General features: G+C 69.9%; 53 protein-coding genes, 1 tRNA gene and 2 pseudogenes (1 of these 56 only partly in view). 26 read left to right on the forward strand and 30 right to left on the reverse strand.

Annotated elements, in window-relative coordinates; translation table 11 throughout:
• On the forward strand, positions 1-1647 hold a 1647-nt coding region (locus ACWIDW_RS05485), incomplete at its 5' end, for a hypothetical protein (protein ID WP_454123609.1).
• A complete protein-coding gene (locus ACWIDW_RS05490) occupies positions 1644-2330 on the forward strand; it encodes a DNA-3-methyladenine glycosylase (protein WP_454123611.1) in 687 nt (228 codons plus the stop codon). The genes ACWIDW_RS05485 and ACWIDW_RS05490, both read left to right, overlap by 4 nt.
• Before the next feature lie 76 nt (positions 2331-2406).
• On the opposite strand, the gene ACWIDW_RS05495 is transcribed toward ACWIDW_RS05490, so the two are convergent.
• Both ACWIDW_RS05495 and ACWIDW_RS05500 read right to left on the reverse strand, forming a co-directional pair.
• Positions 2407-3384 carry a LacI family DNA-binding transcriptional regulator gene (locus ACWIDW_RS05495; RefSeq protein WP_454123613.1) on the reverse strand — a complete coding sequence of 326 codons (978 nt, stop codon included), beginning with the start codon at positions 3382-3384 and terminating at the stop codon, positions 2407-2409.
• A 16-nt stretch (positions 3385-3400) separates the two neighbouring features.
• On the reverse strand, positions 3401-4609 hold the full coding sequence (locus ACWIDW_RS05500; protein ID WP_454123614.1) for a Gfo/Idh/MocA family protein: 1209 nt from the start codon (positions 4607-4609) through the stop codon (positions 3401-3403).
• 422 nt (positions 4610-5031) lie between these two features.
• Between ACWIDW_RS05500 and rpmB the strand changes: the two genes are divergently transcribed.
• The 6 genes from rpmB (at position 5032) to ACWIDW_RS05530 (ending at position 9528) form a co-directional block, all read left to right on the forward strand.
• Complete coding sequence (gene rpmB / locus ACWIDW_RS05505) at positions 5032-5268, forward strand: 50S ribosomal protein L28 (protein WP_179409668.1); 237 nt, start codon at positions 5032-5034, stop codon at positions 5266-5268.
• Entirely contained in the window at positions 5268-5438 is a 171-nt protein-coding gene (rpmG, locus tag ACWIDW_RS05510; protein WP_046014935.1) for a 50S ribosomal protein L33, read from the forward strand. The genes rpmB and rpmG overlap by 1 nt, the downstream gene beginning before the upstream one ends.
• Positions 5439-5441: 3 nt before the next feature.
• The gene (rpsN, locus tag ACWIDW_RS05515; protein ID WP_313355641.1) at positions 5442-5747 is read left to right on the forward strand and encodes a 30S ribosomal protein S14; all 306 of its coding nucleotides are present in this window, start codon (positions 5442-5444) and stop codon (positions 5745-5747) included.
• A 269-nt stretch (positions 5748-6016) separates the two neighbouring features.
• Positions 6017-6847, forward strand: a complete 831-nt coding sequence (locus ACWIDW_RS05520) for an endonuclease domain-containing protein (RefSeq protein ID WP_454123617.1) — start codon at positions 6017-6019, stop codon at positions 6845-6847.
• Positions 6848-7150: 303 nt separating this feature from the next.
• The gene (locus tag ACWIDW_RS05525) at positions 7151-7438 is read left to right on the forward strand and encodes an HU family DNA-binding protein (RefSeq protein WP_071645077.1); all 288 of its coding nucleotides are present in this window, start codon (positions 7151-7153) and stop codon (positions 7436-7438) included.
• Positions 7439-7635: 197 nt separating this feature from the next.
• Entirely contained in the window at positions 7636-9528 is a 1893-nt protein-coding gene (locus ACWIDW_RS05530) for a cytochrome c oxidase assembly protein (RefSeq protein WP_454124492.1), read from the forward strand.
• A gap of 4 nt (positions 9529-9532) precedes the next feature.
• Here the strand turns inward: ACWIDW_RS05530 and ACWIDW_RS05535 are convergent, their stop codons facing one another.
• On the reverse strand, positions 9533-10633 hold the full coding sequence (locus ACWIDW_RS05535; RefSeq protein WP_454123620.1) for a hypothetical protein: 1101 nt from the start codon (positions 10631-10633) through the stop codon (positions 9533-9535).
• A gap of 68 nt (positions 10634-10701) precedes the next feature.
• Between ACWIDW_RS05535 and ACWIDW_RS05540 the strand changes: the two genes are divergently transcribed.
• The 6 genes from ACWIDW_RS05540 to ACWIDW_RS05565 all read left to right on the forward strand — a co-directional run bounded on the left by ACWIDW_RS05540 (position 10702) and on the right by ACWIDW_RS05565 (position 17146).
• Positions 10702-12189, forward strand: coding sequence for an ATP-dependent DNA helicase (locus tag ACWIDW_RS05540; protein WP_454123622.1), 1488 nt, complete (start codon positions 10702-10704; stop codon positions 12187-12189).
• 31 nt (positions 12190-12220) lie between these two features.
• Positions 12221-13507 carry a serine hydrolase domain-containing protein gene (locus tag ACWIDW_RS05545; RefSeq protein WP_454123624.1) on the forward strand — a complete coding sequence of 429 codons (1287 nt, stop codon included), beginning with the start codon at positions 12221-12223 and terminating at the stop codon, positions 13505-13507.
• Positions 13508-13527: 20 nt separating this feature from the next.
• The gene (locus ACWIDW_RS05550) at positions 13528-14115 is read left to right on the forward strand and encodes a hypothetical protein (protein ID WP_454123626.1); all 588 of its coding nucleotides are present in this window, start codon (positions 13528-13530) and stop codon (positions 14113-14115) included.
• Positions 14116-14202: 87 nt separating this feature from the next.
• Positions 14203-14772, forward strand: coding sequence for a copper resistance protein CopC (locus ACWIDW_RS05555; protein ID WP_454123627.1), 570 nt, complete (start codon positions 14203-14205; stop codon positions 14770-14772).
• A gap of 100 nt (positions 14773-14872) precedes the next feature.
• Positions 14873-15889, forward strand: a complete 1017-nt coding sequence (gene corA / locus ACWIDW_RS05560) for a magnesium/cobalt transporter CorA (RefSeq protein ID WP_454123629.1) — start codon at positions 14873-14875, stop codon at positions 15887-15889.
• A 63-nt stretch (positions 15890-15952) separates the two neighbouring features.
• On the forward strand, positions 15953-17146 hold the full coding sequence (locus tag ACWIDW_RS05565) for a MalY/PatB family protein (protein WP_454123631.1): 1194 nt from the start codon (positions 15953-15955) through the stop codon (positions 17144-17146).
• 18 nt (positions 17147-17164) lie between these two features.
• On the opposite strand, the gene ACWIDW_RS05570 is transcribed toward ACWIDW_RS05565, so the two are convergent.
• A complete protein-coding gene (locus ACWIDW_RS05570; protein ID WP_454123633.1) occupies positions 17165-17632 on the reverse strand; it encodes a MarR family winged helix-turn-helix transcriptional regulator in 468 nt (155 codons plus the stop codon).
• A 120-nt stretch (positions 17633-17752) separates the two neighbouring features.
• Between ACWIDW_RS05570 and ACWIDW_RS05575 the strand changes: the two genes are divergently transcribed.
• Together ACWIDW_RS05575 and ACWIDW_RS05580 are read left to right on the forward strand one after the other, a co-directional pair.
• Complete coding sequence (locus ACWIDW_RS05575) at positions 17753-18112, forward strand: DUF7882 family protein (RefSeq protein WP_452322752.1); 360 nt, start codon at positions 17753-17755, stop codon at positions 18110-18112.
• Complete coding sequence (locus ACWIDW_RS05580; protein ID WP_452322753.1) at positions 18109-18507, forward strand: peptide ABC transporter permease; 399 nt, start codon at positions 18109-18111, stop codon at positions 18505-18507. Before ACWIDW_RS05575 ends, ACWIDW_RS05580 begins: the two co-directional genes overlap by 4 nt.
• Positions 18508-18534: 27 nt before the next feature.
• Here the strand turns inward: ACWIDW_RS05580 and ACWIDW_RS05585 are convergent, their stop codons facing one another.
• From ACWIDW_RS05585 to ACWIDW_RS05595, 3 genes are all read right to left on the reverse strand, one after another.
• Complete coding sequence (locus tag ACWIDW_RS05585; protein ID WP_454123635.1) at positions 18535-18876, reverse strand: protein-L-isoaspartate carboxylmethyltransferase; 342 nt, start codon at positions 18874-18876, stop codon at positions 18535-18537.
• Positions 18877-19021: 145 nt separating this feature from the next.
• The gene (gene ppsA / locus ACWIDW_RS05590) at positions 19022-21406 is read right to left on the reverse strand and encodes a phosphoenolpyruvate synthase (protein ID WP_454123637.1); all 2385 of its coding nucleotides are present in this window, start codon (positions 21404-21406) and stop codon (positions 19022-19024) included.
• Between the two features lie 26 nt (positions 21407-21432).
• Positions 21433-22275 (reverse strand): pyruvate, water dikinase regulatory protein, encoded by an 843-nt coding sequence (locus tag ACWIDW_RS05595; protein WP_454123638.1) that lies wholly within the window; start codon positions 22273-22275, stop codon positions 21433-21435.
• A 131-nt stretch (positions 22276-22406) separates the two neighbouring features.
• On the opposite strand from ACWIDW_RS05595, the gene ACWIDW_RS05600 reads away from it, so the two are divergent.
• Positions 22407-22601 (forward strand): hypothetical protein, encoded by a 195-nt coding sequence (locus tag ACWIDW_RS05600; RefSeq protein ID WP_454123640.1) that lies wholly within the window; start codon positions 22407-22409, stop codon positions 22599-22601.
• A 42-nt stretch (positions 22602-22643) separates the two neighbouring features.
• On the opposite strand, the gene murQ is transcribed toward ACWIDW_RS05600, so the two are convergent.
• The 9 genes from murQ to ACWIDW_RS05645 all read right to left on the reverse strand — a co-directional run bounded on the left by murQ (position 22644) and on the right by ACWIDW_RS05645 (position 30587).
• Entirely contained in the window at positions 22644-23579 is a 936-nt protein-coding gene (murQ, locus tag ACWIDW_RS05605; protein WP_454123641.1) for an N-acetylmuramic acid 6-phosphate etherase, read from the reverse strand.
• Positions 23569-24468, reverse strand: coding sequence for an N-acetylglucosamine kinase (locus ACWIDW_RS05610; RefSeq protein WP_454123643.1), 900 nt, complete (start codon positions 24466-24468; stop codon positions 23569-23571). The genes murQ and ACWIDW_RS05610 overlap by 11 nt, the downstream gene beginning before the upstream one ends.
• A 42-nt stretch (positions 24469-24510) precedes the next feature.
• Positions 24511-24584: transfer RNA gene (locus ACWIDW_RS05615), tRNA-Gly, on the reverse strand.
• Positions 24585-24681: 97 nt separating this feature from the next.
• Entirely contained in the window at positions 24682-25911 is a 1230-nt protein-coding gene (locus ACWIDW_RS05620) for a histidine kinase dimerization/phospho-acceptor domain-containing protein (protein WP_454123645.1), read from the reverse strand.
• Positions 25904-26617, reverse strand: a complete 714-nt coding sequence (locus ACWIDW_RS05625; protein ID WP_454123647.1) for a response regulator transcription factor — start codon at positions 26615-26617, stop codon at positions 25904-25906. The genes ACWIDW_RS05620 and ACWIDW_RS05625 overlap by 8 nt, the downstream gene beginning before the upstream one ends.
• 56 nt (positions 26618-26673) lie before the next feature.
• Positions 26674-28512: an Ig-like domain-containing protein gene (locus tag ACWIDW_RS05630; RefSeq protein WP_454123649.1), complete on the reverse strand. Its 1839-nt coding sequence runs from the start codon at positions 28510-28512 to the stop codon at positions 26674-26676.
• Between the two features lie 148 nt (positions 28513-28660).
• Complete coding sequence (locus ACWIDW_RS05635; RefSeq protein WP_191712470.1) at positions 28661-29191, reverse strand: signal peptidase I; 531 nt, start codon at positions 29189-29191, stop codon at positions 28661-28663.
• Positions 29192-29296: 105 nt separating this feature from the next.
• Positions 29297-29863, reverse strand: coding sequence for a TasA family protein (locus ACWIDW_RS05640; RefSeq protein WP_454123651.1), 567 nt, complete (start codon positions 29861-29863; stop codon positions 29297-29299).
• 202 nt (positions 29864-30065) lie between these two features.
• Entirely contained in the window at positions 30066-30587 is a 522-nt protein-coding gene (locus ACWIDW_RS05645) for a 2'-5' RNA ligase family protein (protein WP_454123652.1), read from the reverse strand.
• Positions 30588-30637: 50 nt separating this feature from the next.
• Between ACWIDW_RS05645 and dcd the strand changes: the two genes are divergently transcribed.
• From dcd to ACWIDW_RS05660, 3 genes are all read left to right on the forward strand, one after another.
• A complete protein-coding gene (gene dcd / locus ACWIDW_RS05650; protein ID WP_454123653.1) occupies positions 30638-31243 on the forward strand; it encodes a dCTP deaminase in 606 nt (201 codons plus the stop codon).
• A 1-nt stretch (position 31244) separates the two neighbouring features.
• Positions 31245-31790, forward strand: coding sequence for a hypothetical protein (locus ACWIDW_RS05655; RefSeq protein WP_454123655.1), 546 nt, complete (start codon positions 31245-31247; stop codon positions 31788-31790).
• A gap of 227 nt (positions 31791-32017) precedes the next feature.
• Positions 32018-33232: an NAD(P)/FAD-dependent oxidoreductase gene (locus ACWIDW_RS05660; protein ID WP_454123657.1), complete on the forward strand. Its 1215-nt coding sequence runs from the start codon at positions 32018-32020 to the stop codon at positions 33230-33232.
• 30 nt (positions 33233-33262) lie between these two features.
• On the opposite strand, the gene ACWIDW_RS05665 is transcribed toward ACWIDW_RS05660, so the two are convergent.
• Positions 33263-34699 (reverse strand): MFS transporter, encoded by a 1437-nt coding sequence (locus tag ACWIDW_RS05665; protein WP_454123658.1) that lies wholly within the window; start codon positions 34697-34699, stop codon positions 33263-33265.
• Positions 34700-34808: 109 nt separating this feature from the next.
• Positions 34809-35669 carry a serine protein kinase RIO gene (locus ACWIDW_RS05670; protein ID WP_454123660.1) on the reverse strand — a complete coding sequence of 287 codons (861 nt, stop codon included), beginning with the start codon at positions 35667-35669 and terminating at the stop codon, positions 34809-34811.
• Positions 35670-35942: 273 nt separating this feature from the next.
• Between ACWIDW_RS05670 and ACWIDW_RS05675 the strand changes: the two genes are divergently transcribed.
• The 4 genes from ACWIDW_RS05675 (at position 35943) to ACWIDW_RS05690 (ending at position 41129) form a co-directional block, all read left to right on the forward strand.
• Complete coding sequence (locus ACWIDW_RS05675; protein WP_454123661.1) at positions 35943-37208, forward strand: DUF222 domain-containing protein; 1266 nt, start codon at positions 35943-35945, stop codon at positions 37206-37208.
• A 137-nt stretch (positions 37209-37345) separates the two neighbouring features.
• On the forward strand, positions 37346-37807 hold the full coding sequence (locus ACWIDW_RS05680; protein WP_454123663.1) for a DUF3817 domain-containing protein: 462 nt from the start codon (positions 37346-37348) through the stop codon (positions 37805-37807).
• Positions 37808-37932: 125 nt separating this feature from the next.
• Complete coding sequence (gene treS, locus ACWIDW_RS05685) at positions 37933-39696, forward strand: maltose alpha-D-glucosyltransferase (RefSeq protein ID WP_454123664.1); 1764 nt, start codon at positions 37933-37935, stop codon at positions 39694-39696.
• Positions 39693-41129, forward strand: coding sequence for a maltokinase N-terminal cap-like domain-containing protein (locus ACWIDW_RS05690; protein ID WP_454123666.1), 1437 nt, complete (start codon positions 39693-39695; stop codon positions 41127-41129). The genes treS and ACWIDW_RS05690 overlap by 4 nt, the downstream gene beginning before the upstream one ends.
• Before the next feature lie 18 nt (positions 41130-41147).
• Here the strand turns inward: ACWIDW_RS05690 and ACWIDW_RS05695 are convergent, their stop codons facing one another.
• The 12 genes and pseudogenes from ACWIDW_RS05695 to ACWIDW_RS05750 form a co-directional block, all read right to left on the reverse strand.
• Complete coding sequence (locus ACWIDW_RS05695) at positions 41148-42068, reverse strand: NAD(P)/FAD-dependent oxidoreductase (protein WP_454123667.1); 921 nt, start codon at positions 42066-42068, stop codon at positions 41148-41150.
• A gap of 124 nt (positions 42069-42192) precedes the next feature.
• Positions 42193-42504 (reverse strand): annotated as a pseudogene (gene fdxA / locus ACWIDW_RS05700) (ferredoxin); the annotation flags it as partial.
• On the reverse strand, positions 42501-44048 hold the full coding sequence (locus ACWIDW_RS05705) for an FAD-dependent oxidoreductase (protein ID WP_454123669.1): 1548 nt from the start codon (positions 44046-44048) through the stop codon (positions 42501-42503). The pseudogene fdxA and the gene ACWIDW_RS05705, both read right to left, overlap by 4 nt.
• On the reverse strand, positions 44045-45034 hold the full coding sequence (gene cobA / locus ACWIDW_RS05710) for a uroporphyrinogen-III C-methyltransferase (RefSeq protein ID WP_454123671.1): 990 nt from the start codon (positions 45032-45034) through the stop codon (positions 44045-44047). The genes ACWIDW_RS05705 and cobA overlap by 4 nt, the downstream gene beginning before the upstream one ends.
• Positions 45031-45939, reverse strand: a complete 909-nt coding sequence (locus ACWIDW_RS05715) for an ABC transporter permease (protein ID WP_454123672.1) — start codon at positions 45937-45939, stop codon at positions 45031-45033. Before ACWIDW_RS05715 ends, cobA begins: the two co-directional genes overlap by 4 nt.
• Positions 45929-46765 carry an ABC transporter ATP-binding protein gene (locus ACWIDW_RS05720; RefSeq protein ID WP_454123674.1) on the reverse strand — a complete coding sequence of 279 codons (837 nt, stop codon included), beginning with the start codon at positions 46763-46765 and terminating at the stop codon, positions 45929-45931. The genes ACWIDW_RS05715 and ACWIDW_RS05720 overlap by 11 nt, the downstream gene beginning before the upstream one ends.
• Entirely contained in the window at positions 46765-47829 is a 1065-nt protein-coding gene (locus ACWIDW_RS05725) for an ABC transporter substrate-binding protein (RefSeq protein WP_454124494.1), read from the reverse strand. Before ACWIDW_RS05725 ends, ACWIDW_RS05720 begins: the two co-directional genes overlap by 1 nt.
• A gap of 57 nt (positions 47830-47886) precedes the next feature.
• Complete coding sequence (locus ACWIDW_RS05730; RefSeq protein WP_454123675.1) at positions 47887-49260, reverse strand: sulfate adenylyltransferase subunit 1; 1374 nt, start codon at positions 49258-49260, stop codon at positions 47887-47889.
• Positions 49260-50153, reverse strand: a pseudogene (gene cysD / locus ACWIDW_RS05735) (sulfate adenylyltransferase subunit CysD); the annotation flags it as partial. The gene ACWIDW_RS05730 and the pseudogene cysD, both read right to left, overlap by 1 nt.
• 314 nt (positions 50154-50467) lie before the next feature.
• A complete protein-coding gene (locus ACWIDW_RS05740; protein ID WP_454124496.1) occupies positions 50468-51196 on the reverse strand; it encodes a phosphoadenylyl-sulfate reductase in 729 nt (242 codons plus the stop codon).
• Between the two features lie 160 nt (positions 51197-51356).
• A complete protein-coding gene (locus tag ACWIDW_RS05745; RefSeq protein ID WP_454123676.1) occupies positions 51357-53078 on the reverse strand; it encodes a nitrite/sulfite reductase in 1722 nt (573 codons plus the stop codon).
• A 221-nt stretch (positions 53079-53299) separates the two neighbouring features.
• A complete protein-coding gene (locus ACWIDW_RS05750; RefSeq protein WP_454123677.1) occupies positions 53300-54010 on the reverse strand; it encodes a sirohydrochlorin chelatase in 711 nt (236 codons plus the stop codon).
• Positions 54011-54209: 199 nt separating this feature from the next.
• Between ACWIDW_RS05750 and dnaK the strand changes: the two genes are divergently transcribed.
• Both dnaK and ACWIDW_RS05760 read left to right on the forward strand, forming a co-directional pair.
• A complete protein-coding gene (gene dnaK / locus ACWIDW_RS05755; protein ID WP_454123678.1) occupies positions 54210-56072 on the forward strand; it encodes a molecular chaperone DnaK in 1863 nt (620 codons plus the stop codon).
• Between the two features lie 2 nt (positions 56073-56074).
• A protein-coding gene (locus ACWIDW_RS05760) for a nucleotide exchange factor GrpE (protein WP_454123679.1) crosses the window boundary here: on the forward strand, positions 56075-56486 show its 5' portion. 227 nt of this gene lie beyond the right edge of the window; the window shows 412 of its 639 coding nt (coding positions 1-412); its start codon is at positions 56075-56077; its stop codon lies beyond the right edge, outside the window.

Below are 56486 nucleotides of genomic sequence, written 5' to 3' on the forward strand. Positions count from 1 at the left end.
GGCCGGTCTCGACGTGGGCCGCTGGCGCGGCGCGACGCTGATGTCGGACCGATCGTGGAGAAGCGTCCGACATCTGGAGTGTCGGCCCCCGGATCGGCGCCGTCCGCGGAGCCGGCAGCACAGGAGCCGGATGCCCTGGAGCCGGCAGCCCCGGGGCCGGACGCCCTGGCACCCGCAGCCCCGGGGCCGGACGCCCCGGAGCCAGACGCCCCGGCATCCGCACCCGCGGAGCCGGCGGCACCCGCACCTGACGCCCCGGCATCCGCACCCGCACCGCCGCGCGACCGCCGGTTCACCCTCACGCTGCTGTCGGTGCTCGGCGTCCTGACCCTGGTCGCCGGGGCGCTCGCCGTCGTCAGCCTCGTGCAGGGGCCGCGCCTCAGCCAGGTGAAGGTCGACCCCGCTCGGGCGATCGAGGCGTCCGGCAGCCGAGTCATCCTCACCGCCAACCAGAGCCTCGACGCCATCGACCCCGCACAGGTCTCGGTCGAGCCCGCCGTGCCGTTCACGGTCGATGCGAGCGGGCGCAGCGTCGGCATCCGTTTCACCGTCCCGCTGCACGACGACACGACCTACCGGGTCGCTGTCGCCGGCGTCGCCGCCGCCGGCGGAGGCACCGAAGCCGACCTCGAGACGAGCTTCCGCACACCCGCCTCGAGCATCATGCTGCTGCAGCGCTCGGCCGATGGCGCCGACAAGATCTTCCTCTCCGACCTGAGCGGCGAGAAGGCCGCGCCGGTCTTCGAGCATCCGCGCATCAGCGACTACCGCGCCACCACCGACGTGCTCGTCGTCGCCGTCGAGGAGGACGACGGCTCGCGCCTGCTGGTGATGAACCGCGACGGCTCCGACCAGCGCGAACTGCCGCTGCCGGGCGAGGGGTATGTCTCGTCGGTGCAGGTCTCCGACCGCGCAGGTCTGGTCGGATACAGCTACTCCGACCGCGATCTCACCGAGACGACCGGACGCGCCAGTGTGCTCGTGACCCAGGCGCTCAGCGGCACGGGCGAACCGCGCATCGTGCAGATCGACGGCACGGACGCGAACGTCGCCGAGTGGCGCTTCGTGCCCGATTCGTCGTCGCTGGTGTTCATCGACTTCGACGGCGCCCTCACGGTCGAGGATCCCACCGGCGACGCAGGCGCGCAGCCGATGGGCACCGCGGCGAGCATCCTCGGCGTCAACCGGGGCACGTACACCGCGCTCATCGAGCGCGCCGACGGCAGCTTCGTCGTGCTCGACCTCACCGACGGCACCGCGCAGCCGCTGCCCGCGTCCGACCCCGACTACGGCGATGCGGTCGGCATCGAGGCCTTCCCCGGCGGCACCCTGAGGCACGTCGTGCAGCGCGACGAGCTGGGCATGCCGACCGGACAGGCCGTCGTGCGGGTCGACGAGCAGGGCGCCGCGACCATGATCGCCGAGGTGAGCGGCGTGGATTCGATCCTGCAGACCTGCGTCTCGCCGAGTGGCCAGTACGCCGCCGTGACGATCGCCCCCGACCTCGCGAGCAACGACTACGACGACCTGCTGCTGCCGCTTCCGGTCACCCTGCACACCCGCCTCATCGACCTCGTCGGCGATCGCGAGCTGCCCACCCTGAGCGGCTTCGACATCTCGTGGTGCCGCACGGCTCCGCTGCCATGACGATCGACCGCGACGACCTGCTCGGGTTGCCGATCGAGGTGGCCCCTCGCCTGCTCGGCGCCCGGCTGCGCACCGTCGTCGACGGTGTTGCGACGACCCTGCGCATCACCGAGGTCGAGGCGTACCACGGCCGCGGCACCGGCGACATGCCCGATCCCGGCTCGCACGCGCGCATGGGGCCAACCGCCCGCAACGCCACGATGTGGGGCGAGCCCGGCCACCTGTACGTGTACCTCAGCCACGGCATCCACTCCTGCATCAACGTCGTCTGCGGGCCCGAGGGAACGGCGGGCGGAGTGCTGCTGCGCGCCGGCGAGGTGGTCGACGGAGCGGATGCAGCGGCGCACCGCCGCGGGGTTTCGCCGCCGCTCTCGCGCATCGCGCTGCGCGACCTCGCCCGCGGACCGGGGCGACTCGGGCAGGCGCTCGGTCTGCGCCACGCCCTGCACGACGGCCTCGACGCCGTCTCGGGTGACGAGCAGAACGGCGCGATCGCCCGGCTGAGCTGGGGGGATCCGGTCGCCGACGTCTCGGCGGGGCCGCGCGTGGGCGTCGCGGGGACGGCCGGAACGGATGCCTTCCCGTGGCGCTTCTGGATCACCGGCGACCCGACCGTGTCGCCGTTCCGGTGGGGGCGCGGCGCGCGCGAGGCGGCACGGGAGCTCGACGGCCGATGCGGCTGAGCGACCGCTGATCGCGCGCACATTCCGCCACGTTCGACGTCACCCGCATCCCCGGTTCTGGGGGCTCTGGAAACTCTCAGCTCGCGGGGGTGCACCCGCAGGACTCGCGCACCCGCAGCTCGGTGGTGAACTCGTGGTGTCGGCGCTGGTCGCCGCCCTTGAGCAGGATGCTCACCGCGGCGTTCGCCATCTCCTCGAGCGGCTGCACGGCTGTGGTCAGGCGCGGCCACACGAAGTCGGCGGCGACCGTGCCGTCGAACGACACGACGGCGATGTCGTCGGGCACGCGCACGCCGTGCTGGCCGAACGCGGCCAGCATGCCGATCGCGATCTGGTCGGATGCCGCGAGTACGGCCCGCGGTCTGCGGGGATGCGCCATCAGCTGCATCGCCGCGTCGTAGCCGCCCTGGTGGGTGAACGGCACGTGCACGAGCGGCCCCAGCGGCAGCCCGGCCGCAGCCAGCGCATCGCGCCAGCCGCGTTCACGCTCGTCGTACCGGGCGGCGCTTCCGGCGAACCCGATGTCGCGGTAGCCGTGGCCGATGAGGTGCTCGGTCGCGGCGCGGGCGCCGACCGCGAAGTCGACGCCCACGCTGTGCAGGCCGTCGGTCTCGCCGAACTGGCCGATCACCACGGTGGGGATGCCGAGCGCCTCGACCAGCGACTGCTCGCGTGCGGTCAGCACGTCGGCGATGATCAGACCGCCGATCTGACGTGAGACCAGATCGCGAATCTGCTCGGACGTCGCCACCTGCTCGCGGTCGGAGTTCACGATCAGCAGCGAGCGGCCGTTGTCGGCGCTGGCCTGATCGAGCGCGTGGCAGAGCTCGGCGAAGAACGGGCTGCGGTTGTCGTGCACGAGCAGGCCGAACATGTCGGCGGAGCCCATCGACAGCGCCCGCGCGGCGGCGTTCGGACGGTAGCCGAGCACACGCACCGCGTCGAGCACCCGTTCCCGGGTGAGCGGCGCGACGGCTTTCGGCCCGTCGTTGAGCACATAGCTGACGACGGCCGTGCTGACGCCGGCATAACGGGCGACGTCGGCCCGGGTCACAGACCGCGGTCGGCGGTCAGCGTGCATTCGGTTGTCCCATATCGGGAATCATAAGCCGCTCGCCGCCCAGACGTGCGGACTCGTGCGCCATCACGCCGGGAAGCGTGAACCGCGCCGCCTGCCAGGCGTTCACCGGCGGCAGGGTCTGATCGGTCACTGCACGCACGAAATCGTCGACGAGGAAGTGGTGGCTGCCCTCGTGCCCGTTGGGCAGCTTCTGCAGCTCGACCGGGATCCGGGCGCGCTCCTGCTCGTGGATCGCCGCGTATCCCGACACGAACGCGTCGCGCAGCGCCGGTGCGATTCTCGACAGGGCGGGATCGTCGGCGGATGCCGACGGGTCGGTGTCGATGAGATGCGAGATGTCCTCGAGGCCCTGGCGTGTCTGCCACACCGTGGTGCGGGCGAGCTGCTCGAACGACCCCTCCGTGCCGAACCAGCGGAAGCGCGACTCCCGCAGGTGGGTGGGGTAGCCCACTCTGCGGAACTCGTTGATGCGCATGGACCCGCCGCCCGCGACCTCGAACAGCGCGGTGGCGTTCGAGAAGTCGTTGTCGAACTGGCTGACGCCGCGTTCGAACACCCCGTCGCCGCGCTGGTCGGTCACGCCGATCGCCGACACCGCCACGGCGTGGGTGGGCCACGCGCCGAGCACGCCGCCGATCGAGTGCGTGGGGTACAGCAGCGGCGGGTAGCTGGCGGTGCTCTTCCACTCCGCGCCGCCCGAGTACTGGTATGCCTCGTAGAAGCCGAGGTCCATGTCGTGGATGTAGTCGCCTTCGCCGTAGAACAGCTGGCCGAACTCGCCGGAGGCGAGCTTCTGCCGGGCGTACACGGTGGCCGGGTTGTAGTAGCTCGTCTCGCCCATCATGTAGGTGAGGCCGGTCTCGCGCACGACGTCGATGATCGCGCCGATCTCGTCGACGGACACGGCCATGGGGACGGCGGAGTAGACGTGCTTGCCGGCGCGCAGCGCCTCGACCACGAGCGGACCGTGCATCCAGCGCTGCGTGAAGATCGCGATCGCGTCGATCGCGGGTGACGCGATCATCTCGGCGAAGCTGTCGAAGGTGCCGGCGAGGCCGGCGGATGCCACCAGCTCGGACGCACGCGATGGCACGACGTCCGTGACGTGCACGGCCGAGACACCGGGATGGTGATGGAAGAGGGTGGCGAACTGACCTGCGAACTGGCCCGCGCCGACGAGCCCTATGCTGAACGCCATATGTCGCAGTCTTCCATCGGCTGTCAACGGGTGTCAACAACGGGAAGGGGCCTCGGAACCGTGCCCCTCAGAACGGTTCCGAGACCCCTCGGTTCCCCAGTGATCTACGCGGGTAGAGTATCACGATTCGAGATGACCCGCACGCTTCTTCTTCGGAGGCCCGACACGGGACGGGTGGGAGGGCATCGCCGTGCTAGACTGACTCCTTGTCTGTGCACACTCCTGTGCGCAGTTCGTATCCCTCTTCCTCTTCTCGATCTCGGAACCCCGTCATGGGCCCTGATCGATCTCGGAACTCCGTCATGGGCCCCTGATCGATCTCGGAACTCCGTCATGGGGCCCTGAGCCTGTCGAAGGGCGGGATGCAGACAAGGGATCTTGGGTGGGGCCGTCCGGCCTCACGGTAATGAAGGAGTCACAACATGGCAGCAGTGTGCCAGGTGACCGGTGCTGTTCCCGGCTTCGGTCACAACATCTCGCACTCGCACCGCCGGACGAAGCGCCGCTTCGACCCGAACGTGCAGAAGAAGACGTACTACGTGCCGTCGCTCGGTCGTAAGGTCACCCTGAACGTGTCCGCCAAGGGCATCAAGGTGATCGACGCGCGCGGCATCGAGAAGGTCGTCGCGGACCTCCAGGCGAAGGGTGTGAAGCTCTAATGGCCAAGAAGGCTCAGGACGTTCGTCCGATCATCAAGCTCCGCTCGACGGCGGGCACCGGTTACACCTACGTGACCAAGAAGAACCGTCGCAACACCCCCGACCGCCTCGTGCTCAAGAAGTACGACCCGGTGGTCCGCAAGCACGTCGAATTCCGAGAGGAGCGTTGATCCATGGCTAAGAAGAGCAAGATCGCTCGCAACGAGCAGCGCAAGGTCATCGTCGAGCGCTACGCCGAGCGTCGCGCCGAGCTGAAGAAGACGCTCGTCGACCCGAACGCCACCGATGAGGCCCGCGAGGCCGCCCGCATCGGCCTGCAGAAGCTTCCGCGCAACGCGTCGCCCGTGCGCGTGCGCTCGCGTGACGCCATCGACGGCCGCCCCCGTGGCATGCTCACGAAGTTCGGCATCTCGCGTGTCCGCTTCCGTGACATGGCCCACCGTGGCGAGCTGCCCGGCATCACCAAGTCGAGCTGGTAAGCACCACATCGCAGAAGGGGCGAGGATCTTCGGATCCTCGCCCCTTCTGCATCCCTACTGGGTGTGCTGCTGTTCCACCTCCCTCTCCGGCCACCTGCCGAAACACAGGACTTCACCCGATTCGCAGGACGCATTCCTGCATCCGCTCCTGAGTTTCGCGAGAGATCCTGCATTCCGGATGCCCTGCACATTCCTGAGTTTCGAGGCTTCATCCCCATCTGCCGGGTGCGGCCCCGGCTTCGAACCCCCCGCCGGTGGAAGCTCTTCGGATGGACCTGTTCGAAGAGCTGCGTCGGCGCGGCGGGATCACCCGCACGCGCACCCTTCGTGACGCAGGAGTGACGGAGCACGCCATCCGCCGGGCGAAAGCGGACGGCGCCGTCATCAGGCCGCGCAATGGCTGGGTCGCGCTGCCGGATGCCGACTGGTTCGCGCTCGCGGTGGTGCGTCGGGGTCTCGTGATCAGCTGCGTCAGTCTCGCGGAGCGTCGGGGGCTCTGGGTTCCCGAGCGGCATCAACGGCACGTCGTGGCGTCGCCGCACTCGTCCCGGTTCTCGGTGCCCGAGCATGCTGTCGTCCATTGGGCAGAGCCGGTGATACCTCGGGAACCGGATGCCGTGGAAGACGATCTGCGCAACGCGCTGGTGCTCGTCGCGCGCTGCCAGCCGCTGGAGACCGCGTTGGTCATCTGGGAGTCGGCGCTCAACAAGGACCTCATCGACCGGGCATCCATGGCCAGACTCGACCTTCCCGCTGCCGCACGCCAGGTGCTCGACCGGGCTCGCCCCTTTGCCGATTCCGGCCTCGAGACGATCATCATCCACCGGCTGCAGTGGCTGCGGCTGCCGATGCTCGCTCAGGCGTGGCTGTACGGGCACCGCGTCGATCTGCTGATCGGGAAGCGCCTGGTCGTTCAGCTGGACGGTGCCACGCATGCGGGCCCGCAGCGAACGAGCGACATCGCCCATGACGCGCTGCTCGCGCTCCACGGCTTCCACGTGCTGCGGTTCAGCTATGAGCAGGTGATGGATCAATGGGAGCAGGTGCAGGCAGTGATCACCGAGGCCGTCGCCCAGGGTCTGCATCTCGCCGATCGATGACCGCGTGAATACCAGGAGTGCACGCGAAACGCAGGAGCGGGGGCAGGCATCCGCTCCTGGATTCCGGGAGAACTCCTGCGTTCCGCGTGCGGAGCCCGCGGCCCCACACGGCGGCCGCGCCGGCCGAATCTGTGACTGAAGTGACCAAAGTGACGCAACTTGCCGGGAAATAGCGCCAAAACCCGCGAAATGACGCGGAATCCCGTGCTGTGGTTGGTACATTCGAGGCGGTCGAACGACCGACGGGGGTCTCTCCCTCGAAATCAACACGATGCGACGGACCGTCGTCGCTGGAGGAGTGACATGGCTGACAAGTCCATCACCAAGACCGAGCTCGTCGCGAGCATCGCTTCCGCCACCGGCGAGAGCCAGGCCACCGTTTCGCGCGTGCTCGACTCGCTGTTCACCACCGTGTCGGACGCCGTTGCCAAGGGCAGCAAGGTCTCGATCCCGGGCTGGATCGCGTTCGAGCAGGTCGACACCGCTGCGCGCACCGGCCGCAACCCGCAGACCGGCGCCGAGATCAAGATCCCGGCCGGCAAGCGCGTCAAGGTCACCGCTGGCTCCAAGCTGAAGGCAGCCGTCAAGTAAGACCGCTCGCCGTACGTGAAGGCCGTCCCTCCGGGGGCGGCCTTCCGTCGTATCGGTCGTAGGCTGGAGGGGTGAATCCGTACCGTCTCGCTGGCCTGGCGATCCTCGTCGTCAGCGGGGTCGCGGGCCTCATCGCCGCCCTGATCGTCGGCGGCGGCGCGGTGCCCCCGAAGCTGCTCGACCCCGGTCCCATCGTCATGTGGGGGCTGCCGGCCGCGAAACTCGTCGCCAACCTCGGCGCCGCCGCGATGTTCGGTTCGCTCGTGCTGGCGCTGTTCGGCCTGCGCGCCGGGACGCGGCCGTTCGAGCTCGCGGTCGACACGGCATCCGTCGGCGCCGCCGTCTTCACCATCGGCTCGGGAATCACCGCCTTCCTCACCTTCATGGCCGCGTTCAACCCCAAGCTCAGCGCCGACCGCGGCTTCGGCGAGCAGTTCGGCCGCTACCTGCTCGAACTGCCGCTCGGTCAGGCGTGGCTGATCACCACGCTGATGGGTGCCGTGATCACGCTGCTGCTGTTCGGCTGGCGCAGCTGGACGGGCATCATGCTCACCGCGGTGCTCGCCGCGGCATCGTTCCTGCCGATGGCCACGCAGGGTCATTCTGGCGACGTCGCCGGGCACACCGTCGCTGTGAACGCGATCCTGATGCACACCATCGGGGCCGCCGTGTGGGTCGGCGGCGTGCTGCTGCTGGTGATCCTGCGCCACCTCGACGCCAAGGCCGCCAAAGCCGCCAAGGCGGGCAAGGCGAAGACCGCGAAGCCGGATGCCCGGATCGACCTGCCCGTACTCGTCGCACGCTACTCATCGCTGGCGATCGCCGCGTTCGTGGTCGTCGCGTTCTCGGGAGTCGCGCGCACGGTCGTCGCCCTGGGGGAGTGGGGCGAGCTGCTCTCGCCGTACGGCTTGATCGTCATCGGCAAGACCGTCGCCCTCCTCGGGCTCGGACTGTTCGGGGCGTGGTACCGCCGTCGGCTCATCCCGCACCTGGACGGACCCCGCGAGAAGCGCGCATTCTGGTCGCTGATCCTCGGCGAGCTCGCCCTGATGGGCATCGCCTCGGGCGCCGCCGCCGCGCTGGCCCGCACGCCCCCGCCGGTCGGCGAGCAGGCGCCCGCCGTGCAGACTCCGGCCGAGCGACTCACCCGCTCGCCGCTGCCGCCCGAGCTGACCATCGACCGCTGGTTCACGTCGTTGGATCTCGACGTGCTGTGGATCGCGGCCGTCGGCTTCGGCGTCTTCTTCTACATCGCGGGGATCATCCGGCTGCGCCGCCGGGGGGATGCCTGGCCGCCGCACCGCACGATCTTCTGGATGGTCGGACTGGCGCTGCTGCTGTGGGTCACCAGCGGTCCGGTCAACGAGTACCAGGACTACCTGTTCAGCGTGCACATGCTCGGCCACATGCTGCTCGGCATGGGCATCCCGGTGCTGATGGTGATGGGGGCGCCGGTGACGCTCGCCCTGCGCGCCGTCCGCAAGCGCGACGACGGCACCCGCGGCGGACGCGAGTGGATCCTGTGGGCCGTGCACTCGCCCTACTCGCGCTTCATCACCCACCCGTTCGTCGCCGCGGCGATCTTCGTGCTGTCGCTGTGGGCGTTCTACTTCACCGATCTGGTGCGCTGGGCGATGTACGACCACCTCGGGCACGAGTGGATGATCATCCACTTCCTCATCTCGGGCTACCTGTTCGTGCTGACGCTGATCGGCGTGGATCCGATCCCGTACCGCCTGCCGTACGCGGGCCGCCTGATCACGCTGATCGCGGTGATGGCCATGCACGCGTTCTTCGGCATGGCGATCATGATGCAGGAGGGCCTGTTCGTCGCAGACTGGTTCGGGTCGATGGGCCGCACGTGGGGACCGACGCCGATGGAGGACCAGTACATCGGCGGCGGCATCGCGTGGTCGGTGGGCGAGATCCCGACCCTCATCCTGGCGGTGACGCTCGCGGTCCAGTGGTCGAGATCGGATGCCAAGGTGCAGCGTCGCCGTGATCGGCACGCCGACCGCACCGGGGATGCCGAGCTGGAGGAGTACAACGCGCGCCTGGCGAGAATGGCCGAGCGCGACAGCGTGCGCTGAGGCGTCAGTCCTCGAGGGTCGGCTGATCGCCGTCGGGCGATCCGACCCGGATCGACACCGATCCGTCCGGGAGGACGGTCGCGGTGCCGTTCACCTGGAACGGCACGTCCTGCGAGACCTCGCGCACCGCGCCGTCGAAGAGCGACTGGATCTTCACCTCGATATGCGCCATGGCGTCGGTGGGCGGCAGCGCCCACCCGCCCCCGTCGGGCACGAGGCTGACGACGGGCTGGGTGGTGATCGACCACTTCGGCACGGTGTCGGGGGCGAGTCGGTTGTGCAGCTGCAGACCGAACGGGCAGCGGGTGGGCTGCAGCACCTCCTGCGTCGCGCAGTCGGTGAGGAACTGCTCGACCTGCTGCTGCACGACCTCGATGAACTTCTCGGTGGGCTGGGCTTGCACGTCCACCGGTGTGCGGGCGAGCGCCGTGTCGGCGAGCACGCTCACCCCAGGGGTCGACGAGATGGCGGTGTCGACGGTCACCGAGTACCTGCCGGGGGTGAACACCAGCAGATGGAGGGGGTCGAGGGGTGCGGCGCCCGCGCCGTCCACCGAGACCTGACGCCGGTCGATCGAGAATCCGTTCACGGCGAACACGTCGGCCCCGCGCACGGTGAGCTCGATCTCGGCCAGCGGGCTGGCGGTGAACCGCCAGTTCGGGGTGACACCCACCCAGCCGTCCTGCGCGACGGTGAAGGTCGACGTGCCGCGCACCCCGCCGGCGCGGTAGTCGACGACGATCTGGTGCACACCGTCCGTCGCGCCCTTCTCGGTGACCGTCACGTCGGTGAGCGGGGCAAGAGCGGCCCGCCGCAGCAGCGCTTCAGAGGCGGACGCGTCGATCCCGGCATCCTGCAGCACGGCGAGGTCGAGCGAGACGCCGGGCAGCTGCAGCGCCTCCGCGGCGCGACCGCTCGAGAGCAGGTCGACGTACCGCTGCACGAAGGCGGAGGGGCTGTAGAACGACTGGTACAGCGACATCCCGCCGGCGGCGAGGGCCGCGAGCAGCAGCACGCCGATGACGGCCAGCAGGGTGAGATCGGATCGCAGGCTGGAGCGTCTGCGCGGGCGCGCTCGCCCCGGTGACACCCGCCCCTGCATCATGGCGCAAGTCTAAGGAGTCGGCGCTGGGACGCAGCCGTGCGCACGCGGCGAAGACTTAACATAGGGGCGTGTCCGTCGCCCTCTCCGAAGAACAGCACGCCCTGTTCCGACTCATCGAGGACACCGACGAGCACGTCTTCATCACCGGTCGCGCCGGTACGGGAAAGTCGACCCTGCTGCAGCATTTCGCGTGGAACACGAAGAAGCAGATCGCGATCTGCGCGCCCACCGGCGTCGCCGCGCTGAACGTGGAGGGTCAGACGATCCACTCGCTGTTCCGGCTGCCGATCGGCCTCATCGCCGAGAGCGAGATCGAGCAGTCGGATGCCACCCGACGCATCCTCAACGCTATCGAGACGCTCGTCATCGACGAGATCTCGATGGTGAACGCCGATCTGATGGATGCCATCGACCGCTCTCTCCGGCAGGCGCGCGGCAAGAGAGGCATCCCGTTCGGCGGGGTGCAGATCGTCATGTTCGGCGACCCGTACCAGCTCGCGCCGGTGCCGCCGCGCGGCGACGAGCTGCGCTACATCCAAGACCACTACCGCTCGTTCTGGTTCTTCGACGCCAAGGTGTGGACGGGTGGGCGCCCTTCGGCAGGCTCAGGGACCCAATTTGAAGAGGTGATGATGGACATCGGCACCTACGGCGCGACGCTGCACGTGCACGAGCTGGTGCACATCCACCGCCAGTCCGACGACGGGTTCAAGGCGATGCTCAACGCCGTGCGGTACGGACGCGTCACCGCCGACATCGCCGGGGTGCTGAACGAGAAGGGCGCACGCACACCGCCCGAACCCGAGCCGGGGGAGGTGCCGATCATCACGCTCGCGACGCGCAACGACATCGTGAACAACATCAACCGACGCCATCTCGCCGCCCTCCCCGGCCGTGAGCAGACCGCGCACGCCGAGGTCTCGGGCGACTTCGGCCGCGGTGAGGCGAACTACCCCGCCGACGCCGAGCTGAAGCTCAAGGTGGGCGCGCAGGTGATGTTCCTGCGCAACGACATCGCGATGCAGGGCGAGCCCCCGCGGTGGGTGAACGGGTCGATCGGCACGGTCACGCGCATCCTCGGAGACACGGTTCGCGTCGATGTCGACGGCGACGAGTTCGATGTCGAGCCGGCGGTGTGGGAGAGGTTCCGCTACGCGTACAACCCCGGCACGAAGACCTTGACCCGCGAGGTCGCCGCGGAGTTCACGCAGTTCCCGCTGCGCCTGGCGTGGGCGGTCACGATCCACAAGTCGCAGGGCAAGACCTACGACCGCGCGGTCGTCGATCTCGGTTCGGGTGCTTTCGCGCCCGGTCAGACGTACGTCGCGCTGTCACGGCTCACGTCGCTCGACGGGCTGTACCTCTCGCGTCCGCTGCGGCCGAGTGACATCCGCGTCGACGAGGACGTGCGCCGCTTCATGCGCGAGGCGTGGGAGGCCCGCCAGGCGGAGAAGGCCGAGAAAGCGGAGAAGGCCGAAAAGGCCGAGAGCGCGACTGATCGGAGGACGCAGAAACCGGATGCCGTCACGGGCAGCCTCTCAGCCTCGTCACCCTAGACTCGGAGAGTCCATCCCGGGGGAGTGTCCTATGCATCTTCGTTCGTCGCGCCGTGTGCGCGCAGCCGTGGGCGGCGCGCTCGCCCTGGCTCTCGCACTGACCGGCTGCACCGCGTCGGATTCCGAGTTCAGCTACACGCCCCCGAAGCAGGTCGACGCGAAGCTGCCCGACGACGTGGCCGGCCAGCTGCAGGCGGCCGTCGAGCAGGCCATCGTCGCGAGCGGCTCGTCGGGCGCGATCGTCGGCGTCTGGGTGCCTTGGAGCGGGCAGTGGGTCACCGGCCTCGGCACGCAGGGCCCGGGCGGTGCCGAGGTCACCCCCGAGATGTCGTTCCGCGTCGCGGACGTGACGCGGCTGATGACCTGCGATGTGCTCTACGGCATGGCCGACGACGGCACGGTCGAGCTCGACGCACCCGTGCCCAAGTACGTCTCGGGCGTCGCCGACCTCTCCGACATCACCCTGCTCGATCTGTGCAACGGCACGAGCGGCGTCGGCTCCTCGGAAGACGTGGTCAAGCCGTACTGGCTCAACACCCCAGGGCGCGAATGGGCACCCATGCAGCTGGCGAGCTTCGGGCTGGGCACCGCCCGCACGCCCGCGCACACCGAGTACCGGGAGTCGGATGCCGGGTACCTCATGCTGGGTATGGCGCTGGAGCGCATCTCCGGCCGCAGCGCTTCCGAGCTGATCGCGAAGTACGTGACCGGACCGCTCGAGCTGCCGTCCACCTCGCTTCCGCCGCGCGAGTCGGCGGCGCCCGCACCGGCGCCCGCGCTCAAGGGCACGTATCTGCCCGCAGCCGAAGGCGGCGGCTACGACTGCGCCGCACCCGTCGACATCACCGAGAGCTCGTCGAGCATCGGCTTTACCGACTCGGGCGTCGTGTCGACCATCACCGACCTCGGGCGCTACGCCCAGGCCGAGGCGCGCCAGGCGCTGCGCGAGAAGAACGCCGAGCCCGCGCGCTTCGGCGCACCCCTCCCGGTCAGCGCCGACGCGCCGAGCTGGTACCAGGCCACGGGCGGCGGCTACCTCGTGGGATCGATGATCGGACAGCACGGCTGGGTGCCCGGCTACGCGACGGCGGCCTACTCCGACCCCGCCACCGGCTTCACCGTGGCGGTCACGCTCAACGGGTCGTCGGCCGGCGGCTCGATGGCCGCGTACCTCGCCTGGGAGCTCGCGGCGATCGCGTCGAAGGCACCCGCGGCCGAGGGGCAGAGCGCTCCCGAGTTCGGCCTGCCGTTCACGGCCGAGCAGTACGCGCAGAGCATCGCCGATTCGGCCATCTGCGCGCCGCCGGCAGCGGAGTGACCCCGTGAAAGGAGGGGAAGGTGCGCTCGTCTGGTAGGTCTCGGCTCCTCCGCGGCTTCGCGGGCGCCTCGATCTCGACCTTCGTCGCCCTTGCCTCTCACGTCGGGGTGGGCGGTCAGATGCCCGGGATGCTCGGCATCGCCGTTCCGTGGCTGCTGTCGTTCATGGTGTGCACGCTGCTCTCGGGCATCCGCCTCTCGGCCATCCGGCTGACGTTCTCGGTGATGGTGTCGCAGGCGCTGTTCCACGTGCTGTTCGTGCTCGGCGCGATCACGCCGCGCGGCGGGATCGCGCCGCACGTCCACGGACAGCTCACGCTCCCGGCCGGCAGCCCCGTGCTCGTCCCCGACGACGCGGGCATGTGGGTCGCGCACGGCGTCGCCGCCATGATCACCGTGCTCGCCCTGCATCGCGGTGAGCGTCTGATCCAGACGCTCACCGCCCTGGCATCCGCGGTCGTCGGCTGGCTGACCCGCGCCGTCGCCATCGCGCCGGCCCTTCCCGCCATCCCCACCCGGCCGCGCTGGGTGGCGCTCACGGCGCCGCGTCGCACCGACCCGCAGCTGGGACCGCTGCGCCGACGCGGCCCGCCTCTTCGCGTCGTCTGATCCATCGCCGCCGTCAGGCTGCGCCGGGCGCTCGCGCGCCTTTCCAGATGACTCGCCGCTTTCGCGGCATCCAGAAAGAGGTCTCCCATGTTCCGCATCCGCACCACCCTCGCCGCGCTCGCCGTGGCGACCGTCGCCACGCTCGCCGTCGCGGCGCCCGCCTCGGCTCACGACACGATCGTCTCGAGCACGCCGGCAGCCGATTCGCAGCTCACCACCGCGCCGACCGAGGTCGTGCTCACCTTCTCGAACGCCCTGCTCTCGCTCGACGAGAACAGCGGCACCGCCCTGACCGTCGTCGACGAGACGGGCAAGGACTGGGTCGCCGGGTCACCCACGGTCGCCGCCGACACGGTCACGGTTCCGCTGGCCGAGGGGATGCCCGGTGGCGCCTACACGGTCACCTGGCAGGTCGTCTCGAGTGACGGCCACCCGACGTCGGGGGAGTACGCGTTCTCGCTGACCGGGTCCGAGGCCTCCGTGACGCCCACCCCGACCGAGACGGCGGCGGCAGAGCCGACCGAGCAGCCCTCCGATGCGGCGCAGCCGGACGAGCAGTCCGATTCGATGCCGTGGCCGCTGCTGATCGGACTCGGTGTCGTGCTCGTCGCCGGGATCGTGACGGCCATCGTGATCGCCGGGCGCCGCAAGCGCTGACCTCGATCGGATCGAACGGGCCCCGTCGTGCATCGGCGGGGCCCGTTGGCGGTGATACGTTCGGCGACAGCGCGCATCCGGCGCGTTCGGGAGGCATGGCATGGCGATCGTCGACAACGGCATCTACGTGGACGGCGCGCGCACGGCTAATCCCGAGAGCATCGACGAGACGTTCGAGCTGATGCGCGAGCGCGGCGGCATGGGCTGGATCGGCCTGTACCGACCGGACGCCGACGAGCTGCAGGCGGTGGCCGCTGAGTTCCGGCTGCACGAGCTCGCCGTCGAAGACGCCCTGCGCGGGCATCAGCGACCCAAGCTCGAGCACTACGAGGATCACCTCTTCGTCGTGCTGCGACCCGCCCGCTACCTCGACGCCGAGGAGGAGGTGGAGTTCGGCGAGGTGCACGTGTTCGTCGGACGCGACTTCGTCGTCACCGTGCGCCACGCCGAAGAACCCGACCTCGGGCGCGTGCGCCGCCGCCTCGAGAGCGAGCCCGCACTGCTCGCCCACGGACCGGAGGCCGTGCTGTACGCGATCCTCGACGAGGTGGTCGACAGATACGCACCGGTGCTCGCCGGTCTCGAGAACGACATCGATGAGATCGAGAACCAGCTGTTCGTCGACGACGTCGACGCGACGCAGCGCATCTACGAGCTCTCCCGCGAAGTGCTCGATTTCCAGCGCGCCGCGCAGCCCCTGACCGACATGGTCGGCGGGCTGCTGCACGAGGGCGAGAGGCGGGGAGCGGATGCCGAGCTGCAGCGCCGCCTGAGAGACGTGCACGACCACGCCATCCGGGTCGCCGACCGGGCCGCCACCTTCCGTGCGGTGCTCGAGAACGCGCTGACCGTCGAGTCGACGATCGTCGCACGCCGGCAGAACGAGGAGATGCGGCGGATGACCGAGGAGAGCATCCGGCAAGGCGACCAGATGAAGCGCATCTCGGCCTGGGCGGCAATCCTGTTCGCGCCGACCCTGATCGGATCGATCTACGGGATGAACTTCCACGTCATGCCCGAACTGCACTGGGCCTTCGGGTACCCGCTCTCCATCGCGGCGATGGTCGCGCTGGGTGGCGGCCTCTACCTCGCCTTCAAGCGCAAGGGCTGGCTGTAGCGACGTGTGACGCCGCGCGGCGCGGGCAGCACCGGATGCCGGGGAGCACACCAGAATGGATGCATGAGCCTCGCCGACCTCGCCCCGCACCCGTACGACGCGATCACCGCCGCCGACCTGCGGCGGGTCGGCAGCGTGAAGTGGACGCGCTTCCCCGACACGATCGGCACATTCGTCGCCGAGATGGACTTCGGTGTGGCGCCGGCGATCTCGGATGCCGTCGCCGACGCCATGCGGACCGGGCTCACGGGCTACCTGCCCCTGTCGGCCGCCCACGCCCTGCAGCAGGCGGTGGCGGACTGGCACGCCGACCGGTACGGCTGGACCGTGCCGAACGGCGACGTGCGGTTGATCGCCGACGTGATCGTCGCATACGAGTTTGCGATCACCACGTACACGAAGGCGGGCGCCGCGGTGATCGTCCCGACGCCGGCCTACATGCCGTTCCTCGACGTGCCGCTGCGGCACGGACGCCGCGTGATCGAGGTGCCCAGCCGCGAGGTCGACGGGCGCTGGACGATGGACCTCGAGGCTGTCGCGGCGGCGTTCGCCGAGGGCGGCGAGCTGCTCGTGCTGTGCAACCCGCACAACCCGCTGGGAACCGTCGCGACTCGGGAGGAGCTGCTCGCGATCGCGCAGACCGTGTCGGATGCCGGCGGCAGGGTGTTCTCCGACGAGATCCATGCTCCGCTGGTCTACGCGCCCGCCCGGCACATCCCGTACGCGTCGGTGTCGGATGCCGCGGCCGCGCACACGCTGACCGCGACCTCGGCGTCGAAGGCGTGGAACCTCGCCGGCTTCAAGTGCGCGCAGCTGATCCTGACGAACGACGAGACCCGCCGGGCGTGGGATGACGACGGCGGCTGGGCCGGCCACGGCACCGCGACGATCGGAGTGATCGCCCAGCTCGCCGCCTACACCGGCGGCGCGGACTGGCTGGCCGAGGTGACGGAGTACCTCGACGGCAACCGGCGGCTGCTGGCCGAGCTGGTGGCCGAGCACCTTCCCGGTGTGCGGGTCACCGTGCCGGAGGGCACGTACATCGCCCTGCTCGACTTCCGCGGCACGCGGCTGGCATCCGATCTCGGCGCGGACGCCGACCTCGGGGCGTGGTTCCGCGAGAATGCCGGGGTCGCGATGACCGACGGCGCGCTGTGCGGTCGCGCCGCGATCGGATGCACGCGGTTCGTGTTCGCCACTCCGCGCCCGATCATCCGCGACGCCGTGCTGCGGATCGCCGACGCGCTGAAGGGCTGACGCCCCGCCCTGTCGGTGTCAGCCGCCGACGGTGCGGCTGGCCTGGTCGACCGCTTCCGTGAGCCTGCGAAGGAAATGGACGACGGCCGCCTGCTCGTGCGGCGTGAGGTCCGACGCGATCTCCTCAGTCGCCTGCTGGAAGGCCACAACGGGGGCGCCCACCGTCTGCTCTGCGTGCTCGGTCGCGGTGATCACGAGGCTGCGCCGGTCGGAGGGGTGCCGCACGCGCTCGATGGCTCCCGCTCGTTCGAGGCGGTCCAGCAGCGCGGTCATCGACGCGGAGGTGACACCGAGGTGCTTCGACAGCGTGGTCGGGGTGACGGTGTGGCTGTTTCCGGCAGCCGTCAGAAGGAACTGGATGATGCGGATCTCGTTGTCGGACATCGACGACGCCTGGCGTGCACGTGCATGCATCGCGCTGTCGGCCTCTTGGTAGCGCCGAAGGGCGTCGATGATCTCGGTTGATGCGTCGATCTGAACGCTCATGACCACCTCCTGACGACGAGTATAACAAACCATGAAGTGTGGCAGATATGTAGTTTGACAAACTAGTTTTGACCTGAGTAAGTTTTCTCACATCGGATCCCCCCGACCTGAGGAGTTGAAATGGGCACGCTGCACTACGGAGCCACCGGCGAAGCGATCGAGATGCCGGATCGGATCCTCGCTCACCTGAAGGTTCTCGTCTCGACCAAGCTGCGTCGCAATGAGAGCTTCTCGCTTTCGTGGGATCGCCTCGTCGACGGAGCCGTCGAGCGCTCCACGATCTGGCTGCACTGCTCGATCCCGCTGCAGTTCAAGATGGACGCCGAGGCTGCCAAGCAGCTCGACCGCGGCTATCTTCAGCAGCTCGCCGACCAGGCGAACTCGTCGGCAGGCGTCGTCATCGACCTCAGCGACCAGGTCGCCGAGCGCGAGATCTCCGAGCTCGACATCCGCACTCCCGCACTGGCGCGTGTCGCATGACCATCGCAGAGCACCCCGCCGGGCGGCTGTACAACCCCGCAGCAGCCGCTCCCGCCGAGCAGGTCTCGCCGCCGGCCACGATCGTGCCGCGCGCGGTGACGTGGAGCAAGGTCGACACCGGCTTCTACGTCGCCTCGAAGGCCGGTGAGTACGTCGGCTCGATCGACACCACGCCCGACGGCCACTTCGTGGCATTCGACGCGACGAGCGCCCCGATCGGGCGCTACGCCGAACTCTCCGCAGCGAAAGCCGCCGTGCTGTCGTGGAAGCCCCAGCGTGAGCGCATGCGCGACCGTCGCCTAGGCCGGATCGTGCACCCGATCGCCGCGTCGGCCGGGCTGGTGGCCGGCGTGACCGCCGCATTCGGCGCGCTGCTCACGGCCTTCCCCGCGTGACGGGCGGCCGTGGGTCGGGCGCTGAGCTCAGTGCGCGAGAACGATCGCGTCGGTCTTCGCCTGCAGGAACGAGCGCAGCTCTGCCAGAGCGGTGACGTCTTCCGCCAGCTGGCGAAGAGCGGCGTCATCGAGATCGAGCGTCTCGTTGCGCCCTTCGAACGTGACCACCCAGGTAGGCAGCCCCTGACGGATCTCCGGGTGCAGGAACGTGATCGTGCTGGCGGAGCGCAGAGTGACGACCACGATCCCCGAGTTCGGGCCCGCTTCGAAGTTCTTGTCGAGCACCGCGATGCCCAGCGAGTCCGCGCTGTGCGACTGGACGTACTCGTTGACCCAGCTCTCCACTGCGGTTCGGTCGCGGTATGGCATTCAGGCACCTGCATTCGTTCAGAGGGAGCGCAGACACGCTCCCTCTGAACGGTAGTCGACTGCACTGAGCGAAAGGCTGAACGCGGCGCACCTGTACATTACGCGCATCGTTGCTTCGCCTGGCGTCAAGGGTCGAGCGGTGAAGTCACGCTGTCGCGGGTTCCCGGCGCGCCAGTCGCAGCCACGTCTCGATGACCGTGTCCGGATTCAGTGAGACCGATTCGATGCCCTGCCCGACCAGCCACTCCGCGAGCTCGGGGTGATCGCTCGGCCCCTGGCCGCAGATCCCGACGTACTTGCCGTGACGACGGCACGCCTCGATCGCCATCGACAGCAGCTTCAGCACCGCGGGATCGCGCTCGTCGAAGGTGTCGGCGACGAGCGCGCTGTCGCGGTCGAGGCCGAGGGTGAGCTGGGTCATGTCGTTCGAGCCGATCGAGAAGCCGTCGAAGTGCTCGAGGTACTCGTCGGCGAGCAGCGCATTGGTGGGCACCTCGCACATCATCACGACCTTCAGATCGTTCTCTCCGCGACGCAGGCCGTTCTCGGCGAGCAGCTCGACGACGGCCTGCCCCTCGGCGACGGTCCGCACGAACGGCACCATCACCTGCACGTTGGTGAAGCCCATCTCGTCGCGCACGAACCTCAGCGCTTCGCACTCCATCTCGAAGCACTCGCGGAACTCGGGTGATACGTACCGAGAGGCGCCCCGGTACCCGATCATCGGATTCTCCTCGTGCGGCTCGTAGCGCTCGCCGCCGAGGAGGTTCGCGTACTCGTTCGACTTGAAGTCGCTCATCCGCACGATCACCGGTTCGGGGGCGAAGGCCGCGGCGAGCATCGAGACGCCCTCCGCGACGCGCTGCACGAAGTAGTCGCGCGGCGACGGGTAGGCGGCGATCCGGGCATCCACCTGGCGGCGCAGGTCGTCTGGCAGAGCGTCGTGCTCGAGCAGGGCGCGCGGGTGGATGCCGATCTGCCGGTTGATGATGAACTCCAGCCGCGCGAGGCCGACACCGCGGTGCGGCAGGCGGGAGAACGAGAACGCCTGGTCGGGCGTGCCGACGTTCATCATGATCTTGACGGGCGGCTCCGGCATGTGCTCGAGCGCCGTCTCCTCTTCGGCGAACGCCAGGATGCCGTCGTAGACGACGCCGGTGTCTCCCTGGGCGCACGAGACCGTGACCGGCTGGCCGTCGGTCAGCACGCGCGTCGCGTCACCGGTGCCGACAACGGCGGGGATGCCGAGCTCGCGGGCGATGATCGCGGCGTGGCAGGTGCGACCTCCGCGGTTGGTGACGATCGCGGACGCGCGCTTCATGATCGGCTCCCAGTCGGGGTCGGTCATGTCTGCCACGAGCACGTCGCCGGTCTGGAACTCGCTCATCTGCGTGGCATCCCGCAGCACCCGCACCGGACCTGCGCCGATGCGCTGCCCGATCGCGCGGCCCTCGACGGCGACCGGGCCCGTCTCCTGCAGCCGGAAACGGCGCATGACGGTGGACGACGCCCGCGACACGACGGTCTCGGGGCGCGCCTGCAGGATGTACAGCTGCCCGTCGATGCCGTCCTTGCCCCACTCGATGTCCATCGGGCGGCCGTAGTGCGCCTCGATCACGAGCGCGTGCTCGGCGAGCTCGGTGAGTTCGGCGTCGGTGATCGAGAACAGCGGGCGCTCTTCAGCCGGCACGTCGACGAAGGCGGTGCTGGCGCCCGCCTCCTTGCTGTCGGTGTAGCGCATGGCGATCGCTTTCTCGCCGACCGAGCGCTTCAGGATCGCGGGGCGGCCGGCGCGCAGCGCCGTCTTCGACACGTAGAACTCGTCGGGGTTCACGGCGCCCTGCACGACGGCCTCGCCGAGACCGTACGAGCTGGTGACGAACACGGCCTCGGCGAACCCCGACTCGGTGTCGACCGTGAACATCACGCCCGACGCCCCGATATCCGAGCGCACCATGCGCTGCACGCCCGCCGAGAGGGCGACCTCGTCGTGGTCGAAGCCGTGGTGCACGCGGTAAGCGATCGCCCGGTCGTTGTACAGCGAGGCGTACACGCTGCGGATCGCGGTCAGCACGTTCTCGACTCCGCCGATGTTGAGGAAGGTCTCCTGCTGGCCGGCGAATGAGGCATCCGGAAGGTCCTCCGCCGTCGCAGACGAGCGGACCGCCCAGGTGACGCCGTCGGGATCGGCGTCCTGCGCCACGAGCTGGTCGTAGGCGTCGCGGATGTCGCGCTCGAGATCCTCGGGCAGCGGATGCTCGACGATCCACCCTCGGATCTGCGTGCCGACCAGCGCGAGACGGGTCACGTCGTCGGTGTCGAGCCCGGCGATCGCGTCGCGGATGCGCTCGCGCAGCCCGTCATGGGCGAGGAAGCGCCGGTAGGCATCCGCTGTCGTGGCGAAGCCGCCGGGAACACGCACGCCGAGCTCGGCGAGATTCGAGATCATCTCCCCGAGGGAGGCGTTCTTGCCGCCGACCTGGGGAAGGTCGGTCATTCCGATCTGATCGAACCAGAGGATGTCGGTCACGAGTAGCTCTTTCGTCTGAGGGGTGGTCAGCGGCGAAGGCCGAGGGTGTGCAGGATCACTGCGGACATCTCCTCGACGCTCTTGGTCGAGGAGTTGAGGAACGGGATGCCGTTGCGGGCGTAGAGCCTCTCGGCGCGGCGCAGCTCGGTGGTGCACTGCGCGAGGCTCGAGTAGCGCGAGTCGGGGCGACGCTCGTGCCGCACCTGGCTGAGGCGAAGCGGGGTCGTGGTGAGGCCGAAGCAGCGGGCGGCGTAGCTCCTCACCAGCGGCGGCAGCTCGTCGGTGGGGAAGTCGTCGTCGGTGAGCGGATAGTTCGCGACCAGCAGGCCGTACTGCAGGGCGAGGTACATCGTCGTCGGCGTCTTGCCGCAGCGGCTCGGGGCGACGATGATCACGTCGGCCAGGTCGAGGGCGCGACTGCTCTGGCCGTCGTCGTGCTCGATCGCGTATTCGACGGCGCGCATGCGGGCGAAGTACTCGGTCGCGTCTCCCAGGGTGTGGAACTGGCCGAGCTGCTCGGACGGCGGGGTGCCCAGGGCCTCGGCGAGCTCGCTGAGATGGCCGCTGAGCAGGTCGATGTGCGTCGCGGGCACGTCGGTGAGCACGGTGCGCACAGCGAGGTTCTTCGCCGTGGTGAACACGAGCGGCTCGAGACCGTTCGCGGCATCCTGCGCGATCTGGCCGGCGACGGTCGTGGCGGTGTCGACCGAGTCGACGAACGGCACGGTGTGCTTGACGAACACCATGCCGGGGAAGTTCGCCAGCAGGGCGTTGCCGAGCGTCTCGGCCGTGATGCCGGTGCTGTCCGACACGAAGTAGGCGGCGCGCACCGTGCGCGTCGTCGTGTCTGCGGCGGTCGTCTCGGCCATGAAGCGACTCTATGCGGAGGAACGGGCGAACCTTCGCGGGTTTCGGGGGAAAAGATCTAGGGAATTTATGTTGAAGCGCAAGAGTGTGGGCCTCCCTCGGTTTCGTCCGGTGCTCTCGCTAGAGTGCCGACATGAGCGAGTACAGCGCGGAAGACCTGAGCGGCCTCGACGAGGCGCTCATCGAGCGGCTACACGACGGCACCGCGACTCGAGCCGACGAGATCGCGAAGCTTCAGCATCTGCGACGCCTCGCGCTGGAGCGAGACGACGCGGATCGCATCGAGGAACTCGACATGCGATTGAGTGTGCTGCGCGTCGGCGAGTAGCGCGTCCCGGCCGGTTGCCCGGAAGGTTGCTCGGCCTTCTGCTCAGCGGAGCGCGGCGATCGCGTCGCGCAGGATGCCGCCGGTGCGCTGCAGCGCATCGGCTGCCGATTCGGCCGTCGCCCCCGTGGCCAGCATGAGCAGCGCCAGCTTGACCGATCCGCCTGCCGCGTCGAGTGCCGCCACGGCCTCGTCGACGTCGACGCCGGCGAGCTGCGAGACCGTGCGGATCGAGCGGGCGCGCAGCTTCTCGTTGGTCGCGAGCAGGTCGACCATGACGCCCCGGTAGGTCTTGCCGAGCTTGATCATCGAGAGCGTGCTGAGCATGTTGACCACGAGCTTCTGCGCCGTGCCGGCCTTCAGGCGCGTGGATCCCGAGACGAACTCCGGCCCGGTGACGACCTCGATCGCGATCTCGGCCGCCGCGCCGATCGCCGAACCGGCGTTCGAGGCGATCGCGACGGTGAGCGCCCCCAGGTTCCGCGCGAAGGTCAGGCCGCCGACGACGTAGGGTGTGCGACCGGATGCCGAGATGCCGACGACCGTGTCGTCGGCCGTGAGCCCGAGCTGGCGCAGCGACGCCTCTGCGGCCTGATCGTCGTCTTCGGCGTTCTCCACGGCCGAGCGGATGGCCGTCTCCCCTCCCGCGATGAGTCCGACGACCATCGACGGGTCGGTGCCGAAGGTGGGCGGGCATTCGCTGGCGTCGAGCACGCCGACGCGCCCCGCGGTTCCCGCGCCGATGTAGATGAGTCGTCCGCCTCGCCGGAAGCGATCGACGATGCCGTCGACGGCTGCGGCGATCTCGGTAGTCTTCGCGGCGACCGCCTCGGACACCCGCCGATCCTCGGCGTTCATGCTGCGCACCAGCTCTTCGGTGCCGAGCATGTCGAGGTCGCCGCGTTCGGGCGTCGAGGCCTCGGTGTCGAGGCTCGAGAGCACTCCGAGCAGGGCGGAGAGGGAGCTGTCGTCAGTCGGCACGGTGCACGAACCTTTCGTGGGGGAGGTCGCGGCGGGTCATCATGAGCTGAGCGCCGGTCAGGGCATCCCCGACGGTCGGGGCGACGCGTCGCCCGCCGTTCGAGAGGGAGTCTTCGAGTCTCGCGCGGAACCAGAGGTGCTCGGTGAGCCCGCCGTGCAGCGCCACCTCGCGCGCCGAGGCGGAGGCGGCGAAGGCGGATGCCGTGAGCAGCCGGACGGCTTCGGTAGCGATCTCGAGGGCGACGGAGTCACCGTGCTCGGCGCAGTCGAGCACCAGCGGCGCCAGGGTGCCGAGCGCTCGCGCGAGCGGCTCCCGGGTGAGCGTCCACGACAGCGCATCGGGGGCGGGGGAGATGTGGGCGGCGACGGCCTGCTGCAGGGTGGTCGCAGGTCCCAGTCCGACAGCGGCGCGCTGCACCGCGCGGACCGCTTCGCGCCCGAGCCACGATCCGCTGCCGAAGTCGCCGATGTCGGGGCCCCACCCGTCGACGAGGCGGATGCCGTCGGCATCCACACCGAGGGCGACGGCACCCGTCCCCGCGATCAGCAGCACGCCCGGATCGCCGCCGAGCGCGCCGATGTGCGCCGTGACGACGTCGGATGCGACGGCGACCTGCCCTCCGGTCTCTGCGGCGAGCGTCACGGCCAGCTCGAGCGCGGCGGTCGGGGCCGTCCACGCGCCGGCCGCACCGACACCGAGGGCGCGCGGCATCGGCCCGGGTTCGAGCAGTGCGAGGATCGCGGCAGCGGCCGACTCGACTCCGCCCGGAGCGGCGAGGCCCGGGGTTCCGTCACCGGTGCGAGTGACCTGGTGAGAATCGCCGCTGATCAGAAGACGGCATCGGGTCTTGCCCAGGTCGATCGCTGCGATCGCGTCCGCCGTGCTCATCTTTCCCCTCGGCCCGTGGCTCACTCAGAAAGACTCTACAGATGGAGGGGCTGACGGGAATCGAACCCGCGCTGTCTGCTTGGGAAGCAGAAGTTCTGCCATTGAACTACAGCCCCGCACGCCTTGCGGCGCGTCTGCCATCATAGCGGGCGTCTCGGGATGGCCGGACATCCGAGCGCCGGATCACCGGAGAACCCGCGGGCCATCCGCTCGCTACCCGCGGGCGGGCAGCATCAGCGAGAACGTCGTCGTGGAGGATCCGTCGAGCAGCAGATGCCCGCCCAGGCTCTCGGCGAGTTCGACCGAGAGGGCCAGGCCGATCCCCTCGCCGGCACTGTCGCTGCGCCGATGCGCTCGCCGCTGGAAGATCGAGTTGCCGCGCGGGCGTCTGCCCTCATCCCCGACCTGCACGGTGACGTACTCGGCTCGCCGCTCCGCGTCGATCGTGATGTCGCCGCGACCGTGCCGGAGCGCGTTGTGCAGCAGCACGTCGATGATCTGCGACGCCACAGCCGGGGCCTCGCCGAGGCCGTCGGGCATCCGCGCCACGCGGATGGCGCGCCCGGCGGCATCCGCCTGCGCCTGCCAGCGCGCGGCCGACTCGTGCAGCGACTCGGCGAGCGGCTCGAAGGTGGTCGCTCCTGGTGTGTCGCCCCGGGCGAGCGCGAGAAGCTGCGCGATGGCATCCGACAGCCGGTCGATCTCACGCACCGCGTGGTCGAGCTGATCGCGCACGACGGGCGGAGTCTCGGGCCACAGCGACAGATCCTCGAGCTCGAGGCGCAGCGCGGTGATCGGGGTGCGCAGCTGATGCGAGGCGTTCGAGGCGAACTCGTGCTCGCGGCGCAGCCGGTCTTCGAGGGCCTGCGCGCTCTCGCGCAGGGCGGCGTCGATCGCGCGCGCCTCCGGCACGCCGAGGCTCTGCTTCGGCGGCCGCAGGTTTCCTCTGCCGATCTCGCGCACGGTGTCGAGCAGCCGCAGGAACGGTCGCGACAGCGAACGGGCGAGCTGGATCGCGGCGACGGTCGCGACGATCAGCAGGCCCACGCCGATCATGATGACCGGTGTCACGGCCTTCGAGACGCGTTCGTTCACGATCTCGCCCGACCGCGTGAAGGTGACCGTGCCGCCGCCGCGAACAACGGATGTGCCGGTGATGTCGTCGGGTTCGGCGTCGGCGCCGGTGGTCACGGTGGTGCCGTCGGGAGCGGTGTACGCCACCCTCTCCCCGTAGATGATCATTCCGGCCAGCAGCTTCTCGTCGACGGCGGCGGCGTCGCCTCCAGCGTCGATCACGGTGCCCACCATGCTCGCCATGCGCTTCGCGTACTGCTGCTCAGAGGCGTGCACGAGGTCGGCGACCATCAGCACCCGCGGCACGCCGTACAGCGCGATGATGGCGACGGCGAGAGTGAGGAAGGCGACGATGAGTCGTCTATGCATCGAGCGCGCCCTCGTCGAGGCGGAAGCCCACGCCGCGCAGGGTGGTGATGCGCACGTCGGCGCCCGACGCGTCCAGCTTCTGGCGCAGGCGGGCGACGGTGACGTCGAGGGTCTTGGTGGAGCCGAACCAGTTCGCGTCCCACACCTCGTCCATCAGCCGCTCGCGCGTCACCACGGTGCCGCGCTGCATGTCGAGCTGGGCCAGCAGATCGAACTCCTTGGTGCTCAACGGCAGCTCGCGGTCGCCGGCGAGCGCCCGACGGGCGGCGACATCGATGACGAGTGCGGCGGGAGAGGCGGATGCCGCGGCCGCGCGCTCCGCGGAGGGCGGCGCCGCAGCGGCAGGGCTGCGTCGCAGCAGGGCGCGCAGCCGCGCCAGCAGCTCGGCCAGAGCGAAGGGCTTGGCGATGTAGTCGTCGGCACCGACGTCGAGGCCGACGACGCGGTCGAGTTCGCCGTCGCGCGCGGTGAGGATGACGATCCCGCCCGCGAAGTCCTGCTCGCGCAGTCGGCGGCACACGTCGAGCCCGTCCATGTCGGGCAGGCCGAGGTCGAGCACGACCAGATCGATGTCTGCTCCCGTACGGGCGAGCGCGGATGCGCCGTCGGCGACGCGCTCGACGTCGTACCCCTCGCGGTCGAGGGTGCGCAGCAGCGGCACCGCGATGCCGTCATCGTCTTCCACCACGAGGATGTGTCGTCCCACATGCTCGAGGCTATCAACGTCATCGAGAGGCTCTTCAGGACGGTCGGGCGTTGTCATCAGAAGTCCTTGTCGAGAGGGCCGCTCTCGGTGACCGGGGTCGCCGCGCAGCGCTGGCCGACGAGGTCGGTCGCGTTGGCGGAGGGGGTCCAGATCATCGCGGCGGTCGTGGTGACCGTCCGCACCGAGCCCGAGGTCAGGCCGCCGAGGGCGACGCGGACGACGGTGGCGGGCACGCCGTTGATGGTCTCGGTGGTTGCGGTCATGGTGGCCGAGAACTGTGCCGTCGTCCACAGGCCGACGTGGTTGCCGCGCAGGTTGACAGAGCCGAGGTTGGTGTTCGGCACGTCGAACAGGTCGTTGGACCCACTCGTGATGCCTCCGTCGCGCACCCGGGCTGTGACGGCGCGGGCCGAGCCGTCCCATCCACTCGCGATGCTCGCCGGGTTGACGCGTCCGCTGTAGGTGAGCACCAGCACGTCGCCGGCGTCGATCACCCCGGCCTTGCCGCCGTTCACGGCCTGCACGTCGGCGCCGCGCAGCGGCGCGTTGTCGACGCGTCGGGCGGCGAGCACGGCCGAGGTGGTCTGCTTGCCGTGGCTGTCGGTGAGCACGGCGCGCAGGTCGTACGAGCCGTCCGCGACGGTCTTGGTGTCCCACGCGCAGCCGTAGGGCGCCGCGGCGAGGGTGCACACGGGCGACCACTTGCCGCTGCCCGCGGGGGAGTACTGGATCGCGACCGACGAGACCCCGGCCGAGGCGTTCGCGGTGGCCGTCAGCTGCACGGTCCCGGTGAGGAACGCGCCCGGGTCGTCGAGCGAGATCGACGAGACGGTGTTGTCGACCAGGCGGCCGGTGATCGTGGCCGACGTGGTGCTGTTGCCGGCCAGGTCGGTCGCGATGGCGCGGAACGAGTAGCGACCGTACGGCAGCGGCACGGTGTTGAAGCGGCACGACCACGGCTCATCGACGATGGTGCAGGCGGTCGTCCACGCGCCACCCGCACTCGGCTGGTACTGGATGGCGACGGATGCCACACCGGAGTGCGCATCGGCCGGCGTCGCGGCGAGGGTGACCGTGCCGGTGAGCACGCTGCCCGGGTCGGTCATGGTGGCGGTGGGTGCGACGTTGTCGATCGTGACGGACGAGAGTTCCGAGATCATGACCACGGTCGGACGAGCCGTCGGCCACGCCACGACCCGCACGTCGTAGTCGCCGCTGGCCAGTGACGTCGTCGCCCAGTTCACGGTGCAGGACGCGGAGCCGGCGATGCTCGCGCAGCCGGCGACGCTCTTCCAGCTGTTCGCGTCGGCGACCGAGTACTCGAAGCGCACCCCGTAGGTTGCCCGCGGATCGGCATCCGTCAGCGTCGCGGTCAGCGGTGTCGTGCCGCGCACCGCCTCGTCGAGGTCGGCGAGCACCACGGTGAAGGCGTTCGCGACGGTGACACGCACCGGCGCCGAGGTGGTGGCGTACCCCGCCTTGTCGGTGGCGATGGCGCGCACGTCGTACGCGCCGTCGGCTGCGGAAAGCGTGTCCCAGCTGCAGCGGTAGGGCGCGGATGCCGTGCTGCACAGCGTCGTCCAGCTCGCGGCGCCGACGCTCTGCCACTGCACCACGACACTCGCGATGCCGGTCTCGGCGTCGGCCGCGTCGACGGCGATGGTCGCGGACCCCCGCAGCGGTGCACCGGGCGTGACGATGCCGACGGTGGGCGGGGTCCAGTCGACGGCGGCGGATGCCGTGCTCGTCGCGTTCGCGGTCTGCGACATGAAGGCTGCGGAGGAGGTCTGCAGTCCGTTCAGGGCGAAGACGGCCAGCAGGAGGGCGGCCAGAGCGGCGAGCGCGACGTTGCGCAGCGCGGTGCCGGTCATCGGCGTGCCCTTCGTTCTGGTCATGCTTCGACGTTACGGAGCAGCCGGTTACAGCCCGGCAACAGCCGAGCCTCAGCAGGGACACGATCGGCGCCGGCGCGCCCCGCGGGGACGCAGAAGAGGCCGCGGCGGTCAGCCGCGGCCTCGTCAGGACCGGTCGGGTGCGGATGCGTCAGCTGCGCAGCGCACGCACGAGGTCGCGCAGGAACATCAGTCCGATGAGCGCGGCGGGAAGGCCGATGCTCAGCATCCGCACTCCCGACATCGACAGCAGGATGAACACCCAGCCCACCGCCGGCACCCAGCCCTCGACACGCGGCTGCACGGCGGATGCCAGCGTGAACGTCCACGGGTCGATGCTGTCGTTGGCGTCGCCCTTCGTGCGCAGCACGCGACCGCCCTCGGCATCCGTCCTGTCGTCGATCGAGACGATGCGGTGCGTGACCGGCTCGTCGATTCCGGACTCCTGGGGCGGGACGTAGGTGATGATGTCGCCGACCTGCAGATCCGCGACGGGCACCTGGCGCTCGTAGACGACGGTGCCCTTCTCGAAGGTGCCCGACATCGAGCCGCCGGTGATGACGTAGCGGTCGAGGCCGAACAGCGATGGGACGAGCATGAGCCCCACCAGCGCTATGGCGCAGGCGACGGCGACGGTGATCAGGGTGCTGCCGATCGCGCGAGTCGTCTTCGTGGGGCTCATGCTCTTCTCCTCTGATCTCGGGTGATCAGTGCCGATCTCGGGTGATCAGCGGGGGTGGGGCACCCGGCGAACGGATGCCGGATGCTCCGGGTCAGGGGTGGGTGGTCACTGGCTGACGGCCGTGGCGGCCGCCTGCTTGGAGTCCCACGTGTAGACGGCGGAGGCGTTCTTGCCCTGCTCGGTGTTGTCGGCGGTCTGCGCCAGCGTGGTGCTGAAGGTGTAGTCGCGCGACTCGCCGGCGGCGAATTCGCCGAGGTCGAGCGCGCCGGCCTTCGTCAGGTCGCCGAAGGTGCCGGACCACACCGGGGTGCCGCTGCCGGCACGGGTGATGACGAGCTTGAGGTTCTCCGTCTTGACGAAGCCGTTGGTGGCGTTCTCGGTGAGCGTGAACGCGGCGGGCAGGGTGCCGGAGTTGGTGATGGTCACCTTGCCGTTCAGGGTGTCGCCCGGCTTGAGGTTCGAGGCGTTGAAGATCGCCTTGCCCGACTTGGAGTTCTGCTGGGCGAGCGTGCCGCTGCTGAAGGCGTTGGCGGAGTTGACCGAGTTGGCGACGAAGTCCGCACCCGAGCCGACGGCCACGGTCGCAGCGACCAGCAGGCCCGCCAGCGGCAGGAGGATCAGGCGCTTGCGCGACTTGGTGGCGGTGGGGGTGGTGGTGGTGATCTCGGTCATGGTGTTTCCGTTCTGCTGGGCCGGTGCGGCTGTGGACTGTGGGGAAGCTTGTGATTCGACGCTACGGAGGCGCCGGTTACATGCGTGCCACAGCGCGGCAACGCCTATGCCAGCGTTCGACCACAGAGTGCCTCGCGTCGGACTCAGCCCAGTCGGGCTCGGCCCAGTCGAGCTCAGCCCAGTCGAGCTCAGCCCAGTCGGGTCAGCCCAGTCGGGCGAGCTCGGTGACGGTGCGGGTGGAGGCATCCCAGCGGCGCAGCGCCCGTGCCGTGCCCGTGATCTCGCCGCCGACGAGCGGAAGCGCCCGCTCGAGATCCTGCATCCGCACCCGTCGGGCGAGGGTCACGTGCGGCGTCCATGCGCTCGGAGCGGTGTGCGGGGCGTCGTCGCCCGGCCCGGCCGCCCGGTGCACGTCGTCATGCAGGGTGAGCAGCGCAGCCGACGGGATGACGCTGCGCACCAGCACCCGCCGGTCGCCGTCGCCGAACAGCAGCGGCGAGCCCAGGCGCACCTCGAACGCCGGCCGGGCGGTGAGGAGCGCGGCATCGACGTGCTCCAGCGCGCTTCGCACGAGAAGGGTCACGTGCGGCCTGTTGCTCGGCGCGGTGTGCGCGGCCATGCTCGAGAGGCCGGCGGCGGCGAGGGCCTCCCACTCCGCGCGCACGGCTGCCTCGCTGACCTCGTCGAGCAGCAGCTCGATCGAGATCACCGGCGCCCGTGTCATGAGGTGAGAATAGTGCGGCTGCCGGCAGGGGGCACCGTTACGCTGAAGACGTGCTTCTCAGCGACCGCGACATCAAGGCAGAACTCGCAACGGGCCGCATCGGGCTGGCTCCCTACGACGAGCAGATGGTGCAGCCGTCGAGCGTCGACGTGCGACTCGACCGGTACTTCCGGCTGTTCGACAACCACAAGTACCCGTTCATCGATCCCGCCGAGGATCAGCCCGAGCTGACCCGGCTGATCGAGGTCGCCCCTGACGAGCCGTTCATCCTGCACCCCGGCGAGTTCGCTCTCGGCGCGACGTTCGAGCAGGTCACCCTGCCCGACGACGTCGCCGCGCGGCTGGAGGGCAAGTCGTCGCTCGGACGCCTGGGGCTCATCACGCACTCGACCGCAGGATTCATCGACCCGGGGTTCAGTGGGCACGTCACGCTCGAGCTGGCGAACGTCGCGACCCTTCCGATCAAGCTGTGGCCGGGCATGAAGATCGGTCAGTTCTGCTTCTTCCGCCTCACCTCGCCCACCGAGAACGCGTACGGCTCCGGCCCCTACGGCAATCGCTATCAGGGGCAGCGCGGGCCCACGGCATCCCGCTCGTTCCAGAACTTCCACCGCACCGACGTCGGCACGTCCGACGCGGGAGCCCTGGGCCGCTGACATGAGCGATCCGTCGAGGGATGCCGAGGGCGCGGCGCCGCAGCCGGCCGTGCCGGAGTCGGCCGTGCCGGAGTCGGAGCCGGGCGCCCCGCAGCCGGCCGTGCCGCAGCCTGATGCGCCTCAGCCGGACATACCGCAGCCTGACGCGCCCCCGCCGGGCATGCCCGGATCGGTCGTGTCCGAACCCGATGCTGCCGAATCGGCGGTGCCCGAGCTCGACGTGCTCGAGGCGGCGATCCCCGACCCGGTGATCCCCGCCGCGGTGATCCCCGAGGCGCTGCTCGCGGAGCCGGTCATTCCGCCGGCGCCGCCGGAAGAGGCGCCCACACGGGCCGCTCGACGCTCGACGGCGGCCGAGAAGTTCGTGGCCGCCCCGCCACCGGCATCCGACCCGCGCCTGACCGCACCGCCGCCCGATCCGAGCGTCGTGCCGCCGGCGGCGGGGGCGACGCCGAGCAGCTACCGCGGGTGGACGATCGCGATCTATAGCTTCCTGGCGCTGCTCCTGACCGGCGCCGTCGTCACGGTCGGCGTGCTGCTCAGCTGACCTTCGCGCCGCCGAGATGGCGTTTTCCATCCCGCCGCGGCGTGCGGGGTCAGTTGGGTACGCGTTGCGGCGTCGAACCGTGCATAACTGACCTCGCACCCGTAGACGACGGCCCGCAGACGAGGGCCCGGCGGCTTCCGCGGTGTCTCGCACGCACGACCGACCACACCGGCGGGCGCTGTCAAGGCCGTCGCCATGCGCGCCACGGCCGCCTACGGTCGGCTTCCATGAGCGATGAGAGCACGTCCACAGCTGACAGTCACGAGCGGACGCATCGGGTTCTCGTCGTCGGTGGGGGCAACGGCGGGCTGTCGGTCGCCGGACGCCTGCGCCGATCCGGAGTCACCGACATCGCCGTCGTCGAGCCGTCGCAGACCCACTACTACAAGCCCCTCTTCTCGCACATCGCCGGCGGCACCGCCCGGGCGAGCGAGGCGGTGCGCGCGCAGGCCGACGTCATTCCCGACGGCGTGGAATGGATTCCGGATGCCGTCAGCGCGGTCGATCCCGACAATCGCCGGGTGCACCTGGCCTCCGGCGACACCGTCCGGTACGACCAGCTGATCCTCGCCCCCGGCATCCGCAACGATTGGGATGCCGTGCCCGGCCTCGACGAGGCGATGAACGCGCCGCACGGGGCGTCGAACTACGAGTTCGCGCTCGCGCAGAAGGCGTCACGGCTGCTGCGCTCGGTGCGCTCGGGCACGGTCGTCTTCGTGCAGGCGCCCGGCCCCGCATCCTGCGCAGGCGCGGCTCAGAAGCCCATGTATCAGGCCTGTGCGTACTGGCAGGCGACGAACGTGCTGCACGACATCCACGTGGTGCTGCTCGTGCCGACGCCGACGATCTTCGGCATCCCCGAGATCGACGCCGAACTGCAGCGCAGCATCGACGCGTACGACATCGATGTGCGCACCGGCGCGCTGCTGCGCGAGGTCGACGCCGAGAACCGCGCGGTCGTGTTCGGCGCCGACGGCGCCGAGCGCCAGCGGCTGCCGTACGACCTGCTCATCGCCGAGCCGCCGCAGAAGGCGCCGGAGTGGATCGGCGCCGGCGGCCTCGCCGACGACGACGGCTTCGTGGCCGTCGACCCGCGCACGCTGCGCTCCACCCGGCATCCGTCGATCTGGGCGCTGGGCGACGCGGCGGGCACGGCGAACTCGAAATCGGGCGGCGCGCTGCGCAAGCAGACGAAGGCGGTCGCCGAGAACGTCCGCGCGGTTCTCGAGGGGCGCGAGCCGGCATCCGCCTACGACGGCTACGGCGTCTGCCCGTTCACCGTCTCGCGCTCGACGGCGGTGTTCGCCGAGTTCGACGACCGGCTTCGCCTGATGCCCACCCTGTGGCGCAGCTCGTATCGCGAGAGCCGGATGAACTGGATCATCGACCGGCGGATCTTCCCGCAGGTCTACTGGCACATGATCCTGCAGGGCCGCGCCTGAGGCGGCTCGGGGCAGCGGACGCCCGCGCGGTCAGACCCCGATGTCCTTCGGGAACCGCACGCACAGCAGCAGCACGAGTCCGACCAGCAGCACCACCGCGATGCCGAGCACGCCGTAGACGATGCCGCCGAACCACGCGAGGAAGAGCGACCACGCCAGCGGCGACAGGAACGACGCCACGCGACCGGTCGTCGCGTACAGGCCGAAGATGGTGCCCTGCTGGCTGGGCGGGGTGAGGCGGGTGAGCAGGCTGCGGCTGGATGCCTGGGTCGGGCCGACGAAGGCGCACAGCAGCAGTCCGCAGATCCAGAACACGATGGTGCCGTAGTCGCGCAGCGCGTAGACCACGAACGCCATCGCCACCAGGCCGGAGAGGGCGAAGATGATGAGGCGGCGCGGTCCGATCGCGTCGTCGATGCGCCCCGCGAGCAGCGTCGAGACGCCGGCGACGAGGTTCGCCGCCAGCCCGAAGATGATCACCTCGAGGAACGAGAAGCCGAAGCCCTGCGCCGCGAGCACCGCGCCGAATGCGAACACTCCGGCGAGACCGTCGCGGTAGACGGCCGCGGCGAGCATGAACCAGAACGTCGGCCGGTTGGTGCGGAACAGCTCGGCGATGCTGTGGGCGAGCACGACGTACGAGCGGAGGAAGCCGACCTTCTCTGTGGTGTCGTAGGACGGCGACTCGGGCACGTTGCGGAACATCGGGATGGAGAACACGATCGTCCACACCGCGCAGATCACCGCGACGAGCTTGAACGAGAGCGCGTTGTCCTGACCGACGAGGAACAGCACCGGGATGCACACGATCAGCGCGACGACGCCGCCGATGTACCCGAGCCCCCAGCCGAGGCCTGAGACGCGGCCGACGTTCTTGGGCGTCGACACCTCGGAGAGCATCGCGTAGTAGCTGACGTTTCCGATCTCGCTGACGACCGCGGCGATCGCGACGGCGAACGCGCCGAACCAGAAGAACTTCGGATCGGCCTCGACGAAGAACAGCGAGAACTGGACGAGCGCGATCGCGATGGTGGCGCCGATGACCCACTTCTTCTTGCTGCCGCGCGCGTCGGCCTGCTGGCCGAGCACCGGGGCGAGCAGCAGGATCAGGATGCCGGCGGCGAAGTTCGCCCAGCCCCACCACTCCGCGAGGTCGGTGAGCCCCTGGCAGTACGCCGAGGCGGTGAAGGCCGAGTCGTTGCAGTTCATGTACGAGCCATCGGCCAGCAGCCCGGATTCGCGCATCGACGGCTCGAGGAACATCCGCGAGGTCAGGTACAGGGCGATCCAGACGAAGGTGAGGATGACGGTGTTGAACGGCTGCATCGCCCAGTCCCACATCGCCCACGAGACGACCTGCTTCTTCGTGGCTGCCGGCGCGGAGCTCTCGTGCTCGCGGCCGAACGCCGCGACGGCTCCCGTCCTGGCAGTGGGAGGGGGTACGGCGGCACCATCACGACCGGTCATGGCCGTCACGCTACAGGATGCCGGTGTCGCGCCGACGTCTCGCTCGCCATGCGGCTGCGCGCGCCTGGTGGGGCATCGGCGGATGCCGGGCTCCGGCGCGCCATGCGTGTCAGCCGAATGATGTGGCGAGCAGCTCGGCGAACAGCTGCTCGGGGTCGCACGGCACCGCGCGCCGCGCGAACCACTCGCACACGTTGACGCAGTCGCGGTGCAGCAGATCGAACCCCTGCGGATTGGTGACCGTGTCGACGATCTGCGGCAGGTCGATCACTCGCACCCGCCCGTGGTGCACGAGCAGGTTGTACGGCGACAGGTCGCCGTGCGCGAGGCCGGCCGCCGCGAACACGTGCATGATCTCGACGATCTGCTCGTACAGGTCGGCCAGCTGCTCGGCATCCGCTCTCACCTGCGCGAGCCGCGGAGCGGCGGTGCGATCGTCGCCGATGAACTCCATGAGGATCTCGGTGCCGTCGACCTGCACGGGGTACGGCACGGGTGCGCCGAGCTCGTGCATGCGGCTCAACGCCGCGAACTCCGCGAACGACCACTCGGCCGCGGCGACCTCGCGTCCGTGCGCGGTCTTCTTGGCGAGCGCGCGCGCATCACGGGTGCGGCGGGTGCGCCGCCCTTCGGTGTAGACCGACGACCGCTGGAAGCTGCGGTGCTCGGCGTCGCGGTAGCGCTTCGCGGCGAGCAGGGTTCGCGTGCCGCGGCCGGGCTCGGCGCCCGGAATCGCCCGTTCGAGGAGGAAGACGTCGGCTTCCTTCCCGGTCTTCAGGATGCCGAGCTCGGTGTCGACCGCGGCTGCGCTGGTCACCACCCAGCCGGGCAGGGGCGACGGGCCGCGTTCGGTGGGCATGGTGGACGGCCAGGTCGACCAGCGCTGGTTCTCGCCGATGCGGGTGTCGGCGAAGGCGAGGGTGACGTCGAAAGGCGAGGCGTCGAACGACGCGGAGTGCTGAATGTTCACGATGTGGCTCCAGGAGGGAGGCCACACGCGGTTCAGGAGCGGGCGGCCTCGGCGAGAAGGATGTCGGCGGCAGGCACGACGGAGACGGTGTTCATCGGTCGCTCCTTCCGCTCGGTTCCTCCGGGCGATTCCCGGTGCGGATCGAGTGTAGATCGTCGGGTCCGACGGGTGACATGGGCGGATGCCAGACCGTTACGCGTTCGTGACCTGTTCGGCCCCCTCGAGAGGGCGATCGGGCGTTCGAATGTCGGTGGCCCCTCGCATACTCGAGATATGAACAAGCTGTCGATGGCGACACGTGAGGACATCGCGAATCTCGACGCGATCGTGTCTTCGCTGCAGGCTGTCGAGAAGACTCTGCAGGGAGTGCTGGCCGCTCGCGACGGCCTGCTCGCGCTCGCGAATCGGCTGGCGATGTCGATCGCCGAGAGGGGCGACGGGCTCGACGACTCCGACCTCACCCTGCGCACCGTGGCTGCCGAACTCGCGACGGCGCTGCGCGTGAGCGACCGCACCGTGCAGCGACGCATGGTCGCGGCCGAAGTGCTGGTCGAGCGGTTTCCGCAGGTGTGGCAGGCGCAGGGGGCTGGGCTGATCACGACGGGGCACGCGCGGGTGATCGTCGACGCCGGTGCGCACATCGACGACGACGACGCGCGTGCCGCCTACGCCGCGCGCGTGCTGCAGATCGCACAGGACGAGTCCCCGAACCGGGTGCGGGTGATCGCCGAGCGGATCGCTCAGCAGTACCAGTCGCGCACGCTCGACGAGCGCCACCAGGATGCGCGATCGCATCGTGGCGTGTGGGTGACGGATGGTCCGGATGCCATGTCCGAGCTGCACGTGTACGGCCCGTCGGTGCTGATCCACGGTGCGCACGATCGGTTCTCGCAGATGGCGAAGGCGCTCGCCGACCGCGACGACGACCCGAATCAGGCCACAGACTCGCGCACCTTCGCGCAGCTTCGGTTCGACCTGGCGATGGATCTGCTGCTCACCGGAGCTCCGGCCGGTCACGACACCGCCGACGGACTGCTCGCATCGATCAGCGCGCAGGTCGCGGTCACCGTGCCGGTGACCACGCTGATGGGCTCCGGCGGACCTGCCGCAGAGCTCTCCGGGCGGACTCCGATCGATCTCGCCTCCGCGAAGGCGCTGGCCGGTGCCGCGTCCGGGTGGGATCGGGTGCTCACTCATCCGGTGAACGGCGGGGTGCTGTCGGTCGACAGGTACCGACCTCCGGAATCACTGCGTCGCCACCTGCGATCGCGTGATGAACGCTGTCGCTTCCCCGGATGCGGGATGCCGGCCCGCGACAGCGACCTCGATCACACCCGTGATGCTGCGTTCGGCGGCGAGACGAGCGAAGAGAACCTGGCCGCTCTGTGCCGACGACATCATGTGCTGAAACATCAGACGCCGTGGCACGTCGCCCAGCTCGGCGACGGACTTCTGGAGTGGACGAGTCCCACCGGTCGGACCTACGTCGACAAGCCACCGCCTCCGAACACCGTCACCTTCACGCCGCCGCCGTTCTGAGGCAGCATCCGCAGAGCCCACAGTCGTGTCAGCCTTTCGATTGATCTTTCTCGCTTCGGGCCCGGGAAGGCCCGGACCCCGGGCCGGCGCATAGCCGCGCTCGCCTACCGTGGAAGCACACCCACTCGAGGAGAACCGTGTTCACCACTCCCGCTCGCCTGTTCCGCGTGCTCGCGATCGCCGAGGCGATCACCTGGACCCTGCTCATCAGCGCACTCATCCTGCGCGCCGTCGGGCAGCCGTCGGTGCTCGTCACGATCGGCGGCGGCATCCACGGATTCGTCTTCCTCTCCTACGGCGCGACGGCTGTTCTGCTCGCGTTCAACCAGCGCTGGCACGCCGGCGTCGCCGCGACGACGATCGCCAGCGCGATCGTGCCGTACGCCACCATCCCGGTCGAGATCTGGCTGCACCGCAGCGGACGACTCGAGGGGCAGTGGCGGCTCACCGAGACCGACGACCCACGCGACCGCACCTGGTACGACCGCACGATGCGCTGGTTCCTGCACCGCCCGTGGGTGCTCGCCGTGCTGATCCTCGTCGCCATCGTCGCGATCTTCACCATCCTGCTGCTGATCGGACCTCCCGGCGGTCGCTGAGCCCTCGGCTCTCATCGCACGTCGACCAGCGTGGGTCAAGGGGTGCGCAAGACCCTAGCCAGCGCTCGTCGCGTGTGACAGGTTGGGCGCATGCTCGGACGCAATCCGATGGTGAGGGAGCCCGCATGACCGCCGAACCCGCCCCGTACACCGCCTCGATCCCCGTGCTCACACAGGAGCCGTTCCCCGACACCCCGGGAAGCCCCGCGCCGGAGTGGTTCAAGACAGCAGTCTTCTACGAGGTGCTCGTCCGCTCGTTCAAAGACAGCGACGGCGACGGGATCGGCGACTTCCGCGGCCTCATCGACAAGCTCGACTACCTGCAGTGGCTGGGCGTCGACTGCCTGTGGGTCCCGCCGTTCTTCCCCTCCCCGCTGCGCGACGGCGGCTACGACGTCGCCGACTACACGGGAGTGCAGTCCGATCTCGGCACGACCGACGACTTCCAGGAGTTCCTCGACGCGGCGCACGAGCGCGACATCAAGGTGATCATCGACTTCGTCATGAATCACACCAGCGACGAGCATCCGTGGTTCCAGGCCAGCCGCAACGACCCCGACGGCCCCTACGGCGACTTCTACGTGTGGAGCCACACCGACGAGCTCTACGAAGACGCCCGCATCATCTTCGTCGACACCGAGCCGAGCAACTGGACGTGGGACCCGGTGCGCAAGCAGTACTTCTGGCACCGCTTCTTCAGCCACCAGCCCGACCTGAACTTCGACAACCCGAAGGTGCACGAGGCGATGCTCGACGCCATGCGCTTCTGGCTCGACATGGGTCTGGACGGGTTCCGCCTCGACGCCGTCCCGTACCTCTACGAGCGGCCGGGCACGAACGGCGAGAACCTGCCCGAGACGCACGAGTTCTTGAAGAAGGTGCGCCGCTTCGTCGACGAGAACTACCCGGGCCGGGTGCTGCTGGCCGAGGCCAACCAGTGGCCGGCCGACGTGGTGGACTACTTCGGCGACCCCGAGGTGGGCGGCGACGAGTGCCACATGTGCTTCCACTTCCCGGTGATGCCGCGCATCTTCATGGCTGTGCGTCGCGAATCGCGTTACCCGATCAGCGAGATCCTCGCCGACACCCCCACGATCCCGTCCGGATGCCAGTGGGGCATCTTCCTGCGCAACCACGACGAGCTGACGCTCGAGATGGTCACCGACGAAGACCGCGACTACATGTGGAACGAGTACGCGCAGGACCCGCGGATGAAGGCCAACATCGGCATCCGCCGACGCCTCGCCCCGCTGCTCGAGAATGACATCGACCGCATCGAGCTGTTCACCGCCCTGCTGCTGTCGCTGCCCGGCTCGCCCGTGCTGTACTACGGCGACGAGATCGGCATGGGCGACAACATCTGGCTCGGCGACCGCGACGGGGTGCGCACCCCGATGCAGTGGACCAGCGACCGCAACGCCGGCTTCTCGACCGCGAACCCCGGCAAGCTCAGCAAGCCGGTCGTGCAGGATCCCGTCTACGGCTACCTCGCCGTGAACGTCGAGGCGCAGCAGGAGGACCGCTCGTCGCTGCTGCACTGGACGCGGCAGATGGTGCACGCGCGCAAGCGGCATCCGGCATTCGGCCTGGGCAGCTTCAACGACCTCGGCGGCTCGAACCCGTCGGTGCTGTCGTACACCCGCGAGCACACGAACGACGATGGCACGTCGGATGTGATCCTGTGCGTGAACAACCTGTCGCAGTTCCCGCAGCCGGTCGAGCTGGATCTGCGGCGCTTCGAAGGGATGATCCCGGTCGAGCTGGTCGGCGGGGTGCCGTTCCCGCGCATCGGCGAGTGGCCGTACCTGCTGACGCTCGGCGGACACGGCTTCTACTGGTTCCAGCTGCACGCGCCGGCGGAGGATTCTGAGGAGGTGGGGTTGCTGTGAGCCTGATCGATCATGCCCTTCTGGAGGGCTACCTGGTTCGCACCCGGTGGTTCGGGGGCAAGGGCCGCCCGTTCCACGTCACCGCGGTGCGACAGCTCGGCGAGCTGACGGATGCCGGGCGTGATCCCGCCGTGCGGGTGCTGCTCGTCACCGTCGACTACGCCGACGACGAGGGCGGACACGAGCTCTATCAGGTGCCGCTGTCGGCCTACGACGAGTTCGACGATCGGCACAGCCACGCCTACGTCGGTGCCGTCGAAGTCGACGGACGCGAGCGCCACCTGTACGACGCGGTCCACGACCGCGACGCGATGGCGCTGTGGCTGCGCGGGTTCATCGCCGCCGAGCCGAGCGGGCAGGCGGATGCCGGCGGGCTGCGCTTCCGCCGCGTGTCGGCCAGCCCCGCCCTCGACCCCGACCTGCGCTCCTCGCCGCTCACCGGCGAACAGTCGAACTCGTCGCTGCGCTTCGACGACACCGCGATCATGAAGCTGTTCCGCAAGGTCAGCCCGGGAGTGAACCCCGACATCGAGATCCACGAGGTGCTCACCACCGCCGGTTCGGAGCACATCGCCGAGCTCTACGGGTGGATCGAGATCGATCTCGACGGCGAGGTGCTGCAGCTCGCGATGCTGCAGGAGCTGCTGAACACGGCGACCGACGGGTTCGAGCTCGCCACCGGCAGCGTGCGCACGGCTCTGGCCGACCCGGAGCTGACCGTGCCGGAATCCGGCGGCGATTTCGGCGGTGAGGCCGCGCGGCTCGGTGAGGCGCTCGCCGAGGTGCACGCCGCGCTGCGGGCGAGGTTCCCGTCCGAGCGGTGCGGCCCTGACGCGACCGCACAGCTGGCCCGCACGATGTCGGAGCGCCTCGAGCGGGCACTGCCCGTCGTGCCCGAGATCGAGCCCTATTCCCGGCGCCTGCGCGCGCTGTACGACGCCGTCGGTCGGCTGGACGGGATGGATGTGCAGCGCGTGCACGGCGACCTGCACCTCGGCCAGACGCTGCGCACCTCGCACGGCTGGCGCATCGTCGACTTCGAGGGCGAGCCGGGCCGGCCCTTCGCCGAACGCGCTCTGCCCGACTCGCCCTGGCGGGACGTGGCGGGCATGCTCCGCTCGTTCAGCTACGCCCCGGGTGTCGTCGAGATGGCGGTGGCCGGCCGTCCGCTCGAAGACGAGGGGCAGGAGCTGCGCGGCGAACGGGCCAAGGAGTGGTCGGCGATCGCGCGCGAGCACTTCCTGCACGCGTACGCCGCGGCTCTCGATCCCGGTTCGGCTGACGCCGAGGGTGAGCTGAGCACGCCGCTGCGCACCCTGCTCGACGCGTACGAGGCCGACAAGGCGGTCTACGAGGCGATCTACGAGAAGCGCAACCGGCCGTCGTGGGTCGTGATCCCGCTGGTCGCGCTGGAGCGCATCGCCGCGAGATGAGCGTGCGGCGAGGCGCGCTCAGTGCGCGGTGGCGACGCCGATCACGTCGTGTGTGATCACCGCCGCGACGCGTGCGCCGGCACCGGCCGCCACGATCAGCTGCTGCGGCCCGGGGGCCGCGACATCGCCCGCCGCGTACAGGCCGCGGATGCTCGTGCGACCCGACCGGTCGGTGACCAGATGTCCGTCACCATCGCGTTCGGGCCGGATGCCGTCGAGGAACGACAGATCCGCCTCCCACTCCGGGCGCACGAACCCGCCGTCGATCGCACGCTCGTCGCCGTCGGCGGTGCGCACCGCCTCGATCCGGCCGCGCTCTCCGGTCAGCTCGACGATGGGCGAGCGGACGACGCCCACGCCGGTGGCCGCGAGCTCCGCCTCCTCTGCGGTGGTCACCGCGTCGGATCCGTTCGTGAACACGGTGAGCCGCGTCGTCCAGTGCGCGATCAGCCTCGCCCGGTCGGCGAGGTCGGTCGATTCGCCGATCAGCGCCAGGCTGCGCCCGCGCAGCTCCCACGCGTCGCAGGCCGCGCAGCTGAACAGGCTCATGCCGTAGAACCCGCGCAGATTCGGCACGTCGGGCAGCGTCTCGCGCAGCCCGGTCGCGACCAGCACCGACCGGGCGGTCACCTGCTCGGACGGGTCGCGGCGTCCGATGCCGGCGGCGAACCCGTCATCCGTCACCGTCAGAGCGCCCACCCGCACCCGAGAGCGGATCTCGACGTTCGGGTACGCCGCGAGCTCGTCGCGGGCGATGCGCCGCAGCTCGGACGGCGGCAGCCCGTCGCGCGTGAGGAAGCCGTGCGAGTTGAGCGTGGCCGCGTTGCGCGGCCGATCCGCGTCGACGACGAGCACGCGGGCGAGTGAGCGCCCTAGGTTGAGCGCGGCCGACAGCCCCGCCGGCCCGCCGCCCACGACGAGCACGTCGTAGTCAGACATGCGCACCCATCCCTGAGCCTGCGTTGTCCTGGGCCCCTGAGCCTTCTTCTTGGGCCCCTGAGCCTGCTTCTTCTTGGGCCCCTGAGCCTGCTTCTTCTTGGGCCCCTGAGCCTGTCGAAGGGCCCTGCGCCGGGACCGCCGCCACCACCGGATGATCGACGTCGTACACGCCGACCTTCGCCGCGCCGCCCGGCGATCCGATCTCGTCGAAGAACTCCACGTTAGCCCGGTGGTAGTCGGCCCACTCCTCGGGCAGATCGTCTTCGTAGTAGATCGCCTCGACCGGACACACCGGCTCGCATGCCCCGCAGTCCACGCACTCGTCGGGGTGGATGTACAGCATCCGCTCGCCCTCGTAGATGCAGTCGACCGGGCATTCATCGATGCAGGCGCGGTCCTTCACGTCCACGCACGGCAGTGCGATCACGTAGGTCATCGGGCCAGCACCCCCGGCCGGGAGATCTCGACCTGCTCATCGCGCCCGACGACCTTGACGCGCTCGCGGACGTGCTCGTGGTTCTCGCCGAGGGCACGCTCGTGGGCATCCAGCGCCAGCCAGCCGTCCCACGTCGTGTACGCCGTGTCGCGCTCGTCGAGCAGGTCGAGCACGTCGCCCTTCGGCAGGCTCAGGGACCCAGGTGCGGGAGGGTCGGCGAGCACGCCGGCCTGCGCGTCGGCGATGAGGTGCCCGACGGTCTCGAGGGCGTCCGACTTCGTGTGCCCGATGAGCCCGACCGGGCCACGCTTGATCCAGCCGGTCGCATACAGCCCGGGCTGGCCGAGCACACGCCCCTCGACGTTCGGCACGACGCCGCGGCGCTCGTCGAAGTCGGCGCCCTCGACGCGCGTGCCGTAGTAGCCGATCGCGCGGTAGACGGCCTGCACGTCGTACTCGCGCACCTCGCCGGTCGGCACCGGCGCTCCGGCCGCGTCGGGTGCGGTGCGGGCGAACCGGATGCCGTCGACCCGGCCGTCACCGGTGATCTCGACCGGCGCGTGCCAGAAGTGCAGGTGCAGCCGCCGCGACGCGCCCGTCGACGCCCGGCCGCGCCACGAGTTCAGGGTGCGCAGCATGACCTTCAGCTGGTTGTTCGGCGCGGCGGCCGGATCGACGCCCTCGAAGTCCTCGTCGTAGAGCACGATGTCGACGTCGCGCAGCTCGCCGAGTTCGCGCAGCTCGATCGGGGTGAACTTGATGTCGGCGGGCCCCCGCCGGCCGAACACGTGCACGTCGGTGACGGCCGACGACTCGAGACCGGCGAGCACGTTGTCGGGCACCTCGGTGGTGCGCAGATCGACGGCCTGCTTGGCGAGCACCCGCGCCACGTCGAGCGCGACGTTGCCGTTGCCGATCACCGCGACCGATGACGCGTCCAGCGGCCAGGTGCGCGGCACGTCGGGATGCCCGTCGTACCAGGCCACGAAGTCGGCCGCGCCGTACGATCCGGGCAGGTCGACGCCGGGGATGTCGAGGGCGGCGTCGCGCAGCGCGCCGGTGGCGAGGATCACCGCGTGGTACCGCTCGCGCAGCTCGTCGAGCGCGATGTCGCGACCCACCTCGACGTTGCCGATGAACCGGATGGTGCGCCGGCCCTTCGACAGGCTCGGGGACCCAGGGGAGGGCAGGCTCAGGGACCCAGGGGAGGGCAGGCTCAGGAACCCAGGGGAGGGCAGGCTCAGGGACCCAGGGGAGGGCAGGCTCAGGGGCCCAGGGGCGTCGAGCATCTCGTGCAGCGACGACACGATGCCCTTGATGCGCGGGTGATCGGGCGCGACGCCGTACCGGATCAGCCCGTACGGGGCAGGCAGCGACTCGAACAGGTCGATCTCGACGGCGTCGGGTGCACTGGGTCCCTGCCCTTCGGCAGGCTCAGGAACCGCACCATTCAGGGCGTTCACCGCGTGGGCCAGCAGGTTTCCGGCATAGATGCCGGCCGGTCCCGCGCCGACGATCGCGACGCGCAGCGGGGAGAGGGTCATGACAGGTGAGCCTTTCGAGACGAAGAAGAAGGGGAGGAGTGGACGTCGATCGCACGGATCAGCCCGGTGTCGACCGCGAGCCCGGCGTCGAGCGCGGCCGCGAGACGCGAGCGCGCACGCCGGCGCACGGGTCGCGAGGGGCTCCCGGGTGCGGCGGACGAGGAGGCGGCGGCCGCTGATCGGGATGCCGGGGACGCCGGCTCATCGGCATCCGCCGACGCCGGGGTGAGCGCCGCGGCGAACGGACTCAGCCGCACCACCTCGCCGATCACGACGACCGCGGGGGAGCGCACCTGCCTCGACGCGGCCAGATGCGCGATCGTGCCGAGCGCGCCGACGGTCACGCGCTCCCCGGTGCCGTAGCCGTCTTCGATGATCGCGACGGGGCAGGCGGCGCCGCGGGCGCCGGCGGCCAGCACGTGCGCCGAGTGCCCCAGCGTGCTGACGCCCATCAGCAGCACGAGCGTGTGATCGGCGCCGGAGGTGCTCAGCGATCCGCCGGGCTCGATCTGGTCATGCGCGCTGACGACGCTGAACGACGCCGCCACGCCGCGGTGGGTGAGCGGGATGCCCGCGACCGCAGGCACCGAGACGGCGCTGGTCACCCCGGGCACCACCTCGACTCGCACGCCGGCGGCCTCGCAGAACAGCTGCTCCTCGCGGCCGCGGCCGAACACGAACGGATCGCCGCCCTTCAGGCGCACGACCTCACGGCCGGCCAGGGCCAGCTCGACGAGCAGCGCGTTGATGCCGTCCTGCGGAACCGGGTGATGCCCGGGCAGCTTGCCGACGTCGATCACCTCGGCGTCGATCAGCGCACCCTCGGCCTCGAGCTGGGCGAGCACGCTGCGGGCGCCGAGCCGGTCGGCGACGATCACGTCGGCTTTCTCGAGCGCGCGCAGTCCGCGCAGGGTGAGCAGGCCGGCATCGCCGGGGCCGGCACCCACGAGGGTCACTGTTCCGGCAGAGGTCACTGTTCCGGTCATGAGGTGCCTCCCAGCAGCAGGCCGCGATCGCGCAGCATCCGGCGTTCGAGGGGCCCGAAGAGCACCAGTTCGATGACGATGCCGATCGTGAGGATCAGGATGATGGTGCCGAGCACGCTGGCGAGATCCGCCAGCTCGCGCGACTGGTTGAGCAGCGTTCCCAGACCGAAGCCCATCGAGCCGCCCATCGTGATGATCTCGGCGGCCATCAGCGATCGCCACGAGAACGCCCAGCCCTGCTTGAGGCCCGCGACGTAGCCGGGCAGCGAGGCGGGAAGCACGACGGCGGTGGCGAGCTGCCACCGGCTGGCGCCGAGCACCGTGCCGACCCGGCGCAGCTGCGGCGGCACCTGGTCGATGCCCGAGAGCAGGCCGTTCACGATCGAGGGGATCGCGCCCATCAGGATCACGAAGTACGCCGTCGCGTCGGTCAGACCGAACCAGATGATCGCGGCGGGCACCCAGGCCACCGAGGGCAGCACGGTCAGTCCCGAGATCAGCGGGCCGGCGGCACGACGCAGCAGCCTCCACTCCGCGAGGGCGAGGCCGAGCGGCGTGCCGATGGCGATCGCGATGACGAAGCCCAGCCCGCCGCGTTCGAGGCTGGTGAGCACCGCCTGCTGCAAGCGGCCCGATTCCCACGCGTCGCCCAGTGCGGCGAGCACGGCGGCGGGGCTGGGCGCCTTGTCGGGGCGCGGAGCGGCGACGGCGATGTAGAGCTGCCAGACGACCAGCAGCACGAGCAACAGGACGATCGGGGGCAGCGCCTTGGCGACGACCTCCCGCCAGCGCGGTGCGGTCTGGGCGGCCTCGGACTGCAGCCGGTCGAGACCGGCGGAGAGGGTGCGCAGGTCGTCGTGTTCACCGGAGTCGGGGACCGACGCGGTGGAGGTCTCATGAGGCATTGCGGGCCAGCTCCTTCCGCAGCTCCGCGGTGATCTCGCGGGCGAGGGCGGCGACCTCGGGCGACTCGATACGCTGCCCGACGGTGTTGCGGATGCGCCACTCGCCGGCGATCCGGCCCGGCCTGCTCGAGAGCAGCACCACGCGCTGTCCGAGTCGCGCGGCCTCGCGCACGTTGTGCGTGACGAACACGATGGTCCGCTCGGTCGCGCGCCACACCCGCTCGAGCTCCTCATGCAGCAGGTCGCGGGTGATGGCGTCGAGGGCGGCGAACGGCTCGTCCATCAGCAGCACCGGCCGATCCTGGGCCAGCGCCCGCGCGAGAGCGACCCGCTGGCGCATGCCGCCGGAGAGTTCGTGCGGGCGTTTGTCTGCGGCGTCGGCGAGGTTCACCGTCGCCAGCAGCCGGTCGGCCTCCGTGCGGCGCTCGCCGCGCGGCACGCCGCGCAGTCGCAGCGCCAGCTCGACGTTGCGCCGGGCGGTTAGCCACGGCATGAGCGCGGCATCCTGGAACATGACCGCAGATCCCTCACCGGGGGTGTCGATCACGCCGGACGTCACTGGCTCGAGGCCGGCGATGAGATTCAGCAGGGTCGATTTGCCGCATCCGGATGCCCCGAGTAGGCACACGAACTCGCCGGGGGCGATGTCGAGCGAGACGTCGTCGAGCACGACTGGCCCGGCGCCGTAGCGCTTGGTGACATGCCCGATGCGCACCGCCGGCTCGGAGACAGGGCGCTCGCCGGGCAGCGGACTGACGCCATCGAAGCTGGGCGCGAGGGGGGCGTGCGTGACCTCCGGGCGCGCGAGGGTGTCGCGGGTCGTCATCACTGCTCACCGAGCCCCGCGGCCGACACGGTGTCGTCGCCGGCATCCGTGAGTTGCGCGTTGAGCGCTCGCAGGTCGAACAGCCCGTCGATCGAGCCCTTCTTCTGCGTGCCGGCCCGCAGCCCGTTCGCGACGAGCGTCGCGAACGTCTCGGCGTGCGGGTCGACGGTGAAGTCGACGTTCTCCAGCGCCCGCGCCAGCACGTCGTCGGGCAGCCGCTTGCCGGTCGCCTTCTCGAGCTGGGCGTTGATGACCGGGCCGGCCTCCGATCCGTTCTCGTCCAGCCACGCCACCGAGGCGATGTGCCCGGCCAGCAGCTTGTCGACGATCTGCGGATGCTCGTCGGCGAAGTCCTTGCGCACGAGCAGCACCATGGTCGGGAACGCCCCGTCATCCCACAGATCGGCCTCGTCGACCAGCACGTGCGCACCCGCCTCGAGAACCAGTCGCGACACCCACGGCTCGGGAAGCCACGCGCCGTCGAGCTGCCCGTCCTGGAAGAGCGTCAGCGTCTGGGCGTTCTCGGTCGGCGTGATCGAGACGTCACCGCCGCCGGCCGTCGACGTCTCGAATCCCTCGTCGGCCAGCCAGCTGCGCAGCGCCACGTCCTGCGTGTTGCCGAGCTGAGGGCTGGCGAGGTTCGCGCCCCCCAGATCGTCGGGCGAGTCGATGCCGTCGCGCACGACGAGCGCGGCCCCTCCCGACGTCGCCCCGGCGATGATGCGCGCCGAGGCGCCGCCGGACTGGATGAACGTGTTGATCGCCGGGTTGGGGCCGATGTAGGTGGCGTCGATCGCGCCCGCCGAGAGAGCCTCGATCGCGGCGGGGCCGGCGTTGAAGATCTCGGTCTTCAGGTCGACGTCGCCGAGCGCGTCGTCGAACAGCCCCTCCGACAGCCCCACCAGCGCGGGCGCGTGGGTGACGTTGGCGAAGTAGCCGAGCCGCAGCTCGGTGACGGGCTCGGTCGCGGAGCCGGATGCCGGGGCGCAGCCCGCGAGCACCACTGCGGTGAGTCCCATCGCCAGGGCTCCCAGTGCGGTGAATGTCCTGTTCCTGCGGGTGATGTTCACGGTTTCGCCTCCTTAGGCTCGTGGTTCTGTGGTGCGGATGGTTCAGTCGGGTCAGTCGATGACGGTGCCGGCGGCGAGCGTGGCGCCGTCGGCGGGGTGGATGAGCAGCAGCGAGCCGCCCTCGCGGCTCTGCGCGTACGTCTCGAGCGGGAGGTCGGATGCCAGGCGCAGCCGCACCCGGCCGATCTCGTTCTCGGCCAGCGAGCCCTCGGCGCCGATATCGCCGTGGGTGAGGGTCTCGAGATCGCGTCGGGTGAGCACCTCGGCGACGATCGCCTGCACGGTCGCGGTGCCGTGCTTCACGAGCACCCGGGCGCCCGCGGCTGTGGCGCGCGGGTCGAGCTGGAAGAGTTCGACCACGGCATCCCGCCGCAGCCGCGGCGCCGATCCCTCGGCGACGATCAGGGCGCCGCGGGCGGCGTCGATCTCGTCGGCGAGGGTGAGAGTGACTGACTGGCGCACCGCCGCGGTGCCGGTGTCGACGCCGGCGACGTGCACGCCGGTGACCTCGGTGGCACGGCCCGAGGGCAGCACCTGCACGCGATCGCCGACCGTGACGGCACCTGCCGCGATGCGGCCGGCGAAGCCGCGGAAGTCACGCAGCCGCTCGACCTGGTCGGCCGGGGTGTCGGGCGAGAGCCCGCCCTGCGGGCGCAGCACGAGCTGCACGGGCAGTCGCAGCGGCTCATCGACAGCGGCGCCGACGGGCAGCATCTCGAGCAGCTCGAACAGCGTTTCACCGCGGTACCACGGGGTGCGTGCGGAGCGGTCGACGATGTTGTCGCCCTCGAGGGCCGAGACCGGCAGCACGCGCACGGCGCGGATGCCGAGCTCGTCTGCCACCCGCAGCGCCTCGAGCTCGATGCCCGTGTAGGTCTGCTCGTCGAAGCCGACGAGGTCGATTTTGTTCACCGCGACGATCACGTGCTCGACGCGCAGCAGTGACGCCACGGCGAGGTGGCGACGGGTCTGCTCGACGACGCCCTTGCGGGCATCCACCAGCACGATCACGGCGTCGGCCGTGGCGGCGCCGGTGACCATGTTGCGGGTGTACTGCACGTGGCCGGGGCAGTCGGCGAGGATGAAGCTGCGCCGGTCGGTGGCGAAGTAGCGGTAGGCGACGTCGATGGTGATGCCCTGCTCGCGCTCGGCACGAAGGCCGTCGGTGAGCAGCGCGAAGTCGAAGGCACCGTGCGCGAAGCCGCGGGCCCGTGAGGTGGCCGCGACCTGGTCGAGCTGGTCGGCGAGGATCGCCTTCGCGTCGTGCAGCAGCCGGCCCACCAGGGTGGACTTGCCGTCGTCGACCGAGCCCGCGGTCGCGAACCGGAACAACGCCCCGGTCGTTGAGCGCCCTTCGTCTCGCTTCGCTCGCTCAGGAACCGCTACGCGAGTCGAAACGCGTGGCGTCGCGCTGTTCGTGGTCATCAGAAGTATCCGTCCTTCTTGCGGTCCTCCATGGCGGCCTCGCTGATGCGGTCGTCGGCCCTGGTCGCGCCGCGCTCGGTGAGCGTCGTGCGGGCTACCTCATCGACGATGGCGGCCGTGTCGGCGGCATCCGACTCCACCGCTCCGGTGCAGCTCATGTCGCCGACGGTGCGGTAGCGCACGGTGCGTCGCTCGACCTGCTCGCCGTCGTGCGGCTGCGAGAACTCGCCCACCGCCCACCACATGCCCGAGCGCTGGAAAACCTGGCGCTCGTGCGCGTAGTACAGCGGCGGCAGCGCGATGTCCTCCCGTTCGATGTAGCGCCAGATGTCGAGCTCGGTCCAGTTCGAGATCGGGAAGGCCCGCACGTGCTGACCGGGCAGGTGGCGGCCGTTGTACAGGCTCCACAGCTCGGGGCGCTGGTTGCGCGGATCCCACTGCCCGAACTCGTCGCGCAGCGAGATGATGCGCTCTTTGGCGCGCGCCTTGTCCTCATCGCGGCGGGCGCCGCCGAACACCGCGTCGTGCCGCCCGGCCGCGATGGCGTCGAGCAGCGGCAGGGTCTGCAGCGGGTTGCGCGTGCCGTCGGGGCGCTCGGCGAGCCGGCCGTCGTCGATGTAGTCCTGCACGCGCGCGACCTCGAGGTCGACGCCGAGCCGGGCCACCGTCTCATCGCGGAAGCGGATCACCTCGGGGAAGTTGTGCCCGGTGTCGACGTGCAGCACAGGGAACGGCACCCGCCCCGGCGCGAACGCCTTCGCCGCGAGGTGCAGCACCACGACCGAGTCCTTGCCGCCCGAGAACAGCAGCACTGGACGCTCGAACTCGGCGACCACCTCGCGGATGATGTGGATGCCCTCCGCCTCGAGCAGGTCGAGCGTGTCGAGCTGGGTCGCCCCACCTTGGGTTGTCGACGCCCCGCCTTGGGTTGCTGACGCCCCGCTTTGGGTCGTTGACGCCCGGCCTTGGGTCGTTGACGCCCCGCCTTGGGTTGCTGACGCCCCGCTTTGGGTCGTTGACGCCCCGCTTTGGGTCGTTGACGCCCCGCTTTGGGTCGCTGAGCCTGTCGAAGCGCCCTTCGGCAGGCTCAGGGCCCCAACTGGGGCGGTCAGGGACCCAACTGGGGCGGTCAGGGACCCAACTGGGGCGGTCAGGGACCCAACTGGGACGGTCAGCGGCTCGGCTGGGGTGATCTTGATGGTGGTGCTCATACGTGCAGCCCGCATTCTGTCTTCGTCAGCCCGGCCCAGCGGCCGGATCGGGGGTCGTCGCCCGGGGCGACCGGCTTCGTGCACGGCGCGCATCCGATCGACGGGTATCCGTTCGCGATCAAGGGGTGCACCGGCACGTCGTGCGCGGTGGCGTAGTCGGTGAGGTCGTCGAAGCTCCAGGCCGCGACGGGGTTCACCTTCACCAGCGAGTTGCGCTCGTCCCAGACGACCAGCTCGGTCGTGGCACGCGTGGGCGCCTCGTCACGGCGTACGCCGGTGAACCACACCTCGTAGCCACCCAGCGTCCGCTGCAGCGGCTCGACCTTGCGTCGGGCGCAGCACAGCCCGGGGTCGCGGGCGAACAGGTCGCTGCCGAACTCGGCATCCTGCTCCCGCACGCTCTGCCCGGGTCGCACGTCGACGACTCTCACGTCGAGCCGCGAGGAGACCTCGTTGCGGGTGAACGTCGTCTCGGCGAAGTGGTAGCCGGTGTCGAGGAACAGCACGTCGACACCGGGAAGGCGCTGCGCGACGAGGTGCGGGAGCGCGGCATCCGCCATCGAGCACGCGACCGCCGCCTGCGAGACGGCGAAGTTCGCGGCGACCCACGCGACGACCGCGGCCGGGCTTGCCTCATCGGGTTGCCGGCTGCGCAGCTCGGCGTTGCCGCGCTCGGCGAGCGCGCGCAGGTCTGCGGCGGGGCGGTGACCCTTCGGCAGGCTCAGGGACCCACTCTCTGGGGCGCTCTCTGCAGCGGGCCTGATCTCTGGGGCGCTCACTGCAGGGGGCCCACTCTCTGGGGCGCTCATTGCAGGGGCCCGATCTCTGGGGCGCTCACTGCAGGGAAGCCCTTCGGTAGGCTCAGGGACCCACTGTCGGGGATGCTCATTGCAGGGCCTCCTCGTCGGCTCGGTGCGCCCACTGCGCGAAGGTCTCGCCGGCGCCGTCACGGTCGGCCAGGTAGCGGCGGATGACCCGCTCGGCGTAGTCCGCGATGCCGTCCGCCGGCACCTTCAGTCCGCGCACGGTGCGCCCGAGCCCCGCATCCTCGCGGTCGACGCTCGCGAGCCCGCCGCCGAGGTGCACCTGGTAGCCGGGCACCTGTTCGCCGTCGATCAGCACGAGCTGGCCCTTCAGGCCGATGTCGGCGGTCTGGATGCGGGCGCAGGAGTTCGGGCATCCGTTCACGTGCAGCGTGATGGGGCGGCCGATCTCGGGCTCGAGCGCGCCCAGGCGCTCTTCCAGCTGCTCGATCGCGCGGGCGGCGTTGGCCTTCGTCTCGACGATCGCGAGCTTGCAGAACTCGATGCCGGTGCACGCGATCGTGCCGCGGCGGAACAGGCTCGGTCGGGCCGAGAGGCCCAGGGCATCCAGCCCCTGCACGAGGCTGTCGATGCGGCTCTCGTCGATGTCGAGCACGAGCAGCTTCTGGTGGGGTGTGGTGCGGATGCGCTGCGAGCCGTGCGCCTCGGCGAGGTCGGCGAGCGCCGTCAGCGTCGAGCCGGACACACGGCCGACGAGCGGGGCGGCGCCGACGAAGAAGCGGCCGTCCTTCTGCCGGTGGATGCCGACGTGGTCGCCGAGGCTGTTCGGCTTGGGGGCGGCGGGGCCGTCGGGCAACGGCGCCTCGAGGTACTCGTTCTCGAGCACGGCGCGGAACCCCTCGATGCCCCAATCGGCGAGCAGGAACTTCAGCCGCGCCTTGTTGCGAAGGCGCCGGTATCCGTAGTCGCGGAAGATCTGCGTCACGCCGTGCCACACCTCGGCCACGCGGTCGGGAGTCACGAAGACACCCAGGCGCTCGCCGAGTCGCGGCACGACCGAGAGGGCGCCACCCACCCACAGGTCGTAGCCGATGCCGAGCTCGGGGTGCTCGACCGCGACGAAGGCGCAGTCGTTGATCTCGTGCACGACGTCCTGGCTGGGGTGCCCGGTGATCGCGGTCTTGTACTTGCGGGGCAGGTTCGACAGTGTCTCGTCACCCAGGAACCGGTCGGCGATCTCGCGGATCTGCGGGGTCGCGTCGATGAGCTCGTCGGCGGCGATGCCGGCGACGGGCGATCCGAGGATCACGCGCGGCACGTCGCCGCACGCCTCGGTGGTGCTCAACCCGACAGCCTCGAGGCGACGCCAGATCTCAGGCACGTCCTGCACTTCCACCCAATGCAGCTGCACGTTCTGCCGGTCGGTGATGTCGGCGGTGTCGCGGGCGAACTCGGTCGAGATCTCGCCGATCACACGCAGCTGCGCGGTGCTCAGCTGACCGCCGTCGATGCGCACCCGCAGCATGAAGTACTCGTCCTCGAGCTCGTGCGGCTCGAGCTGCGCGGTGCGGCCGCCGTCGATGCCGGGCTTGCGCTGGGTGTACAGCCCCCACCAGCGGAAGCGGCCGTGCAGGTCGGTCGGGTCGATGCTCGCGAACCCGCCCTGGGCGTAGATCGTCTCGATGCGCTCGCGCACGTTCAGGCCGTTGTCGGCGAGCTTGAACTCCTCGTTGCCGTTGAGCGGCTCGGTGCCGTCGATCGCCCACTGGCCGTGCGGCTTGGTCGGCGTGCGGCTGGTGCGGGTGCGTGCGCCCCGGATGGTCGTCGGCTGCTGGATGGTCATCGAGCCCCCTCAGGTGAATGGCTGGGGATCACCGTACGGACTGCGATTCGAGCCCGAAACCCTTCCCGACACGCAGCGACCAGGAGGGAAACAGAACGTCACGTGACGCGAAATGTGACGCCGGAGGGGTGGTGCGATCGGTGGATCTGTGCGTGGCGAGCAGGGCGCCGCACCAGCGAAGGCGCTTCACCCGGGGTAGGACCAGATCACGGGAATTCGTCCTACCTCGGCGCGTTCGCCGACCGGCGGCGAGTCAGGCCGGATGCGGCGGAGTAGCGCGCGACGACGAGGTCGACCAGCACGTCCGGGATGCCCCGCTCGGGCAGCAGATCGTCGAGCAGCGGCGCCGTGATCGGGTGCGCGCCGGCGTGGCGGACGGCGAGATCGAAGAAGAACCCGCGTGCGAGCAGGTAGGTCGCGACGACGGCATCCGGGGCGGCGGCAAGCGCCGTCGGCAGATCCGGATGCCGGGCGGCGAGGTACGCGAGATCGACCCGGCGTCCCGTGCGCGCGTGCAGGAGGGCGGCCATGCCCTCGGCATCCGGCACCGAGCGCTCGTCGCGCGAGCCCGCGACGGCGAGCACGACCGGCCCGGCCGGCTCGCTCTCGAGCCGCAACGCGAGCACCTCGGCGAGCAGGGGATCGGGGCCGAGCGGGTCGGTGACGACGGCATCCGGTCGCCGGACGACGATGCCGTGCAGATCGTGATGCACGTGGAAGCCCTGCGAGAGCAGCAGCGGCACGACGACCACCGGTCCGTCGATCGCGGCCAGCGCGCTCTCCGCGTCGGGCTGCTGCACGTCGACGAACGCCGCGCGCACGTCGACATCGGTCAGACGCTCGGGCACCCGCGCGACGAGCGCCGCGATCGAACGGGCGCCGTCGGCGTCGGAGGTGCCGTGCGAGACGGCGAGCAGCGCGGGTCGGGCCATGCGGGCGACTCTAGATCGGGTCGTCCGGATGCCGCCGGACCGTCGTCAAACAGCGAAATGCGACCCGCAGGATGCAAACCTGAGTCAATGCATATCAACTTTGTTTGACAGCATCCGGGGGTGGGTTTACACTTGAGTCATCACGACTCAGGTTCACCCTGATCGTCCGCAGACTTCACCGATTCAGAAGGAGAAACACATGGCACGTGCTGTCGGAATCGACCTCGGAACCACCAACTCCGTGGTCAGCGTCCTCGAGGGCGGCGAGCCCAAGGTCATCGCCAACGCCGAGGGCTTTCGCACCACCCCGTCGGTGGTCGCATTCACCAAGGACGGCGAGGTGCTGGTCGGCGAGACCGCCAAGCGCCAGGCCGTCACCAACGTCGACCGCACGATCGCATCGGTCAAGCGCCACATGGGCACTGACTGGTCGTTCGACGTCGACGGCAAGAAGTGGACGCCGCAGGAGATCTCCGCGCGCATCCTCCAGAAGCTCAAGCGCGACGCCGAGTCGTACCTCGGCGACACCGTGACCGACGCCGTCATCACCGTTCCCGCGTACTTCAACGACGCCGAGCGTCAGGCGACCAAGGAGGCCGGAGAGATCGCGGGCCTCAACGTGCTGCGCATCATCAACGAGCCCACCGCCGCCGCTCTCGCCTACGGCCTCGACAAGGGCAAGGAGGACGAGCTCATCCTCGTCTTCGACCTCGGTGGCGGAACCTTCGACGTCTCGCTGCTCGAAGTGGGCAAGGACGACGACTTCTCGACCATCCAGGTGCGCGCCACCGCAGGTGATAACCGCCTCGGCGGCGACGACTGGGACCAGCGCGTCGTGGACTACCTGATCAAGCAGTTCAAGGAGACCACCGGCGTCGACGTCTCGGGCGACAAGATCGCACTGCAGCGCCTCAAGGAGGCCGCCGAGCAGGCCAAGAAGGAGCTCTCGAGCTCGACGAGCGCCTCGATCAACCTGCCCTACCTGTCGCTGACCGACTCGGGCCCCGTCTCGCTGAGCGAGAACCTCACCCGCGCGAAGTTCGAGGATCTCACCAAGGACCTCCTCGACCGCACGAAGAAGCCCTTCGAGGACGTCATCCGCGAGGCGAACATCAAGGTCGCCGACATCGACCACATCGTGCTCGTCGGCGGTTCGACCCGCATGCCGGCGGTCGCCGATCTCGTCAAGCGCGAGACCGGCAAGGACGCCAACAAGGGCGTCAACCCGGATGAGGTCGTCGCCGTCGGCGCCGCCCTGCAGGCCGGTGTCCTCAAGGGTGAGCGCAAGGACGTGCTGCTCATCGACGTCACCCCGCTGAGCCTCGGCATCGAGACCAAGGGCGGCATGATGACCAAGCTCATCGACCGCAACACCGCGATCCCGACCAAGCGCAGCGAGACCTTCACCACCGCCGACGACAACCAGCCGTCGGTCGCTATCCAGGTCTTCCAGGGCGAGCGCGAGTTCACCCGCGACAACAAGCCGCTCGGCACCTTCGAGCTCACCGGCATCGCACCGGCCCCCCGCGGCATCCCGCAGATCGAGGTCACCTTCGACATCGACGCCAACGGCATCGTGCACGTGTCCGCCAAGGACAAGGGCACCGGCAAGGAGCAGTCGATGACCATCACCGGCGGCTCGTCGCTGTCGAAGGAGGACATCGACCGCATGGTGCGCGAGGCCGAGGAGCACGCCTCCGAAGACAAGAAGCGCCGCGAGGCCGCCGAGGTCCGCAACCAGGCCGAGACCCTCGCCTACTCGATCGAGAAGCTCATCAAGGAGAACGAGGACAAGCTCCCCGAGGACGTCAAGACCTCGGTGCAGGGCGACGTCGACGCGCTCAAGACGGCTCTGGCCGGTGACGACGACGACGCGGTCAAGACCGCGTTCGACAAGCTGAACGAGTCGCAGACCAAGCTGGGCGAAGCCATCTACGCCCAGTCGCAGGCCGATGCCGCCGCCGGCGCCCCCGCAGACGACCAGGCTCCTGCCGACGCCGCCCCCGAGGAGGATGTCGTCGACGCCGAGGTCGTGGACGACGAGGACGAAGAGAAGAAGTAATCATGACGGACAAGAACTTCGATGAGAACGAGGTTCCGGAGGGGTCGGATGCTCAGGCATCCGGCCCCGCGCCGCAGAACCAGGACGTTCCTGACAACCCGGACTCCACCGAGGCCGCCGCGGCCGAGGGGTCGGACGACGACCTCACAGTCGACGACATCCTGAACGCCGACCAGATCGACGAAGCGGCCAGCGAGGACGGCTCCGACGCGGGCATCATCGACGCCGAGCACGCTCTGCTGGTCGACCTCAAGCGGCTGACCGCCGAGTACGCCAACTACCGCCGCCGCACAGAGGAGCAGCGCCACGTCGAGATCGCCCGGGCGAAGGGCGAGGTCGCCAAGGGGCTGCTGCCCGTGCTCGACGACCTCGATCGCGCCGACCAGCACGGCGACCTCGTCGAGGGCTCGGCCT

This window comes from Microbacterium sp. NPDC055312, from assembly GCF_053645675.1.

Bases quoted from the DNA above. Each gene is read 5' to 3' on its own strand.
- ACWIDW_RS05500 (WP_454123614.1), bottom strand. From the start codon at position 4,609: ATGGCGTTCAGCATAGGGCTCGTCGGCGCGGGCCAGTTCGCAGGTCAG.
- ACWIDW_RS05750 (WP_454123677.1), bottom strand. From the start codon at position 54,010: ATGGCCCGACCCGCGCTGCTCGCCGTCTCGCACGGCACCTCCGACGCC.
- ACWIDW_RS05665 (WP_454123658.1), bottom strand. From the start codon at position 34,699: ATGACCGGTCGTGATGGTGCCGCCGTACCCCCTCCCACTGCCAGGACG.
- rpsN (WP_313355641.1), top strand. From the start codon at position 5,442: ATGGCTAAGAAGAGCAAGATCGCTCGCAACGAGCAGCGCAAGGTCATC.
- ACWIDW_RS05585 (WP_454123635.1), bottom strand. From the start codon at position 18,876: ATGCCATACCGCGACCGAACCGCAGTGGAGAGCTGGGTCAACGAGTAC.
- corA (WP_454123629.1), top strand. From the start codon at position 14,873: ATGGCGATCGTCGACAACGGCATCTACGTGGACGGCGCGCGCACGGCT.
- ACWIDW_RS05745 (WP_454123676.1), bottom strand. From the start codon at position 53,078: ATGACCATCCAGCAGCCGACGACCATCCGGGGCGCACGCACCCGCACC.
- ACWIDW_RS05635 (WP_191712470.1), bottom strand. From the start codon at position 29,191: ATGAGCCCCACGAAGACGACTCGCGCGATCGGCAGCACCCTGATCACC.
- ACWIDW_RS05730 (WP_454123675.1), bottom strand. From the start codon at position 49,260: ATGACCACGAACAGCGCGACGCCACGCGTTTCGACTCGCGTAGCGGTT.
- ACWIDW_RS05720 (WP_454123674.1), bottom strand. From the start codon at position 46,765: ATGACGACCCGCGACACCCTCGCGCGCCCGGAGGTCACGCACGCCCCC.
- ACWIDW_RS05640 (WP_454123651.1), bottom strand. From the start codon at position 29,863: ATGACCGAGATCACCACCACCACCCCCACCGCCACCAAGTCGCGCAAG.
- ACWIDW_RS05630 (WP_454123649.1), bottom strand. From the start codon at position 28,512: ATGACCAGAACGAAGGGCACGCCGATGACCGGCACCGCGCTGCGCAAC.
- ACWIDW_RS05545 (WP_454123624.1), top strand. From the start codon at position 12,221: ATGCATCTTCGTTCGTCGCGCCGTGTGCGCGCAGCCGTGGGCGGCGCG.
- ACWIDW_RS05535 (WP_454123620.1), bottom strand. From the start codon at position 10,633: ATGATGCAGGGGCGGGTGTCACCGGGGCGAGCGCGCCCGCGCAGACGC.
- ACWIDW_RS05555 (WP_454123627.1), top strand. From the start codon at position 14,203: ATGTTCCGCATCCGCACCACCCTCGCCGCGCTCGCCGTGGCGACCGTC.
- dnaK (WP_454123678.1), top strand. From the start codon at position 54,210: ATGGCACGTGCTGTCGGAATCGACCTCGGAACCACCAACTCCGTGGTC.
- ACWIDW_RS05600 (WP_454123640.1), top strand. From the start codon at position 22,407: ATGAGCGAGTACAGCGCGGAAGACCTGAGCGGCCTCGACGAGGCGCTC.
- ACWIDW_RS05695 (WP_454123667.1), bottom strand. From the start codon at position 42,068: ATGTCTGACTACGACGTGCTCGTCGTGGGCGGCGGGCCGGCGGGGCTG.
- ACWIDW_RS05565 (WP_454123631.1), top strand. From the start codon at position 15,953: ATGAGCCTCGCCGACCTCGCCCCGCACCCGTACGACGCGATCACCGCC.
- ACWIDW_RS05525 (WP_071645077.1), top strand. From the start codon at position 7,151: ATGGCTGACAAGTCCATCACCAAGACCGAGCTCGTCGCGAGCATCGCT.
- ACWIDW_RS05570 (WP_454123633.1), bottom strand. From the start codon at position 17,632: ATGAGCGTTCAGATCGACGCATCAACCGAGATCATCGACGCCCTTCGG.
- ACWIDW_RS05660 (WP_454123657.1), top strand. From the start codon at position 32,018: ATGAGCGATGAGAGCACGTCCACAGCTGACAGTCACGAGCGGACGCAT.
- ACWIDW_RS05490 (WP_454123611.1), top strand. From the start codon at position 1,644: ATGACGATCGACCGCGACGACCTGCTCGGGTTGCCGATCGAGGTGGCC.
- rpmB (WP_179409668.1), top strand. From the start codon at position 5,032: ATGGCAGCAGTGTGCCAGGTGACCGGTGCTGTTCCCGGCTTCGGTCAC.
- ACWIDW_RS05530 (WP_454124492.1), top strand. From the start codon at position 7,636: ATGTGGGGGCTGCCGGCCGCGAAACTCGTCGCCAACCTCGGCGCCGCC.
- ACWIDW_RS05580 (WP_452322753.1), top strand. From the start codon at position 18,109: ATGACCATCGCAGAGCACCCCGCCGGGCGGCTGTACAACCCCGCAGCA.
- ACWIDW_RS05595 (WP_454123638.1), bottom strand. From the start codon at position 22,275: ATGGCCGAGACGACCGCCGCAGACACGACGACGCGCACGGTGCGCGCC.
- ACWIDW_RS05675 (WP_454123661.1), top strand. From the start codon at position 35,943: ATGAACAAGCTGTCGATGGCGACACGTGAGGACATCGCGAATCTCGAC.
- ACWIDW_RS05705 (WP_454123669.1), bottom strand. From the start codon at position 44,048: ATGACCCTCTCCCCGCTGCGCGTCGCGATCGTCGGCGCGGGACCGGCC.
- cobA (WP_454123671.1), bottom strand. From the start codon at position 45,034: ATGACCGGAACAGTGACCTCTGCCGGAACAGTGACCCTCGTGGGTGCC.
- ACWIDW_RS05610 (WP_454123643.1), bottom strand. From the start codon at position 24,468: ATGAGCACGGCGGACGCGATCGCAGCGATCGACCTGGGCAAGACCCGA.
- ACWIDW_RS05620 (WP_454123645.1), bottom strand. From the start codon at position 25,911: ATGCATAGACGACTCATCGTCGCCTTCCTCACTCTCGCCGTCGCCATC.
- ACWIDW_RS05520 (WP_454123617.1), top strand. From the start codon at position 6,017: ATGGACCTGTTCGAAGAGCTGCGTCGGCGCGGCGGGATCACCCGCACG.
- ACWIDW_RS05575 (WP_452322752.1), top strand. From the start codon at position 17,753: ATGGGCACGCTGCACTACGGAGCCACCGGCGAAGCGATCGAGATGCCG.
- rpmG (WP_046014935.1), top strand. From the start codon at position 5,268: ATGGCCAAGAAGGCTCAGGACGTTCGTCCGATCATCAAGCTCCGCTCG.
- ACWIDW_RS05655 (WP_454123655.1), top strand. From the start codon at position 31,245: ATGAGCGATCCGTCGAGGGATGCCGAGGGCGCGGCGCCGCAGCCGGCC.
- ACWIDW_RS05645 (WP_454123652.1), bottom strand. From the start codon at position 30,587: ATGACACGGGCGCCGGTGATCTCGATCGAGCTGCTGCTCGACGAGGTC.
- treS (WP_454123664.1), top strand. From the start codon at position 37,933: ATGACCGCCGAACCCGCCCCGTACACCGCCTCGATCCCCGTGCTCACA.
- ACWIDW_RS05715 (WP_454123672.1), bottom strand. From the start codon at position 45,939: ATGCCTCATGAGACCTCCACCGCGTCGGTCCCCGACTCCGGTGAACAC.